This is a genomic window from Brevundimonas sp. TSRC1-1, from assembly GCF_049898245.1.
Classification (GTDB): domain Bacteria; phylum Pseudomonadota; class Alphaproteobacteria; order Caulobacterales; family Caulobacteraceae; genus Brevundimonas; species Brevundimonas mediterranea_A.
Genome location: NZ_JAFCXI010000002.1, coordinates 502,291 through 558,027, shown reverse-complemented (window position 1 = coordinate 558,027; position 55,737 = coordinate 502,291). Strand labels below are relative to the sequence as shown.

The following is a 55,737-nucleotide window of genomic DNA, read 5'->3' as shown; positions in this document are numbered from 1 at the left end:
CCTCGCCCAGGCGGGTCAGGACCATCTTCATCTGCAGCCGCGAGGTGTTCTGGGCCTCGTCGACGATGACGAAGGCGTGGCTGAGGGTGCGGCCGCGCATGAAGGCGATGGGGGCGGCCTCGATCTCGCCCTTGTCGCGGCGGCGCTGCACGTCCTCGGCGCCGAGGATGTCGTTCAGGGCCTCCCAGATCGGGGCCAGATAGGGATCGACCTTCTCGTTCAGGTCGCCGGGCAGGAAGCCCAGTTTCTCGCCCGCCTCGACCGCCGGCCGGGTGATGACCAGCCGATCCACCTGGCCGCGCCGCAACAGGGAGGCGCCATAGGCGGCGGCCAGGAAGGTCTTGCCGGTGCCGGCCGGGCCGACACCGAAACTGAGTTCGCACCGGCCCAGCATGTCCAGATAGGCGGCCTGGGCCTTGGTCTTGGGCACGATGGCGCCGCGCTTGCCGCCCGGAAGCGACACCCCCGCCGCCGCCATGCCCGGCGTGCCCTTGCCGCCCCGCGCCTGGCCCAGGGCCGCGCGCACATCGGCCTCGGTCACCTCGGCGCCCAGGGCCGCGCGCTTGGCCAGATCCTCGATCACCTGGCGGGCGTCCGAGCGGTCGCGGGTGCCGCCGTTGACGGAGACCCCGCCGCCCGGCGCCTCGACCAGCACCTTGAAGGCGTCCTCGATCAGGGCGACGTGACGACTGTTCGGCCCGATGACGGCGCGCAGTTCGGCGTCGTTCAGGGGGACGAACTCGGATTCTCGCGCCATCAAGCGGCCTTTTCTGCTGGGGCCGCCGCTTCCGGGGCGACAAGCCGACCGGTCAGGCTGTTGTGCTGGCCGGCGATGATTTCGACCGGAACGATCCGGCCGATCAGATGATCCGCGTCATCGACGTGGACAGACTGAAGATATGGGGATCGTCCGACCGCTTGACGACGGCTGCCGTGACGGCCCTTGCGATCAAACAGCACATTCAGGGTCCGGCCCGCCTGCGCGGCGTTGAAGGCGATCTGCTGTTCGGTCAGCAGTTCGATCAGACGGTGCAGCCGATCCTTGGCGACCTCCGGCTCGACCTGTTTGCCCATGCCGGCGGCCGGTGTGCCGGGGCGGGGCGAATACATGAAAGCGAAGGCCGAGGCGTAGTTCACCCGCCGCACCAGATCCAGCGTGTCCTCGAACTCGCGGTCCGTCTCGCCGGGGAAGCCGACGATGAAGTCTCCGGCCATGGCGATGTCGGGTCGCGCGGCGCGGATACGGTCGATCAGGTCGAAATAGGTCTGACGCCCGTGTTTGCGGTTCATCAGCCGCAGAATCCGGTCGGAGCCCGCCTGAACCGGCAGGTGCAGATAGGGCATCAGGGCGTCCAGATCACCGTGGGCCGCGATCAGGTCGTCCGACATGTCGTTGGGATGGCTGGTCGTATAGCGGATCCGGTCAAGGCCGGGGATCTCGGCCAGGGCGTAGGCCAGCTCGACCAGGCTCGACTTTCGGCCATCGGGCCGTTCGCCGTCATAGGCGTTGACGTTCTGACCCAGCAGGGTGACTTCGCGCACGCCGCGGCCGGCCAGGGCCCGCGCCTCCTCCAGCACAGAGGCCAGAGGCCGCGACCATTCGGCGCCGCGCGTATAGGGCACGACGCAGAAGGTGCAGAACTTGTCGCAGCCCTCCTGCACCGTCAGGAAGGCGGTCGGGCCTTCGGTCAAACGCGCGGCCGGCAGGGCGTCGAACTTGTCGTCAGGGGCGAAGTCGGCGCCGATCCGCTCGCCCCGCGCCCGCGCCGTGCGGGTCAGAAGTTCGGGCAGCTGGTGATAGGCCTGGGGGCCGACGACGATGTCGACCGCCGGCTGGCGCTTCATGATCTCTTCGCCCTCGGCCTGGGCCACACAGCCGGCGACCGCGATGGTCAGGTCGCCGCCGGTCTCGCGCTTGATGTCGCGAAGTTCGCGCAGCTTGCCCAGCTCGGAATAGATCTTCTCCGCCGCCTTCTCGCGGATGTGGCAGGTGTTCAGGATGACGAAATCGGCGGCCCGGACATCCTCGGTGACGGCATAGCCCAGAGGGCGCAGGACGTCGGCCATGCGCTCTGAATCATAGACGTTCATCTGACAGCCGTAGGTCTTGATGAACAGGCGCTTTGACGGCGCCTCCAGCATCGCTTCGGCTTCTTGAACCCGGATTTCGGTCATGCCGGGCTTATGATCGCCCGGACAGGCGACGACAAGACCGAGGCTCAGCCCGCATCCACGTCTGCGGGCAGATCGGCGGGGTTTACGCGGGCGGCATGGCGCTTGAAGATCAGCCCCTCGCGCTTGGACGGTTCAGCGCCCTCGATCGGCACGCCGTACAGTTCCAGCTTGTGACCGATCAGTTCGAAGCCCAGCCGGTCGGCGATCTCGGTCTTCAGCTTCTCGATCTCGGCGTCGAAGAACTCGATCACCTCGCCCGTCTTGGTGTCGATCAGGTGGTCATGGTGGTCGTCGCCCGCCTCCTCATAGCGGCTGCGTCCGTCCCCGAAGTCGTGCTTCTCGACCACGCCCGCCTCTTCGAACAGGCGCACGGTGCGATAGACGGTGGCGATCGAGATGTGCGGATCGATCGAGGAGGCGCGGCGATACAGCTCCTCCACATCCGGGTGATCTTCCGCCGAGGACAGCACCCGGGCGATCACCCGACGCTGTTCGGTCATACGCATGCCGCGGTCGGCGCAGAGTTTTTCGATCCGGTCCATGACCCTAGAATAGGACGTCGGACCGTTTCAGGGAAGCGCCGGCTTTTCAGGATCTGCCGCGAGGTCCAGACTCAGGACCAGGGCGTCGGTCCTCCCCCCGTCCGGCGCGGCGTAATAGGCCTTGCGACGGCCGAGGGGCCGAAAGCCGGCTCGGTCGTACAGGGCGCGGGCGGCGACATTGTCTTCGGCCACCTCCAGAAACAGACGCGAGGCTCCGGCCTGGGCGGCGGCCACCGCCCCCCGCCCCGTCAAACGCCCACCCAGACCGGCCCGGCGCGCCTCGGGCCGGACCGCCAGGGTCAGGATTTCGGCCTCGTCCAGCACGACCCGAACCAGGATGAAACCGTCGGGTTCGACCACGGCGAAGACCCCGGCCTGGCCCAGAAGGTCCGCAAACTCGGCCTCGCTCCACGGCGCGGCGAAGGCCTGGGCATGCAGTCGCGCCAGCAGGGCCGGGTCGGCGGGCGTCATGGGACCGGCTGGCGCGGCTGACCCGGCAGGCGGGTGGGCGGCGTGGCGTCCGGCGCGCGAAGATACAAGGGGCGGGGCGGATGGTCGGCAGGATCGGCCGCGGCGACCAGTCGCCCCAGGGCCTGGGCCGACGGCGCGACGCGGGGGTCCATGGACGCCATGCTCAAGTCAGGAAAGGCCTCGACCAGGACGGCGGCCCCGGAGCCGACCAGTCGAACCTCTTTCCCCAGGGCGGTGATTCGTCGCGCCGCCTCGTCCAGCGACAAGGCCTCGTCCGGACCGACGGCCGCGCCGTCGATGAACAGCTTGGCGTAGACCTGGCCTCGTCGGGCGTCGATCAGGGCCGCGACCGGCGGTCCGGCCGAATCCACAGACGCGGCCAGCCCATCCAGGGCCGACACCCCGACCACCGGCCGATCCAGGGCCGCGCCCAACCCCTGGGCGAAGGCCAGACCGACCCGCAAGCCGGTGAAGGAACCGGGTCCGACAGTGACCCCGATCCGATCCAGGGCATCGAACCCCCCGCCGGCCTCGGCCATGACGTCGCGCACCAGACCGCCCAGGCGTTCCTGATGGCCCTTGGCCATGGGTTCGAAACGAACGGCCAAGGGTCGCTCGTCCTCGAACACCGCCGCCGTGCAGGCGCCGAGCGCCGTATCGATCACCAGAAGTCTCATGGCGCGCCTTCTAGGCCGCGCGAGACAGAACCTCCACCAGTCGCGTCAGGGCCTGACGCACCGCGCGGTCTTCGATGCGGGAAAAACCGACGGCCATCGCCCGGCCTTCCGGTGTCGCAGCCATGGTCCGCATCATCGACAGTTCGGGGATTTCGGCCTCGTCCGCCGGCTCGGGAAAGAAGGCTCCGACAGGCAGTCCAAGGGCCAGGGCCAGATTGTGCAGCCGCGAGGCCGAGATCCGGTTCTGACCGCCCTCGTACTTCTGCACCTGTTGGCAGCTGACCCCAATCAGGGCGCCGAGGGCGGTCTGCGACAGACCCAGGGCCGTGCGTCGTGATGCGATCCGGGCGCCGACGACGGCGTCCAAGGGTTCCGGCGCGCGGGCCGTCTGGCGAGCAGTAGGGGGCGTCCTGTCCATGCCGGAACGATCTCACAACCTTTCCGCGCATGCAACCTTTTCGTTTCATGATTCGCGGCGGGCGATCACGGCCGAGATGCGGGCCACGGACCGGCGGTCGATCACCTCCGCCCGGTCCAGCGCGCCCGCCCCCCGGACATGGAGGCGGTCGTCCTCGGACCGGTCAAAGAGGCGCGGGCGTAGATCGCCGTCCTTCATCTCGATGACGCAGCCCTGGCCGCCCCTGGGCCACAGGTCCGGTTGGTATTCGAGGATGACGCCCGGTTCGGCCCAGGGGGAGAGGGCGTCGTCGCGAACCTTCAGGTGTTTCACGACGACAGGCGGCGGGCCGTCGAAGCCGCGTCCCCGGCTTTCCAGGCCTGTCGCGGCCGGATCGACGTGCGGCGTCTGGGCGCCCGAAACGAGCAAGGCCAGGGCTTCGGGCGTGGCGTCCAGCGCCCCGGTCAGGCGACGCTGGACATCGGGCCGGAACAGGCCGGGCCGGCGACCGGATTCATAGAGGCCCCAGCCCTGGCTGGTCATGTCCAGACGCGCCCCGGCCTCGGCCTGGGACAGGCCGCGCCGACGGCGCAGGGCGGCCAGGGCCTCGCCCAGACGAAGGACTTCAGGATCAGGAACGAAACGCGGCATGGAGGCCGAGGATGGCGCCCCGCCGCACGTCTGGCGAGAACGAAAACGTCAGTCGGTCAGAGGGTCTGCTCGACGCGCGTCACCTCAGGCACATAGTGGCGCATCATCTGTTCGACCCCGGCCTTCAGCGTCGCCGAAGAGGAAGGGCAGCCGGAACAGGCGCCGCGCATCCGCAGGCTCAGCACCCCGGTCGCCTCATCGAAGGCGTCGAACAGGATGTCGCCGCCGTCCTGGGCCACGGCGGGTCGGATGCGGCTGTCCAGCAGGGCCTTGATCTCGGCCACGATCTCGCTGTCGTCCTCGGCATGGGTCTCGGTTTCAGACCCCGCGACGGTCAATGGCCGGCCCGAGACGAAATGATCCATGATGACGCCCAGGATCGGGGCCTTCATCTCCGACCAGTCCGGCCCGCGCTCCTGTCGGGTCACCGACACATAGTCGGCGCCGAAGAAGACGCCGTCGACGCCCTCGAGTTCGAACAGGGCCTCGGCCAGGGGCGAGGCGGTCGCCGCGTCGATGGTGCGGTAGTCCAGCACGGCGAGCGGAGAAACCTCGCGGCCCGGCAGGAACTTCAGCACATTGGGATTGGGCGTGGGTTCGGTCTGAATGAACATGGGCGGGAGATGCGCTCGCCCCCGCCCCGTTGCAAGACCTAGCGCCGCTTCAGCCCGCCCAGCAATCCCCGCAACAGTTCGCGGGTGAGGGTGGACCCGGCCGTGCGCAACACCGACTTGGTCAGGGCCTCCATCGGGGTCTGACGATTGGAGGTTCTGGCGCGCGGCGTCGTCCGGGCCCGTTCCCTGACGTCCGCCCTTACCGCCTTCTCGTTCGATTTCGCCTGAGCTTCGGCGGCCTTGGCGGCGTCCGACTGCGCCCTGGCCTGAGTCTCGGCCCGATCGGAGGCGGCATGGCGGGCCGCGAGGATTTCCTCGGCGGATTCGCGGTTCAGCGTCTGGTCATAGAGGCCGCGCACCGGGCTGGCGGCCATGACGGCGGCGCGCTCGGCCTCGGTCGCCGGGCCCAGGCGCGAGGCCGGCGGCCGGATCTTCGTGCGGGCCACGACGGTCGGGGCGCCTTTCTCGTCCAGGACCGAGACCAGGGCCTCGCCCACGCCCAGGCCCTGGATGGCCTCGGCCGTATCGAAGGCGGGATTGGCGCGGAAGCTCTGCGAGGCGGCCTTCAACCCCTTCTGTTCCGACGGCGTATAGGCCCGGAGCGCGTGCTGGATACGATTGCCGAGTTGGGCCAGGACGCTGTCGGGAATGTCGGCTGGATTCTGGGTGACGAAATAGACGCCGACCCCCTTGGACCGGATCAACCGCACCACCTGTTCGACCTTGTCCAGCAGGGCGCGCGGGGCGTCGTCGAACAGCAGATGGGCCTCGTCGAAGAAGAAGACCAGGCGTGGCCGGTCGGGATCGCCCACCTCCGGCAGCTGTTCGAACAGCTCCGACAACAGCCACAGCAGGAAGGCCCCATACAGGCGCGGGCTGTTCATCAGCCGCGTGGAGTCCAGCACATTGACCTGACCGCGCCCGTCGAGGCCGACACGGATCATGTCCTCCAGCTTCAGAGCCGGTTCACCGAAAAAGGCGTCGCCGCCCTGTTGCTCAAGCTGCAGCAGGGCGCGTTGGATGGCGGCGATGGAGGCGGGGGCGACATTGCCGACCTCGCGGCCGATCCGCTCGGCGTTCTCGCCCACATAGACCAGCAGACTGCGCAGATCGCCCAGGTCCAGCAGCAGCAGGCCCTCCTTGTCGGCGATATGGAAGACGACCGTCATCACGCCTTCCTGCACCTCGTTGAGACCCAGCATCCGGGACATCAGCACCGGACCGATCTCTGACACGGTCGTGCGGATCGGGTGGCCCTTCTGTCCGTACAGGTCCCAGAAGACGGTCGGAGCCGCTCGCGGCGTCAGGGTCAGACCCATTTCGGTCGCCCGGGCGATCAGCTTCTCGTTCGGCGTTCCAACCTGGGAAATGCCCGAAAGGTCCCCCTTCACATCGGCGCAGAAGACCGGCACCCCGGCGTCAGAGAAGCCCTGGGCCATGATCTGAAGGGTGACCGTCTTGCCGGTGCCCGTGGCGCCGGCGACCACGCCGTGTCGGTTGGCGCGGTGAAACAGCAGGGCTTCCGGCTGGGCGGCGTCGGACTGGCCGAGGAATAGGCCGGCAGGGGCGTCGGACATGAAAAGTCTCCAGAGAACCGGCTAGGTCTAGCGCAGAGCCCCGCGCGTCGGAACCGCCGCTGTTCATGCGTGTTGACGCCGCTCGGCCCGCCGCCGACAAGGATCGCCATGAAGAACCCCGTCACCATGCAGTCTTCGGCCGTATCGCGGAACGCCGCCGCCCTGATCGCGACCGTCGCTGCGGGCGCGGCCGTCTACTGGCTTCGGGACATACTGACGCCTCTGGCCATGGCCCTGTTCCTGCTGATCATGATCGACGGGGTGAAGCGGACCGTGGCGGCCCGGACCCCGCTGAACGACCGCTGGGCCGGTGTCGCCGCCCTCGTATTGGTGGTCCTGGCCTTCTTCGCCTCCATCGGCATCATCGTGAACGGTGCGGCGGGCTTCTTCGGCGAAGCCTCGGGCGTTTCGCAGAATATCGGGCCGCGCATCGATCAGATCATCCGCGACGTCTACGGCATGGCGCGCCTGAACAATCCGCCGACGGCCCAGGAGCTGATCAACGGCGTCGATATTCGCGGCTATGTCGCCTCCATCGCCATACAGGCTCAGGGCATCGCCTCCGGGGCCTTCTTCGTCATGGTCTACCTGGGCTTTCTCCTGGCCTCGCAGATCGGCTTCCGACGCAAGATCGTCGCCATGTTCCCGCAAAAACGCCAGCGCGACGAAGCGATCGCAGTGTTCGAACGGGTTCGCGGCGGGGTCGAGGGCTATATCTGGGTCCAGACCGTCACCGGCGCCATGATCTGCGTCGTGGCCTGGATCCTGATGCGCGCCGTGGGGCTTCAGAACGCCGAGTTCTGGACCTTCGTCATCTTCATCGTCGGCTTCATTCCCGTGCTGGGCGGGGCCGTGGCGGGACTGGCGCCCCCCCTGTTCGCCCTGGTGCAATTCCCCAGCTACTGGCCGGCCCTGATCCTGCTGGTCGGGCTTCAGACCATATTGTTCATCGTCGGCAATATGATCCAGCCGCGGATGCAGGGCGACAACCAGAACATCGACCCCGTCGTGGTCCTGCTGTCCCTGGCCTTCTGGGGCAAGCTGTGGGGCGTTGTGGGCATGTTCCTGTCCACCCCTCTCGCGGTCATGGCCATGGCGATCCTGGCTGAATTCCAGGGATCACGCTGGATGGCCATCCTGCTGTCGGGCGACGGCGAACCCTATGCCGACGAGGGCAAGTCGAACCGGAAGAAGGCGGGCGAGACCGAGACGGAAACAGAGGGCAGGGCCGGAGCCTGAACCTGCGGCGCCGCGCCACATCGAAAGCCGTGTTTTCGTCTCTTGAACCTCAAACAAGGCTTCCCATCTGATCCTTACCGCTGCGGGACATTCCCCTCCGAACCGCAGCGAAGCGACCGACGCACACTCCCCTCCCCGAGCGTCGTTCGCGCAGGCCGCCGAGTTCCCCCGCTCGGCGGCCTTCTCGTTTGTGGCGCCGCACAATTCTTCCAACCTGAACGCTGTTCATGAGAATCTTCGATCATCGGGGGCTTCCCGCGCGACCGGACCTGGCCTAGTCAACGCTGTGGCGCCTCGTCGCGCCGTGCCCCTTGCGGCCAAGGCCGCGTCGCCCGAGACTGTAGTCCATGACCGCCCTCGATCCGCGCCCCGTCCCGGTTCAGCCGATCTCCCCGGCCGCCCTGGAAACCTCATTCGCGCGGATTCTCGGCACCAGCCCCGGCAAGCCGGAGCAATCCTTCCTCGCCCAGGCGTACGAGGACTACGCCGCAGACGAGACCCCCGAGCTGGACGGCGAGGATCTGGCCGCGCTCCTGGCCGCCTCGTGGCGGGCGGCCAAGGACTATCCGGCCGGTTCCGCTCCCCTGATCACCGTCGGCCCCCTGGCCGGCGCCGATGGCCAGGCCCTGGACTATGACCTGGTCCGCATCGTCCAGACGGACGCCCCCTTCCTGGTCGACAGCGTCATGGGCGCCCTGGCCGAGGCCGGGGTCTCGGTGCGCGCCCTGTTCCACCCGGTGGTCGAGCTGGGTGATCGCCGTCTGTCGGTGATCATGCTGGTGATCGACGGCGCTCCGCAGGAACGGCGTGACGCCCTGGGCGAGGGCCTGGCCGAGTGCCTGACCGACGTCCACGCCGCCGTGGCCGACCACGAGGCCATGACCGGCCTGATGCGTCAGGCCATGCAAAGGCTGGAGGCGACGCCGCCAAGCGTCGATCCCGCGGTTCTGGCCGAAAACATCGCCTTCCTCAAATGGCTGAAGAGCGATCATTTCGTCTTCCTGGGCGCTCGCGACTATAATTACCCCCTGAAGGCCGACGGCGACTACGAGGCCGAGGCTCCGTTGAGCCAGTCGAGCGCCGGTCTGGGCATACTGGCCGACCCCGACCGCACCGTTCTGCGTCGCGCGTCGGAACCCGCCGTCCTGACCCGTCAGATGCGCCGGCAGCTGGATCTGAGCGACCCGGTCACGGTGGCCAAGGCCAACGCCCGGTCCCGCGTTCACCGGCGCGCCTACATGGATTATGTCGGGGTCAAGCGCTACGGCGCGGACGGCAAGGCGACGGGCGAGACGCGGTTCGTCGGCCTGTTCACCTCCGACGCCTATGACCAGCTGGCGATCGAAACGCCGCTGATCCGCCGCAAGGTGGCCAATGTGCTGAGCCGTGCCGACAAGGCGCCTGGCAGCCACAACGAGAAGCGGCTGCGCAATATTCTCGAGAATTATCCGCGCGACGAACTGTTCCAGATCGGTGAGGACGAGCTTCTTTCCATCGCCCTGGGCATACTTCACCTCTACGACCGGCCGCGCATCCGCCTTTTCACCCGCCAGGATCCGTTCGACCGGTTCGTCTCGGTCCTGTGCTTCGTCCCGCGCGAAAAATTCGATTCCTCGGTGCGCGAGCGGATCGGCCAGATCGTCGCCCGCGCCTGGGGCGGCCGGATCTCGGCCTGGTATCCGCAACTGTCGGACGCCCCCCTTGTGCGGGTCCATTTCATCATCGGCGTGACGCCGGGCGACCATCCGGTCCCCGACGCCGCCCAGCTTGAACATGATGTGGCCGAGGCCGGGCGCGGCTGGGTCGAGCGGTTCGAAGCCGCCCTGCGCCGCGCCGACGTGGCCGATGTCGAGGTCGGGCCGCTGAGCACCCGCTGGGCCCGCGCCTTCGGCGCCGCCTATCGCGACCGCTATGACGCCGACGAGGCCGCGATCGATCTGGGCGAGATGGACCGGCTGAACGCGACGGGACAGGTCGGAGCCGGAGAATCGGTGGCGGTCCGCGCCTTCCGCAACGCCGACGACAGCCGTCTGCAGTTCCGCTTCAAGCTCTATCGCCGCGGCCCGTCGGTGCCCCTGTCGGACGTCCTGCCGATCATGGCCGACATGGGTCTGAAGACCCTGGAGGAGTACGGCTATCCGATCCGGCCGCTGGGCGAGGAGGAGATCCACGTCCACGAATTCCTGATGGAGGATCCCCGCGGCGAGGCCCTGGTCTTCGCCGATGTGAAAGGCCCGTTCGAACGGGCCTTCGCCGCCGTCTGGAACGGCCGCACGGAGAGCGACGGTTTCAACCGTCTGGTGGTCGAACTGGGCATGGAATGGCGCGAGGCCGCCCTGATCCGCACCCTGGCCCGTTATCGCCAGCAGACAGGCCTCGATCCGTCCCAGTCGGTGCAGGAAGAAGCCCTGCGCGAATATCCCGACCTGTCGCGAGCCCTGCTGTCGCTGTTCAAGGCCCGGTTCGACCCTGCGGACGGCGCCGTTGAGGCCCGCGAAGGCGCGGTAGCCGAACTGAACGCCAAGATCACGACCCTGTTGCAGGACGTGAAGAGCCTGGACCACGACAAGGCCCTGCGCCGGATGGCAGCCCTGATCGGCGCGATCAAGCGGACCAACTATTTCCAACTGGACGCCGACGGCCTGGCCAAGCCGCACATCTCGATCAAGATCGCCTCGAGCGAGCTGGAAGATCTGCCGCTGCCCAAGCCCTATCGCGAGATCTTCGTCTGGGCGCCGCACGTCGAGGGGGTGCATCTGCGCTTCGGACCGGTGGCGCGGGGCGGTTTGCGCTGGTCAGACCGGCGCGACGACTTCCGCACCGAGGTGCTGGGCCTGGTCAAGGCGCAGCAGGTCAAGAACGCCGTCATCGTTCCGGTCGGCTCCAAGGGCGGCTTCTATCCCAAGCAGCTTCCACGCACGACCGATCGCGAGGCCATCCAGGGCGAGGCCATCCGCGCCTATCGCACCTTCCTGTCGGGCCTGCTGGACATCACCGACAACATCGCCGCCGACGGTTCTGTGGCCCGCCCCGCCCATGTCGTGGCCTGGGAAGGCGACGACCCCTATCTGGTCGTCGCGGCGGACAAGGGCACGGCGACCTTCTCGGACATCGCCAACGGGGTCTCGGCCGCCTACGGCTTCTGGCTGGGCGACGCCTTCGCCAGCGGCGGGTCGATCGGCTATGACCACAAGGCCATAGGCATCACCGCGCGCGGCGCCTGGGAGGCGGTCAAACGCCACTTCCGCGAGATCGGTCCGCGCGCCAAGGTCTGGGACATCCAGACCGAGCCCTTCACCATGGTCGGCGTGGGCGACATGTCGGGCGACGTCTTCGGCAACGGCGCGCTGCTGTCCAAGGCCACCAAGCTGATCGCCGCCTTCGATCACCGCGACATCTTCATCGATCCCACGCCCGACCCCGCCGCCAGCTGGACCGAACGCAAACGGCTGTTCGACCTGCCGCGTTCGTCCTGGCAGGACTATGACAAGGGTCTGATTTCCCAGGGCGGCGGCGTCTTCTCGCGGTCCGCCAAGTCGATCCAGCTGACGCCTGAAATCAAGGCGGCGCTGGACATCACGGAAGACGAACTGGATCCGGTCAGCCTGATCCGGGCCATCCTGAAGGCGCCGGCGGACCTGCTGTATCTGGGCGGCATCGGCACCTATGTGAAATCGGCGGCCGAGACCGACGCCCAGGTGGGCGACAAGGGCACCGACGCCCTGCGGATCAACGCCGACGAGCTGCGGGTCAAGGTGGTGGGCGAGGGCGCGAACCTGGGCTTCACCCAGGCAGGCCGCATCGTCTTCGGCCAGGGCGGCGGCCGGATGAACACCGACGCCATCGACAACTCGGCCGGGGTCGACACCTCCGACCACGAGGTCAACATCAAGATCCTGGTCGGGTCGGCCGTGACCAACGGGGTCCTGCCGGGCGAGGACCGCGCCCCGCTGCTGGCCTCGATGACCGAGGAGGTGGGCCTGAAGGTGCTGGCCCATAATTATGACCAGACCCTGGCCCTGACCTTGCAACAGGCCGAAGGCGCGACCGCCCTGGACGCCCAGCAACGCTTCATGCAGGCCCTGTCGGCGCGCGGCAAACTGGACCGCAAGATCGAAGGCCTGCCGAACGACGCCCGCATCAAGGAGATGATGGCGGCCGGGGTTCCTCTGGCCCGGCCGGAACTGGCGGTCCTGACCGCCTACGCCAAGCTGGAGCTGTCGGAAGAGATCGTCGCCTCACGCGCGCCGGAAGACCCCTTCTTCGAACAGACCCTGGTCCGCTATTTCCCGCAGGCCCTGGCCCGGTTCGAGCCGGAGATGAAGAGCCACCGTCTGCGGCGCGAGATCATCGCCACCGTCATGGCCAACGAAGTCGTCAACATGTGCGGTCCGACCTTCCCGGACCGGCTGCGCGGCTCCGCCGAGTGCGACACCACCGCCCTGATCATCGCCTTCGAGGCGGCGCGGCGCGTGTTCCGCCTGGACGAAGCCTGGGACGCGGTCTCGGCCCTGGACCTGAAGATCTCGGCCGAGGCCCAGACCGCCCTCTATCGCGAGATCGCCGTGGTGCTGCGTCGCCAGACCTTTTGGCTGGCCCGTCGCGCCAAGGCCGGGGCTTCGGTCCAGGGCCTGATCGACCGCTATCGTCCGACCGCCGACGCGCTTCAGGCCGAGGGCGCGCCGGTTCTGTCGCGGTTCGAACAGGGCCGTCTGGATGATCGTGTCGCCATCTTCGCCCATCATGGAGCGCCGCAGGATCTGACCCGCCGCATCGCCATCATGCGCCCCCTGGTGGCCGCCGCCGATATCGGCGATCTGGCCCAGGAGAGCGGTTGGCCGGTCGCGGCCATGGCGCGGCTGTATCACCAGGTGGGCGCCGCCTTCGACTTCGACCGGTTGCGCGCCGCCGCCGGTTCGATCCCGTCGATCGATCATTTCGACCGGCTGGCCGTGCGTCGCATGATCGAGGACCTGATGAACGAACAGTCGACCCTCACCCGCGCCGTGGCCCGGGTCTCGGACGCCGCGGTCGGGGTCAGCGAGGATGCGGCCGAGGGCGCCGTGGACGCCTGGATCGGTTCGAAACTGGCCGTGGTCGAAGGCGTGCGCGCCTCGGTGGACGAGATCGAACAGTCCGGATCGGGCTGGACCTTCGCCAAGCTGACCATCGCCAATGCAGCGATCCGCGATCTGGCGTCCGCAGCGGTGAGTTCTTGAAGACGTCTTCGGCGCTGGGCCGATAGGCGGGCAGGGGAGCCGGCATGCCGAGAAAATTCCTGGTCGTCGTCGATGACAGTCCCGAGTTCGAGGCGGCGCTGCGCTTCGCCTGCCGACGCGCGCGCTCGACCGGCGGACGGGTGGTCATGCTGCGGGTTCTCCCGTCCAACAGCGACGCCCACTGGTCTGGCGTTCGGGAAGAAATCGAACGCCAGCAGCGGGAAGAGGCCGAAACCCTGCTGAACCGGCTGGGAGAGGAGGCGCTGGAACGATCCGGCGCACCGCCCGTCTTCCTGATCGAACAGGGCGAGGCTCAGGGCGCGATCAAGAAGGTGGTCGGCGACGATCCCGACATCAAGATTCTGGTTCTGGCCGCCGGGACCGGGTCGCGGGGACCGGGGCCGCTGGTGTCGGCCATCATCAAACAGGGGGCGCAGCTGGGCGGGCGCAAGCTGCCGGTCACCATCGTTCCCGGCGAGCTGACCGAGGCCGAGATCGAGGACCTGGCCTAGACGTAGCCGGGGCTTAGGCCGAAACGGACACGGTCCGCCCCTATTGCCACGCCACGCGCGGCAATATCGCGGTGACCCTGACCGTCGCCTAGCCTTTCGGCACCAGTCGCCACATGTGCAGAGGGTGACGCACTGTGCCGGCCTCGGCCCCGGCGGCGTCGCCCCGGCCCATATAGAGGTCGGCGCGGACCGGGCCCCGAATGGCCGAACCGGTGTCGAGCGCCATGGCCAGGCCCCGATACGAGGCCGTGGCGCCGCGCAGGTTTCCGCCATCCGCGTCCAGCCACACCAGTTCGCCATAGCGCCACTGGGACGGATCGACGGCGACAGCCCGACGCTCGGTCAGGGGCACGCCCGCCGCCCCGGCCGGATGTCCGTCGTCATCCGGGTCGAGCCGGAAAAAGATGTAGCGTGGATTCAGCGCCATGACCGTCTGGGCTTCATAACCCCGGTGTTCGGCCAGCCAGGCGCGGATGGCGTCGCCCGAGGTTCCGTTTTCCGGCAACAGGCCCTGGCGCGCCATGGGTCGGGCGATGCCGACGAAGGGGCGGCCGTTGTCGGCGGCGTAGGCGGCGCGGGCGCGCGACCCGTCCTCGAACGTCAGATAGCCGGAGCCCTGGATCTGCAGGAAGAACAGGTCCTCGGCCCGCATCCAGGCCAGGGCCTGATCGGGGCGGGCGTTGGATTCCACCATCGCCCGGTCGCCGGCGCCGCGCGGATCGGCGGGCTTGGGCAGCACAGGCGCAGAAAACTCGTCGTCCGGGACACGGCGCGCCGGATATTCGGGCGCGAAATAGGCCGTCAACAGGCCCGGGCGGCCGTCGGCGGCGGCGGCGGGAACGGCGCTGAAGTTCGCTTCAAAAAAGGCGCGTGCGCTCGACGGGGTCACGCTCGTCGTGGCCGCCATGGTCTTGGCCTGGCCGCAGACCCCCCGAGCGGCGGCGTCGCGCGCCGCGCCGCATCCGTCGAGATAGGCGTGGAAGGCCGCCAGATGATCTTCGTCGTTCCAACCCGGCAAGACGGCGGGACTGAGAGCGTCGGACGGCGAGGGCGGGGGAGCGGCCGGACCGGGCGAGGGGACATAGGGCGTGGGCCCTGTTCCCGGAACGGTCGGCGTCGCGGGGCCGGTGGAACAGGCGGCGACGGCCAGGACCGACGCCAGAAGGGACGTCTCCCGGACCCGTCGCAGAACGGCCGACATCAGGCGTTGGCCGGCTCGACGCGGGCCAGGACCCAGTTGGGATCGGCGGCGCCCAGGGTGCGTTCGAAGGTCCAGTGTTCGGCGGTGCGGCGTTCCTCGACCAGGGGCTCGCCGGTGACGGAATCGGCGGTGTCGCCCGAGGCCTTGGTCACGCGGCTGCGCAGTTCGGCCAGGAAGCGGACCTTGGCCACGGCCTTGTCGCCCTGAACGGTGGCGCCTTCCAGGTCCGCGCGAGGCGGGAAGAGGAATTCGACGGTCTCGGTCTCGCCGCGCGTCTCGCGCGCCGCGATGCCGGCGTCGAACGAGGCCATCACATTGGGCGTCAGGAGCGGCGTCAGGGCCGCGCGGTCGCCGGCGGCGTAGCCGCGAACGATGGTCTCATAGGCCTGACGCGCGCCCTCGACGAAACGATTGGGGTCGAAGGCCGGATCGCGCGCCTTCAGCCCGGCGATGGAAGCGAGGGTGGCGGCGTCCAGGGCCGGGGTTTTGGAGGCCTCGGCCGTGGGGGTCGGCGACGAGGGGAGGGCCTTGGCGTCCTCCTGCGGCTGACGGCCGACTCTCTTGCCCAGCACATTATAGAGCTGGAACAGGACGATCGCCGCGATGACGGCGAAAATCACGATCTGGAACTGGACCGGCAAGGGGACTTCCTGACTGTCGGCGCGTGAGCGAGGGTGCGCCATGGAGACGATTACGGGCTCATATAGGACGGCGCAAGGCGGCGCGCGCCCCCTGTCGAGCAAGCGACGTTGCGGCCAAGCGTCTCGGCGTGGTAGTCGCGGCGCCTTATTCCCGGCCCAATCGGCCTTTTTCCGTAATCGAAGACGCCCATGACCGACGCCGCTCCGCCCGCCGACACCAACGCCCAAAACGGGGCCCCGAACGGGACCCAGCCGCAGCAAGGCCAGCCCGCCGGTCCCGGCTTCCGCATCCTGGCGCAATATGTCCGCGACTTCTCGTTCGAGAACCCGCGCGCGCCGGAATCCCTGCGTATCGACGGCAAGCCGGCCATCGACCTGGGCGTCGAAATGTCGGCCCAGGGCCGTCCGGACGGCCTGTTCGAGCTGGACCTGAAGCTGTCGATCAAGGCCAGCCACGAAAACCAGGCGGTCTTCCACGTCGAGCTGGTCTATGGCGGCCTGTTCCAGCTGGCCAATGTCCAGGAACAGGACATCGAGCCCCTGCTGCTGATCGAATGCCCGCGCTATCTGTTCCCGTTCGCCCGCGAAATCATCTCGCGCGCCACCGCGGACGGCGGCTTCTATCCGCCCTTCATGCTGGACCCGATCGACTTCGCCGCCATCTATATCGCGCGCCAGCAGCAGATCGCCCAGCAGCCGGTCGAAACGGGCCAGGCGTAAGCACAATTCCCCCTCCTCTCATGGGGAGGGGGAATTTGACTAAGCCGCCTCTTCCTCGACCCTGACTCCATAGGCTTCCCACAGGGCGCGGTCCTTCAGAGCCTTGGCCAGGAAGGCGATGTGGGCGGCCTGTTCCTCCGGGCTCGAACGCAGGGCCAGCGGTTGGGGACGCGGGCCGTAGGCGGCGGTCGGGACGGCGACGCCTGCCGAACGACCCGCGACCGGCGACGACGACAGGTCCAGCACCCGCTCCTTGCCGCCGCGAAGCTCCAGATAGACCTCGGCCAGCAGGCGGGCGTCGATCAGGGCGCCGTGAAGCGTGCGTTCGACCAGCGACACCTTGAACCGCTTGCACAGGGCGTCCAGCGAATTGGGCATGCCCGGGAACCGGGCCTGAGCCAGTTTCAGCGTATCGATCCAGCGCGCCTCGCCCGTGATCGGCCGGCCGCACAGCTTGTATTCGAAGTCGATGAAGTTGCGGTCGAATCCGGCGTTGTGGGCGATCATCGGCGCGTCGCCGATGAATTCGATCAGGTCGTCGGCGATCTCGTGGAATTTGGGGGCGTCCTTCACCTTGTCGTCGGTGATGCCGTGAACCCGGATCGCGTCCGGCGGGATCAGGCGTTCCGGATTGACGAACCGGTGAAAGGTGCGGCCCGTCGGCAGCAGGTCCTGAATTTCGATACAGCCGACCTCTATCAGCCGGTCGCCCGTCTTGGGGTCGAAGCCGGTGGTTTCAGTGTCCAGAACAATCTCGCGCGCCATTGGCTCTTAATGGAGTCGTTCGTCGCTTTGCGGAAGACCGGCTTTACCGTGACGCGGAGATATCCACGCCGGATCCAGCACGGTCTCGACTATGGCGGCCACATCGGCACGCGCCGCTTCGAGCCCACGGCCCGTATCGATGACGAAATCGGCGCGGGCGCGCTTTTCGGCGTCCGGCATCTGGCGGGCCAGAATGGCTTCGAACCGCTCGCGGGTCATGCCGGGGCGGGCCAGAACCCGCTCGGCCTGGATCTCCGGGTCGGCGGTGACCACGACCACCGCGTCCACATGGGCGTCGCCGCCGGTTTCGAACAGCAGGGGGATGTCCAGCACGGCCAGCTTCACCCCCATGACCCGGGCCGCCGCCAGATCGGCCGCCCGCCCCCGCGTCACCAGGGGATGGACGATGGCCTCAAGCCGGCGGAAGGCGGTTTCGTCCCGGCCCAGGGCCTCGGCCAGGCGGGTGCGGTCCACGGCGCCGTCCACGACTACGCCGGGAAAGGCGGCGCCGACCGGTTCGACCGCAGCGCCGCCCGGGGCATAGAGCCGGTGCACGGCGTCGTCGGCGTTCCACACCACCGCGCCCAGATCGGCGAACATGGCGGTCGTGGTCGACTTGCCCATGCCGATGGAGCCCGTCAGACCGAGGACGATCATGTGGCCTGGCTCAGATGCGCCGTCAGCAGGGCGCGCAGGTCCAGCGGCGGGGGCGGACGACGAAACAGGGCCTGGAACGAGGGCGCCGCCTGACCGATCAGCATGGCCAGACCGTCCACCGTCGGCAGGCCGCGCGCCCGCGCCGCCGTCAGGAAGGGGGTGGCCAGGGGCTTGTAGGTCATGTCCATCATCACCGTGCCCGGGGCGACGGCGTCGAGATCCAGATCCGGCTGGATGCTGAGGGCGTTGATCACCAGGACGGCGCCGTCGAGAGCCTCGGACGCCGACATGACCCGGACCGAAGGGCCCAGATCGGCGGCCAGGGCTTCGGCCCGGTCGCGCGATCGATTGACGATCCGAACCTCGGCCCCGGCCTCGATCAGGGCGCCTGAGCCGGCCCGCGCCGCGCCGCCCGCCCCCAGCATGACCACCGGTCGACCTGCCAGGGTCAGATCCGGCGCCTGTTCCTTCAGGCCCAGCATCAGGCCGATCCCGTCCGAACTGTCGGCCGAGACCCGGCCAGCGTCGAAGGTCAGGATGTTGGCCGAGGCTGTCAGCCGGGCCGCCGGGGTCGCCTGATCCGCCAGGGCGAAGGCCTGTTCCTTGAAGGGCGCGGTGACGTTCAGACCCAGGATCAGTCCGGCGCGGCCCGTCGCGACCAGGGCCTCGAACCCCGCCGCATCGGCGGGGGCGAAGGGCGCATAGACGCCGTCGATGTCGCCGGCCGCCAGCCAGGCGTTGTGGATGACGGGGCTGAGGGAATGGGCCACAGGATTGCCGGCGATCCCGGCGACCAGGGCCGCGCCCGTGATGCGATGACGGCTCATGCGGACAGGACCCCCGCCCGGCGCAGCTCGGCCAGGACCGGCCACAGCGGCAGGCCCAGGACGGTGAAATAGTCGCCGTCGATGGCCGCGAACAACTGGGATCCCATGCCCTCGAGCCGATAGGAGCCGACACAGGCCAGCAGGGCCTCGCCCTCGGCCGCCAGATAGGCGTCGAGGAAGGCGTCGGAAAAGTCACGCATCCGCATCTCGACCGTGTCCACGCCCGACCACACGATCTCGCCCTTCACCGCCAGGGCGGCGCCGGAATGGAGATGATGAGTGCGGCCGCGCATGGATTTCAGCCGTTCGCGGGCGGCGTCGAGCGATTTCGCCTTGGAAATCAGCCCGCCGTCGAAGGCCAGGGTCTGATCCGAGCCCAGCACCCAGGCGGTTTCGTCCTCGCGCGACACGGCCAGGGCCTTGGCCTCGGCGAGCCGCACCGCCAGGCCGGCGGGATCCAGGTCGGTCGAGACGGCCTTGATCGCGTCTTCGTCCACGCCGGCGACGCGGACCTCGAACGGCACGCCGGCGTTTTCCAGCATCGCGCGGCGGGCGGCGCTCTTGGACGCCAGGATCAGGGCCTCGCGCCCTCCCGGGCTGGACAGGGATATGTCGCTCACCAGCTTGTCCCGATCTTTTGGTTGCGATGCTCGCTGAGCAGGTTGGTGATGGCGGCGGCCGTTTCCTCCACCGACCGACGGGTGACGTCGATGGTCGGCCAGCCGCGCCGGGCGAAGGCGCGCTTGGCCTTGATCGTCTCGTCGCGGACGGCGTCCTGATCCGTATAGCTGGAGGACTGGCTGGCGTTCAGATTGTCGATCCGGTTGCGCCGGATCTGGATCAGGCGGTCGGGAGATACAGTCAGGCCGACGACCAGAGGATTCTTCAGCCGCGTCAGCCGCTCGCCGTCCTCCTGTCCAGGCACCAGCGGGACATTGGCGGCGCGGATTCCGCGATGGGCCAGATAGATGCAGGTCGGGGTCTTGGAGGTCCGGCTGACCCCGCACAGGACCACATCGGCGCCTTCCAGCTGTTCGGTCGTGCCCTGGCCGTCGTCATGGGCCATCGCGAAGTCCAGCGCCGCGATCCGGTTGAAATAATCATGATCCAGGGCGTGCTGAGCCCCGACCCGCGTCGACAAGGCCGCGCCCAGATAGCGGGACATGGCCCCGACCAGAGGATCAAGGGCGCCGATCTGGGGCATGTCCAGTCGCCGGCAGCCGTCCTCCAGCTGTTCGCGCAGATGGCGGTCGACCAGGGTGTGCAGAACCACGCCCGGCGCCGCCTCCACCTCCTGCAGCACACGCTCCATCTGCTTCTCCGATCGGACAAGGGCGTAGATATGCTCGATCGGAATGACGCCGTCGAAGCGGGCCGTCACCGCCTTGGCCATCGCGTTCAGGGTCTCTCCGGTCGAATCCGAGACCAGATGGACGTGAAAATAGGTGGCCAGACGGGTGGGGCCGGGTCGGGGGCCGGAAGGTCGCGCGGGGCTCATTCGGTCTGTCGACTCCCTGTTGAAAAATGGGGGACGGCGGGGGACCGTCAGGGCGCCGTTCTCCTTAGCGGGTCATCGACAAGGCGGCGAGCGGGGATGACGGTGGACGGCGCCTTCGGTTCGAGGATGGTTCATCCCAAGGCGGACAACAGGTTTGGGCTTGGCTGTGGAAAATCCTAATGGAAGGTTAACGTCGCTTAACCCCGTTCACAGCCCCGGACCCCCGCAAAGCCTTGGGCGTTAAGGTTTCATTAGGGATTGTCCACCGAGGGGATAGGGCTGTTCGACATCCCCGGTAAGCCTTGGCGCGGCGTGGATATCCGCTTTTGTTCCGCTGGCGTCGGCCAAACCGTCCCCGCCGTTCCACCGTCCTACCTGCCACTTCGAATCTTTTAATTCTTAATCTGATTAGGGATTGAGAGCGGGGGCCTGTGACCTTAATCGTCCGGCATGACCGATCCGACCCAGAACGACGTTCAGACGCCCCTGATGATCCGGGCTCTCCGAGGGGAGACGCTGGATCGTCCGCCGGTCTGGTTCATGCGCCAGGCGGGACGGTACCTGCCCGAATACCGACGGCTCCGGGCCGAGGCGCCGGACTTCATCGCCTTTTGTCTGAACCCCGAGATGGCGGCCGAGGCGACGCTTCAGCCGATGCGTCGGTTCGGCTTCGACGCGGCCATCGTCTTCGCCGACATCCTGCTGATCCCGCGCGCGCTGGGCCAGGACGTCTGGTTCGAGACGGGCGAGGGGCCTCGATTGGGCGAAATGCCGATCCCCGGCCGGATGGCGGAACTGGCGCCGGACGCCGGCGAGCATCTGTCGGCCGTGGGCGAGACCCTGTCGATCGTGCGCAAGGCCCTGGAGCCGGAACGCGCCCTGATCGGGTTCGCCGGCGCGCCCTGGACGGTGGCCACCTATATGCTGGACGGCGAGCACCGGACCATCGGCAAGGGCGAGCGCGCCCAGGCCCGGACCTACGCCTATGCCGATCCCAGGCGGGTGGACGAGACGCTGGAGGTTCTGGTCGAGGCCACGGCCCGATATCTGAAGATGCAGGCCGACGCCGGCGCCCAGGTGTTGAAGATCTTCGAGAGCTGGGCCGAGGGCCTGCCGGACGACCTGTTCGAAACACTGGTCCTGAAGCCCCACCAGGCGCTTGTGAGGCGTACGCGGGAGCTGGGCGTCACCGTGCCCCTGATCGGCTTCCCACGGGGCTCTGCGGCGCTTGCAGAGCGGTATGCGCAGGAGGTTGAGGTCGACGCCGTCGCCCTGGACACCGCCTGCCCGCTGGAGGTCGGCAAACGGGTGCAGCAGATCAAGCCGATCCAGGGCGCGCTGGACCCCCTGCTGTTGCGCGCCGGGGGTGAGTTGCTGGATCGCCGCGTGGATCAGCTGATGGAGGCCTGGGGCCAGGGGCCATGGGTGTTCAACCTCGGCCATGGCATACTGCCGGACGTGCCCATCGACCATGTCGAACGGGTTCTGAAACGGATCGGCGCCCAATGACCCAAACTCTGAAAGGCCGCCGCATCGCGGTGGTGCTGTTCAATCTGGGCGGACCGGACGATCAGGCCTCGGTGAAGCCCTTCCTGTTCAATCTGTTCAATGATCCGGCCATCATCGGTCTGCCGGGCGTTCTGCGCACGCCCCTGGCCAAGCTGATCTCCAGCCGGCGCGAGACCAGCGCCCAGGCCAACTACGCCCTGATGGGGGGCGGTTCGCCCCTGCTGCCGGGCACGCGCCGCCAGGCTGAGGCCCTGGAGGCCGAGCTGAACGCACGTCTGGCCGGAGACGAGGTCCAGGTCTTCATCGCCATGCGCTACTGGCGGCCGTTCACCGAGGAGACGGCGGTCGAGGTGGCGGCTTTTGGACCCGACGAGGTGGTCCTGCTGCCGCTCTACCCCCAGTTTTCGACCACGACGACCGAATCCTCGCTGAAAATCTGGAATGAGACCTATGCCGGATCGGGCGTCAGTCGCGCCGTCTGCTGCTATCCCAGCGCCACAGGCTGGGTCGAGGCCCAGGCCCAGGCCATCGGGTCGAAGCTGGACGAAGCGGGCGAGGGGCCGGTTCGGGTCCTGTTCTCGGCCCACGGCATCCCCGAGAAACTGGTCAGCGGCAAGGGCGACCCCTATCAGGAACAGGTCGAGACGACCGTCGCCGCGGTGGTCGCCGCCATCGAGCGCGACCGAGGCCCCATCGACCACGCCCTCTGCTACCAGAGCCGGGTCGGGCCGATGAAATGGCTGGGTCCGTCCACGCCTGAGGCCATCGCCCAGGCCGGCGCGGACGGGGTGGGCGTGGTCATCACCCCCATCGCCTTTGTCTCCGAACATATCGAGACCCTGGTGGAACTGGATATCGAATATGGAGAACTGGCCCACGAAAAAGGGGTAAGTCTCTATCTGCGGGCGCCGGCCGTCGGGATCGCGCCCCCGTTCATCGACGCTCTGGCCGATGCGGCCGTCGGCGCCCTGGGTCGGACGGGCGTCGCCCCGTTCGGTCAGGGCTGCAAGGCGGACTGGAAGGCCTGTCCGTATCGCAAAGGGAAACACGCGGCATGAACCCCTATGACCTCGCACGCGGCCTGCACATTCTGGCGGTGATCGCCTGGATGGCCGGCCTGCTGTTCCTGCCGCGGCTCTATGCCTATGACGTCGAACAGAACGCCAAGCCCGAGCCGCTGCGCAGCGAGATGCAGGCCTTGCTGAGGCTGTGGCAGACGCGGCTGCTGCGGATCATCGTCAATCCGGCCATGATCCTGGCCTGGGGTTTCGGCCTATGGCTGATCCATATCGACGTCTCGGCGCGCGGCGCGGCGTTTCTGGCTGAGCCCTGGATGGTCACCAAGCTGATCGGGGTGTTTCTGTTGAGCGGTTGGCACGGCTTCCTGGCGGCGCAGCGGAAGAAGATTGCGGCGGGGACGTCCAAATATTCCGGCAAGTTCTGGCGTATGACCAACGAGGTTCCGTTTGTCCTGGCCATCGTCATGGTGCTCTCGGTAACGACCGAATGGACGTTCGGTTGAGCGGCTCCGCTTGACCTGAACCGCCGCCTGTGGTTCCGCTGACAGTGAACCGTTCGGCGTTTCGTCGGCGGTCCCTCTCTCTTCGCGACGCCTGCAGGTTTTGACCAGCGGGAGCCCGCCGCGCCTCCCTTCGGCCTCTCGGCCAGACATTTTCAGAGACATGACGCCGCGACAGCCGTTGCGCGCGCCTGCGAGCCTGCACCATGACCGACGTCCGCGACACCGATCCCACCGCCCCCGAGACCGAAAACCTCGAGGTCCAGACCCCCACGCATCACGGGGACGAACACGAAGCCGGCGACGTCGCTGGTGCGGATTCCGGCGTGGACACCACGGCCGACGACGAGGACGACGGCGAGCCCGTTGTCGCCAACGGCCGGATCACCCTGGCCGAGCTGAACGAGAAGACGCCGGCCGACCTGGTCGCCTTCGCCGAACAGCTGGAGGTCGAGAACGCCTCCAACCTGCGTAAACAGGACCTGCTGTTCGCCATCCTGAAGGCCCTCGCCGACGAGGAAGTGGAGATCATCGCCGACGGGGTGCTGGAGATCCTGCCTGACGGGTTCGGCTTCCTGCGCAGTTCGGACGCCAATTATCTGCCGGGACCGGACGACGTCTATGTGTCGCCGTCGCAGATCCGCCGCTTCGGCCTGCGCTCGGGCGATACGGTCCATGGCGCGGTGCGGGCGCCGCGCGAAGGCGAGCGTTATTTCGCCCTGTTGAAGGTCGACACGATCAATCTCGAAGACCCCGAGATGGTCAAGACCAAGGTCCTGTTCGACAACCTGACGCCCCTCTATCCCGAAGAGCGGCTGCACATGGAGATTCAGGATCCGACCCTGAAGGATCGGTCGGGCCGGGTCATCGACATCGTCGCGCCCCTGGGCAAGGGTCAGCGCTGCCTGATCGTGGCGCCGCCGCGCGTCGGCAAGACGGTGATGCTGCAGAACATCGCCAAGTCGATCGAGAAGAACCACCCGGAAGTCATCCTGATCGTCCTGCTGATCGACGAGCGGCCGGAAGAGGTCACTGACATGCAGAGGACGGTCAAGGGCGAGGTCGTGGCTTCGACCTTCGACGAGCCGGCCACGCGCCACGTCGCGGTCGCCGAGATGGTGATCGAAAAGGCCAAGCGTCTGGTCGAGCACAAGAAGGACGTGGTGATCCTGCTGGACTCCATCACCCGCCTGGGCCGGGCGTATAACGCCACCGTGCCATCGTCGGGCAAGGTGCTGACCGGCGGTGTGGACGCCAACGCCTTGCAGCGGCCGAAACGCTTCTTCGGCGCCGCGCGGAATGTGGAGCAGGGCGGGTCGCTGACCATCATCGCCACGGCCCTGATCGACACCGGCAGCCGGATGGACGAGGTGATCTTCGAAGAGTTCAAGGGCACCGGCAACTCGGAAATCGTGCTGGACCGCAAGGTCGCCGACAAGCGCATCTTCCCGGCGATCGACGTGCTGAAGTCCGGCACCCGCAAGGAAGACCTGATCACGCCGAAGGATCAGCTGGCCAAGACCTATGTCCTGCGTCGCATCCTGAACCCCATGGGTCCGCAGGACGCGATCGAATTCCTGCTCGACAAGCTGCGTCAGTCGAAGAACAACTCGGACTTCTTCCAGTCGATGAACACCTGATCCGTCTTCGGACGTTTCACGTGAAACAGGAGACGGTTCGATGAAGGTCAATGTCGAAGTGGACTGCACCCCGGCGGAGGCGCGCGCCTTCCTGGGGCTGCCGGACGTCACGCCGCTGAACGACGCCATGGTCGCCGAGATGCAGAAGCGGATGCAGGCCAATGTCGCCGCCATGCAGCCCGACGAATTGATGAAGACCTGGACGAGCTTCGGCCTTCAGGCCCAGGATCAGTTCCGCCGAATGATGGACGCGGCGGTGAAATGAAGACGCCGCGTCTCCTCCCGACCGGAGGGGAGGAGGCATAATCCGATGATGCAAGATACGATCTTCGCCCTTGCGACGCCGCCCGGACGTGGGGCCATCGCCGTCATGCGTCTGTCGGGGCCGGGCGTTGATGCGGCCTTGACGGCGCTTGGCGCCACTCGATTGAAGCCTCGAATGGCCTCGGTCCGAGACCTGGCCTACGCCGGCGACCACATCGACCAGGCCCTGGTGCTTCGTTTCGTCGCGCCTCATTCCTATACCGGCGAGGACTCCGCCGAACTCCATCTGCATGGCGGCCGAGCGGTCGTGGAAGCGGCCAGCGGCGCCCTGATCGCTCTGGGCGTACGACCGGCCGAGCCGGGGGAGTTCACCCGCCGCGCCTTCCAGAACGGGCGGATGGACCTGGCCCAGGCCGAGGCGGTAGCTGACCTGATCGACGCCGAGACGGCCGCCCAGGCGCGGCAGGCCCTGGGCCAGCTCGACGGGAAGCTCAGCGAGACCTATGCGGGCTTTCGCCGGGATCTGCTCCACGCCCTGGCCTTGGTCGAGGCGGAGATCGATTTTCCGGATGAGGACGTACCCGACAATCTGGCCCGGACGGCCGGACCGGTTCTTGACCGATTGGCCGAGGATTTGCGGCGCGCCGTGGATACGGGACGACGGGGCGAGCGGGTGCGCGACGGCTATCGCATCGTCCTGATCGGCGAAACCAATGCCGGCAAGTCATCGCTGTTCAACGCCCTGGTCGAACGTGAAGCGGCCATCGTCACGCCCATCGCCGGAACGACGCGGGATGTGCTGGACGCCGACCTGGTGATCGGCGGCTATGCCGTGACCCTGTCCGACACGGCGGGCCTGAGAGAGAGCGCTGATCCTGTCGAGGCGGAAGGCGTGCGGCGGGCGCGGATGCGGGCCGAACAGGCGGATCTGCGTCTTTGGGTCAGGGCGCCGGGCGATCCCGATGGCGTGGCGGCGGCCTATGCCAGACCAGGCGATCTGGTCGTGGCGAACAAGGCCGACCTCGGTGGGTCTGTTCCAAGCGGGGGCTTCGACCGAATCGAGGTCAGCAGCCGCAGTGGGGAGGGTCTGTCGCTTCTGCACGACTGGATTGCGACGCGGCTGGCGCAGGATCTATCGGGCGCCGATTTTCCGGCGGTTACGCGGGAGCGTCACCGTCTGCGCCTGAATGAGGCCCTAGGGGCGGTGGAGGCCGGGCGGCGCGCCTTGGATGCCGGGCCAGAGATGGCCGGTGAGGACCTGCGGCGTGGGGCCGAGGCCCTGTCGCGGGTGACGGGGGCGATCGGGGTTGAAGATATCCTTGGCGAGGTGTTTTCGACCTTCTGCATCGGCAAGTAATACCGGTGTTTCACGTGAAACACCTTAGGTAATACCACCGATCTTCGAACCGGGCGCCGGTCTGTGGTGTAGCGAAAACCGTCCATCTGGACTATGTGGCGGGGATGAACTCCCCCATCGAGATTTCCTACGACGTCGTCGTCATCGGCGGCGGTCACGCCGGTTGTGAAGCCGCCGCCGCTTCAGCCCGTGCTGGCGCGCGGACTCTGTTGCTGACCCAGAAGCTGGAAACCATCGGCGAAATGTCGTGCAATCCCGCCATTGGCGGCCTGGGCAAGGGCCATCTGGTGCGTGAAATCGATGCGTTGGACGGAATCATGGGACGTCTGGCGGACGTGTCAGGAATCCAGTTCCGCCTCCTGAACCGGTCCAAGGGCGCGGCCGTGCGCGGTCCCCGGAGCCAGATCGATCGCCGTCTGTACCGCGAAGCCATGCAGGCGGAGCTGGCCCGGACGCCGAACCTGAGCCTGATGGCGGGAACGGCAGAGGGTTTGATCCTGGACAGCGATCGCGTGGTCGGCGTGACGACCGGGACCGGGGAGAGGGTGAGGGCAGGGGCTGTGGTCCTGACGACCGGCACCTTCCTGAACGGCGTCATCCACCGGGGCGACGAAAGGATTCCGGCAGGCCGTCACGGCGAGGATCCCTCGACCGGTTTGGCCGCTGATCTTCACGCGGCCGACCTGATGATGGGGCGGCTGAAGACCGGAACGCCGGCGCGGCTGGACGGACGAACCATCGCCTGGGACCGGCTGGAGATGCAGCAGGCGGACGAGACGCCGTCCGCCTTTTCCTTCATGACGGACCGGATCGACGTGCCGCAGATCGCTTGCGGCGTTACCCATACGACTGAGGAAACTCATCGCCTCATCGCCGAGAACCTGGGCGAGAGCGCGGTTTATGGCGGCAAGCTGTCGGGCCGTGGACCCCGCTATTGCCCGTCGATCGAGGACAAGGTCGTGCGGTTCGCCGACAAGACGAGCCATCAGATCTTCCTGGAACCAGAAGGTCTGGATGATCCCACCGTCTATCCGAACGGTATCTCGACCTCGGTGTCGGAACCGACCCAGTTGGCGTTCCTTCGGACCATCCCCGGCCTGGAGGCGGTGGAGGTGTTCCGCTACGGCTACGCCATCGAATACGATTACGTCGATCCACGCGAACTGAGCCCCGCCCTTGAGGTCAAGAAGCGGCCCGGTCTCTATCTGGCCGGCCAGATCAACGGCACCACGGGATATGAGGAGGCGGCGGCCCAGGGCTTGATGGCCGGCCTGAACGCGGCCCGCGCGGCGGGGGGGGATGCGCCGGTGATCCTGGGCCGTGACCAGGCCTATATCGGGGTGATGATCGACGATCTGGTGACGCGGGGGGTGACGGAACCCTATCGGATGTTCACCAGCCGGGCCGAGTACAGGCTGACCCTGAGGGCGGACAACGCCGATCAGCGACTGACGCCGCTGGCTATCGCGCTTGGGATCGTCGGACCTGAGCGCCGGAAGCGTTTTGAGCTTAAGGCCCAAAAACTGTCCGAGGCCGGCATTGTTTCACGTGAAACCCTGTTCACGCCGAAGGAAGCCAACGCCATTGGAATTCCAGTCAACGCGGATGGCAGACGGCGTTCCATGCGGGAACTGTTGGCGTTTCCTGATGTGACGCTGGATCATTTCGTCCAGACCCATCCGGTCGTCGCCTCCTGGGACGCCGAGGTGCGGGAGCAGGTGGAAATAGACGCCGGCTACGCCAACTATCTGGACCGGCAGTTGATCGACGCCGAGGCCTTGCGAACCGAAGAGGGCCTGCTTCTGCCCACCGACCTCGACTATGCCGCCATCGGCAGTCTTTCGAATGAAGTGAAGGAGAAGCTGGCGCGAGTGCAGCCCCGCACCCTCGGCCAGGCGGGCCGGATCGAGGGCATGACGCCTGGCGCTCTCACGGCCCTGCTGGCGCATGTGAAGAGGGCGCCCAAGACCTCGGTCCAGGGAGGGGTGGCGGCCTGATGCTGAATGCCGAAAAGACCGTCTTTCAGGGCAAGGCCGGCGCGACGCCGCAGCAGATGGCGGATCTGGAAGATTTCCGTATCCGGCTGAGTGAAGCCAATTCGGTGATGAACCTGGTCGGCCCGGACAGTCTCCCGGATTTCTGGAACCGCCACGCCTGGGACAGCGCCCAGCTGTTGACCCATGCGCCTGGGGCCCGCACCTGGGCTGATCTCGGCGCTGGGGCGGGGTTTCCGGGCGTGGTTCTGGCTATCCTGCTGAAGGACGCCCCGGGCGCGCATGTCTGGCTAATCGACAGCCTCGGGAAACGGTGTCGGTTCTTGCAGGAGATCGTCGATGTCATGGATCTGCCGGCGACCGTGATCAACGGTCGGGCGGAGGAGCAGGCGGTCAAATGCGATATCGTCACCGCCCGTGCTGTCGCGCCGATGGAGCGATTGCTGGGTTATGCACAGCCCTACTTCCAAAGGGGTGCACAAGGTCTGTTCCTGAAGGGGGAGAAGGCCGAATCCGAGTTGATTGAGGCGCGGAAATCCTGGCATCTCGACGCTGAACTGGCCCCGTCGCAAAGCGACCCGCGCGGCCGCATCGTGACAGTCCGGAGTGTTCGACGTGCCCGCCCCAAGCACTAACAAACTGCCTGCCCGCGTCCTCGCCGTATCCAACCAGAAGGGCGGCGTGGGTAAGACGACGACCGCCATCAATCTCGGCACCGCCCTGGCCGCCATCGGCAAGCGCGTGCTGATCGTGGACATGGACCCCCAGGGCAATGCCTCGACCGGTCTGGGTGTTCCACGTGAAACACGCCGCGTCACCATCTATGACGTGGTTGTCGATCAGCGCTCGGTCGATGACGCTGCCGTGCAGACGACAGTGCCCGGTCTGTGGATCGTGCCGGCCGACGCCGACATGTCCGGTGTCGAGATCGAATTGAGCCAGGCCGACCGTCGGTCCTATCGTTTGCGTGACGCCTTGCGGGCCCATGATCACGGCCCTACCGCGTATGACTATGTGTTGATCGACTGTCCGCCCTCTCTGAACCTCCTGACCCTGAACGCGATGGCGGCGGCCGATGCGGTCCTGGTGCCGCTTCAGTGCGAGTTCTTCGCTCTGGAGGGGCTCAGCCAGCTGATGCGGACCATCGACATGGTCAAGCAAAGCCTGAATCCCGCCCTTGAAATCCAGGGTCTGGTCCTGACCATGTATGACCGCCGCAGCGCCCTGTCGGGCCAGGTGGCCAATGACGTGCGAGCCCATTTCGGCGACAAGGTCTATGACAGCGTCATCCCCCGCAACGTCCGGGTGGCGGAGGCGCCGTCCTTCGGCAAGCCGGCCCTGATCTATGATCTGAAATGCGCGGGCAGCCAGGCCTATCTGCGTCTGGCCAAGGAAGTGGTGAAGCGCGAACGCCAGCGGCTGAAGCTGGCCGCCTGATCCCGACCGACCGGTCCACGAGTTTAAAAGAAGAAACGGAACAGTATCTTGGCTGAACGACAAAGAGGTCTTGGACGGGGTCTTTCGGCCCTGATGGGCGAGGCTGTCGAAGCGCCGACGGCGGCGGGCGCGACCCTGCCTTCGGGCGTTCAACGCGTGCCGATCGAGAGCCTGAAGCCCAATCCTGATCAACCGCGGAAGATCTTCACCCAGGAACATCTGGAAGAGCTGACGGCCTCGATCCGCGACAAGGGCGTGCTGCAACCCATTCTGGTCCGGTCGCAGCCCGGCGAGGACGGGGTCTGGCAGATCATCGCCGGTGAGCGCCGCTGGCGTGCGTCCCAGGCCGCTCGGCTGACCGAGGTGCCGATCGTCGTCCACGAGATGGACGACGTCGAGGTGTTCGAAGTCGCAATAATCGAAAACGTCCAGCGCGCCGACCTGAATCCGCTGGAAGAGGCCGACGCCTATCGGGTGCTGATGGAACGGTTCGGACGCACCCAGGACCAGGTGGCGGGCATCGTCGGCAAGAGCCGCAGTCACATCGCCAACACCCTGCGGCTGCTGCAGTTGCCGGAGGAAGTGCTCTGGTACGTCCGAAACGGCAAGCTGACCGCCGGTCACGCCCGCGCCCTGATCACCGCGCCCCACGCCGCCGCCCTGGCTGAACAGGCCTACAATGAAGGGCTGAACGTGCGTCAGGTCGAGGCCCTGGCGCGGCGCGCGGCGGAAGGCCCCAAGCCGGTCAAGCCCAAGCCGGCCGAGGGCGGGGAGGGGGCGGCCGATGTCGCCGCCCTGCAACAGGATCTGGCCGACGCTCTGGGCCTGAATGTCCAGCTGAACGACCGCAGCGGCAAGGGTGAACTGACGATCCGCTACGGCTCGCTGGAACAGTTGGACGACCTTTGCCGGCGGCTGATGCGCGCCTGAGACGCCAGACTCATCGCCGAGGACGTGTTAGGATCAATCCATGACCGACGAAACCGCCCCCTCCGCCGCCGACAAACTGAAACAGGCCCTGGCCGCCAAGAAGGCCAAGGCGGGTCATGGCTTTAACGCCCAGGTCGGCGCCAAGGCTGAGGAAAAGAGCGTCTCGGCGCGGAATGTCGCCATGGCCCAACCGGCCTTCCGAAAGGCTTCGAAGCGGGGCTGAGGCTTCGTTTCCTCCCGTTTCGTGGGAGGAGGGACGTTAAAGACCGAGCCTTCGCGCGCGGCCGGCGATTTCCAGCAGCAGGCGTTCGGCGATCAATTGATCCGGCATTCCGGTCGTCTTGGTGGCGACGTCGGCGGTGTTGATGCTGTCCAGCACCTCGTCCAGCGCCTCCAGCCGCCAAGCCCGGGCCTGGCGCAGCATTTCCGCCTCCTGCTTCCAGAAGACCCCAGCCGCCTTGGCCGCCTCCTTGGCCCCCGCTCCATTGGCTTGCAGGATATTGATCCGGCGCAGCCGTCCCAGATGTAGGGCGGCGGACCGCACCGCCAGCACCGAGGATTCGCCTTCGGCGAAGGCCCGTCTCAAACCCGACTGCGCAGGTCCGGGCCGGGCGCCGAAGGCCTGAAGCGCCGCGTCGGACAGGGAGGCGTCAGGCTCGACTCCCAGATGCTGTTCCAACTCCTCGACATCGATGGTCCGGCCCGAGCCGGGGCCGATGAACAGGGCCAGGCGCTCGATCTCCTGGCGCATCAGGCCCCGCTCGCGCGGCAGTCGGCCGACAAACCGGTCCAAGGCGTCCGCCGTCAGCCCCACCTTGTCGGCGGCCAGGGCCTCGCGGGTCATGCGGGCGATGTCGCCGGTCTCGTCCTCGTAGCAGACGATGCCGACGGCCCCGGCCTCCTTCTCGGCGGTCTTGCGCAGGGCGGATTCCCGGCCCAGCTGGTCGGCCTCGACCACCAGCATGGCGTCGGGGTTATAGCCGCCCTCGGCATGGATCTTCACGGCGGCGGCGACCGCCTTGTCCACCCCGGGCTTCAGCGCCGACAGACGGATCCGCACCAGACGACGCCCGCCCATCAGGGACATGGCCGTCAGGGCCTCCTCCAGCTTGCTTTCGTCGCTGTCGATGTCGCTGTCGGTCAGGACCGTGACGTTGAACGGATCATTCAGGTCCGGCGTGATCGCGCGGCACAGGATCTCCGCCCGTTCGGCGACGCCCGACCGGTCCTTGCCGTGGATGACGGCCGCCCGGACAGCCGGATCGGGAGCCTTCAGAAAGCGATCGATCTCTGGGCGTTTGGCGAGGATCACCGGTTCGACAGCGCCTGCATGAGGTCCAGTCGGATCAGGCGGGCCAGTTCCGCCGCGGCGCGCTCCTCGCCGTCCTGCTGGGCGGCGATGGCGGCATAGGGCTGGTCGGCGGTCGCATAGGTGGTGGTGACGGTCTCCACGCCGGTGACGGGCGTTCCGCCTGCCGCCGGCGTCAAGGTCCAGGCGGCCTTGACCGTCAGTTCGTAGCGGGTGGCCGTATCGTCGATCCGACGGCCCAGCGAGCGGCGGCTCTGTTCGACCTGTGTCGTCAGGCGATACAGGGGCGTGGCCGACTGATCCCAGGCCAGGGCGTCTTCCAGCTGTTCGCGCAGACGATAGCCCAGACGGTCATCCTGAGTGGATACGGCGATCCGGCGCAGGGACGACCCCATGGCCGGCTCGGCGTAGATCGGGGTGAAGCCGCAGGCCGAGACCACCAGGGACGCCCCCAGCACAGTCAGAGCCGCAAAAGCTGCCGCGCCCCGCATCAGCCGGCCACCAGATTGACGATCCGGTCCTTGACCACGACGATCTTCTTCACGCTCAGACCCTCCAGCCGTGCCTGCACGGTCTCGTCGGCCAGAACCATGGCCTCGACCTCGGCGGGCTCCATGCCGCGCGGCACGCGGATTTCCGCGCGACGCTTGCCGTTGATCTGGATGGGCAGAACCACCTCGTCGTCGGCCGCCAGCGCAGCGTCCCACACAGGCCACGGCGCGTCCAGAACCATCCCGTCTTCGCCCAGCTGGGTCCAGCATTCTTCGGCCAGGTGCGGGGTGAAGGGAGCGATCAGGCGCGCCAGGGCCGACAGGGCTTGACGCTTGGCGTCGCCGCCCGCCTGGGCGCTGTCGCGGACGGTGGCGACGAAGGCGTACAGCTTGGCGATGGCCGAGTTGAAGCGGAAGCCCTCCACGCCCTCGGACACCGCCTTGATCGCCTTGTGCGTCTCGCGCAGCAGTTCGGCGTTGGCCTTGTCCTCGCCGGCGAAGCCGGCGTCATAGGCGTCAAACAGGGTCCAGGTCCGCTGCACGAACCGGCTGGCGCCCTCCACCCCGCCGGGGGTCCATTGCACGTCCCGCTCGGGCGGGCTGTCGGACAGGACGAACAGGCGACCGGCGTCCACGCCGTGGCTCTCCAGAATCTCCTGAGGCGCGACGACGTTCTTCTTGGACTTGGACATCTTCTCGATGTCGCCGATGACCAGGGTCTCGCCGGTCGACAGCTGGCGGGCGGAGCGGACGCCGTCAGCATTGGTCAGCTCGACGTCGGTCGGCTCGACCCACTGGCCGTTCTCACGACGATAGGTCTCGTGGACCACCATGCCTTGCGTGAACAGGCCAGCGAAGGGCTCCTTCACCGACAGCATGCCGGCGTCGGACAGGGCGCGGGTGATGAAGCGGGCGTACAGCAGGTGCAGCACCGCGTGCTCGACCCCGCCGATATACTGATCCACAGGCAGCCAGCGGTTCGCCGCCTCGGTGTTGATCGGCTCGGCCGCCGTCGGGTCGGTGAAGCGGGCGAAATACCAGCTGGAGTCGACGAAGGTGTCGAGCGTGTCGGTCTCGCGCGTCGCGTCCTGGCCGCAGGACGGGCATTGAACGTGTTTCCAGCTGGGATGGCGGTCCAGCGGATTGCCGGGCACGTCGAAGGTCACGTCGTCGGGCAGGACGACCGGCAACTGATCGGCGGGAACCTCCACCGGCCCGCAGGACGGGCAGTGGATGATCGGGATCGGGCAACCCCAATACCGCTGGCGCGACACGCCCCAGTCACGCAGGCGATAGATGGTCGCGCCCTTGCCCGTGCCGGCCGCCTCGATACGGCGGACCGCCTCGGCCTTGGCGGCCTCGATGTCCAGGCCGTCCAGGAAGTCGGAATGGAAGATGGAGCCCGGGCCCGTATAGGCCTCGTCGCCCACGGCGAAGTCGTCGCCGGCGCCCTCGGGGCGGACCACGGGGATCACCGGCAGGCCGTATTTGCGGGCGAAGTCCAGGTCGCGCTGGTCATGGGCCGGGCAGGCGAAGATGGCGCCCGTGCCATATTCCGACAGGATGAAGTTGGCGATCCAGACGGGGATTTCCGCCCCTGTAAAGGGATGGACGGCCTTCAGGCCCGTGTCCCAGCCGATCTTCTCGGCCTGGTCGATGTCGGCTTGGGACGTGCCGCCGGCACGGCATTTGGCGACGAAGTCAGCGACGGCCGGGTCGGCCTCCGCCAGGGCCTTGGCGATGGGATGGTCCGGCGCGATGCCCATGAAGGACGCGCCATACAGCGTATCCGGGCGGGTGGTGTAGATTTCCAGACCGTCAGGCGAAGCCGCCGGCGCTTCGCCCGCCCATTTCCAGGTCATCTGCAGACCCTTGGACCGACCGATCCAGTTCTCCTGCATCAGCCGGACCTTCTCGGGCCAGCGGTCCAGGGTCTTAAGCCCGTCGATCAGGTCGTCGGCATAGTCGGTGATGCGCAGGAACCACTGGTTCAGCTTGCGCTTCTCGACCACGGCGCCCGAGCGCCAGCCGCGCCCGTCGATCACCTGCTCATTGGCCAGGACGGTGTTGTCGACCGGGTCCCAGTTGACCACCCCGTCCTTGCGATAGACCAGGCCGCGCCGATACAGCTCCAGGAACCAGGCCTGCTGTTTGCCGTAATATTCCGGGTCGCAGGTCGCGAACTCGCGCGACCAGTCCAGCGACAGGCCCAGCAGTTTCAGCTGGTCGCGCATCTGGGCGATATTGTCGTAGGTCCAGCCCTTGGGGTGGATGCCGCGTTCCATGGCCGCGTTCTCGGCCGGCATGCCGAAGGCGTCCCAGCCCATCGGGTGCAGGACGTCATAGCCCTGGGCGCGCTTGGACCGCGCCACCACATCGCCCATCACATAGTTGCGGGCGTGGCCCATGTGGATGTTGCCCGACGGATAGGGGAACATCTCGAGCACATAGTATTTCGGCCGGCCGGTGTCCTTCGTCACGAAGGCGGAGGCCTCGGCCCAGCGGGCCTGTTGGCGGGGTTCGGCGGTCTTGGGTTCGTAACGGGCCACGGTCGTCCTGAAGTCAAAAGGGCGCTGCCGCCCTCCGTGCTCAACTAGCCCGAAGGACGACAGCGCCCAAGAAAAATGCGTTCTCGTCGCCTCAACGACGACCGAACTCAGACCAATCGGCGCTCAACTAGCCCGAAGGGCGGCAGCGCCAACCAGAAAGTCAGCCTGCGTTAGACAGGTTCAGTTGGCGCGCCTTGGTCAGAATGGCGTTTTCCAGGTCCGCCTCGGTCTGGGCGGCGACCGGAGCGGCGGTCCATTGACCGTCCGCGCCCTTCACTTCCTTGGTCACCGTGACGTTCAGCGCATCGGCGCGCAGACGGGTGTCCAGGATGAAGACGGTCGCCTTGAAGCGCTCGTTCGGCGTCTGGGGATTGGTGTACCAGTCGTAGTTGATCACGCCGCCCCAGGGATCAGCGGTCAGCAGCGGCATGAAGCTGAGGGTGTCGAGCGAGGCGCGCCACAGATAGCCGTTGACGCCGATGCCTTGCTGCACGTTCGTCTTGGGGGTCTTCTTGTCGCCGCCGACGAAGGGGATGCTCGAGCAGGCGCTCAGGGCGACGCCCGAGACCAGGGCGATGGCGACGCCGCGAACCAGGGCCTTGTTGAGGCTCATCAAGGAAGTCTCCGTAAACTCAGGGACGTGAAGGCCCTCGCCCACACGCGCGCAGGGCGCCGCGCGTAAGTTCGCGCCGCTGCGTGGCTCTATAACACGGGCAAAAGGGGCGATGACAAGGCGAAGTGCGGCCCCGCGGCGATACGAGTTGCGCCGTTCCGTGACAGGTCGCTGACAGCAACGCTCCATTTGGCTCAAATCCCGTGACGCTTGAGCCACATCGCACTGCAACAATGCAGCGGAACCCCGACATCAAGACCACGTTGCGTTGACCGGGCGGACCCCCGGTGTCTAATCGCGGCGTCCACGACCATATAAGGTCGGTTCAGGGTAGGACGTCTTCACTCGAGGGCGTTCAAAGGGTTCAGAATGCGTTTCGGCGATGTCTCGGCTGTGATTTTTGCGACGATGGCGCTCGCCGTCTCTGCGCCGGCGCTTGCCCAGAACGCTGCGCCGACGCGCGCGCCGAGCGTCACCCTGTCGGAAGCCCAGGCCGCCCAGCGCAATGCGCCGTCGCAACAGCGTCGCGGTCTGCGCCTGAACGACCAGGGTCGGTGGGGTCTGGATTTCAATCTGAACCAACCGGTCGGGCGCGAGACTGACTGGGGCGATGTCGAGGCGGGCGCCTATTACCGTCTGAACGATCGTCTGCGCGTCGGCGCCGCCGCCGCTGTGGCGTCGCGCGAAGCGGATCCGGCCCGGGCGCCTGAGACCAATGGCCGAACCCAGCCCCGCGTGCGGCTCGAGACCATCTTCAACTTCTGATTCGCGATCGAGGCCCACGGCGCGGCTTCTGCGAAGCGTCGAGACGGGCTCAACTACGGAAGGCGGACTGTATCGCCTCCACCCCGGCCAGGCCGCAGGCCCCCGATCCCGTCAAGGACGCGACATTATCCGGTCCGATCCCGCCCAGGGCATAGACCGGCAGATCGACATCCCGAATCCATCGTCCGAATTCGGCGACGCCCATGGCGGGCTTTACCGCCGAAGCGCCGCCGGCCGGAAACACCGGCGAAAGAACCAGGGCGTCGAGACCTTGGGTCATGGGCCGGCCCCCATGCCAGGCGGCGGTCAGCAACCAATCGGGATGAGCCCGGCCAACCGATCGCGCCTGTCTCGCCTCGCGCTCGGGCAGATGCAGCCCGTCCGCTTCCAGCGTCTCCGCCAGGTCAGCGTCTCGCCCGACCAGCAGTTTCACCCCGGCGCCCCGCGTCGCCTCCCGCAACCGACGGCCCGTCTGGATGGCGTCGGCCGCTCCGAAGGCGCGATAGACCACCCCCGATCCGGCCGGCAGACGGGCCGCGGTCTCCCACGGGCGGGACGTGCGGTCCGGGTCGGTGAAGAACAGCAGCGGCGGCAAACGGGCGACGCTCGAGCTGACAGCGGCGGCGGCGCGGTTTAGAGCGGTCGCCGCATCCCAGAGCGCGCGCGCGTCGTCGCTGTAACCGGCCGGCAGGATCATGACCCCTTCTTTCCCCGCTTCGCCCTTCCCGTCCATCGCCGAAAGGGTCGCCGCCGTCCGCGCCCGGATCGACGCGGCCTGCCACGCCGCCGGACGAGATCCCGCCGCCGTCACCCTGACGGCCGTCTCCAAGACCCAGCCGGATGAGGCGATCGACGCCATCCTGGAGACGGGTCAGCGGGTGTTCGGCGAGAACCGGGTGCAGGAGGCGCAGGCGCGCTGGACCGAACGGCTGTCGGGTCTGGACGGATTGGAGTTACGGTTGATCGGCCCCCTGCAGACGAACAAGGCCGAGGACGCCGTCGTCCTGTTCGACGTGATCGAGACCCTGGACCGCGAGAAGCTGGCCCGCGCCCTGGCCGAGGCGGCGCAGAAGCGCGGCCGATCGCCGCGCGTTCTGGTTCAGGTCAATACCGGCGCCGAGCCGCAAAAGGCCGGCGTCCTGCCCGAGGCCGCCGCCGCCCTGATCGAGACGGCGCGCCGGACCTACGGCCTGACGGTCGAGGGTCTGATGTGCATTCCCCCTGCGGATCAGGAGGCCGAACCGCATTTCGCCCTGCTGCGCGACATGGCCGAACGCAACGGCCTGTCGGTCCTGTCGATGGGGATGAGCGGCGACTACGAGACCGCCATTCGCTGCGGCGCCACCCATGTTCGCGTGGGAACGGCGTTGTTCGGGGAACGAAATCGTCCTTAAACGCCCTCTAGGCCGTAACCTGACGTGAATTCGCACCCCCAAGCCTTGGCGCGGGGGCCAAGCCTCGCCATTGTCTGAACATGCCCACGCCCAAGACCATATTGATCATCGACGACGACGACGACCTGCGCGAGGCCCTGGCCGAGCAGTTGAACCTCCACGAGGAGTTCAAGACCCAGCAGGCCGCGACCGCCTCGGACGGGGTGAGGATGGGTCGCGAGATCCGCGCCGACCTGATCCTGCTGGACGTCGATCTGCCGGACATGGACGGTCGCGAGGCCTGCCGCCTTCTTCGCAAGGACGGGGTCTCGACCCCCGTCATCATGCTGACGGCCCAGTCCGCCGACGCCGACGCCATCCTGGGTCTCGACGCCGGCGCCAACGACTATGTCACCAAGCCTTTCCGGTTCGCCGTGCTTCTGGCCCGCATCCGCGCCCATCTGCGCAGCCACGAACAGTCGGAAGACGCCGTCTTCTCCATCGGCCCCTATGAGTTCCGGCCCGCCGCCAAGGTGCTGATGGACGCCAAGGGCAAGAAGGTGCGGTTGACCGAAAAGGAAACCAACATCCTGAAATATCTCTACCGCGCCGGGGCCAAGCCCGTGTCGCGCGAGGAGCTGCTGACCGAGGTCTGGGGCTACAACGCCGGCGTCACCACCCACACGCTGGAAACCCACATCTATCGCCTGCGCCAGAAGATCGAGCCCGAGCCCGGTCAGGCCCGGCTGCTGCTGACCGACGCGGGCGGCTATCGCCTTCAACCCTAGGCGTCCGCGCCTCGGCGGTGGATCGTGAAAATCGGCAGGAACAGGTGGACCAGCGGGCCGATGGTCACAGCGTAAAGCACCGTGCCCATGCCGACGAAGCCTCCCAGCAGCCAGCCCAGGGCGATGACGCTCAGCTCGATCGCGGTCCGGACCCATTTGACCGGCCAGCCCGTGCGGGCGACGATGCCGGTCATCAGGCCGTCGCGCGGGCCAGGGCCTAGGCCCGCGCCGATATAGGCCCCGCTGGCGACGCCGTTCAGCACCACGCCCGCGCCCAACAGGCCCGCCCGGACCGGTAGGCCCAGGTCAGACGGGATCCAGTCCAGACCGAAGTTCGCGACTGTGCCGATCACCAGAACATTGGCCACAGTCCCTGCTCCAGGCCGCTGGCGCAGCGGAATCCACAGCAGCAGCACGGCCATACCGATCAGATTGACCACCAGGCCGAAGCTGATTCCTGCCGGGCCGGCGAACCTCTCGAACACCCCCTGATTCAGCACATCCCAGGGATCCAGCCCCAGATCGGCCCGAACGATCAGGGCGATGGACAGGCCGTAGAGGACGAGGCCGGCGAAGAGTTGGAGAAGGCGGCGGGTCATTTCGACGGTTTGCGCATAACTGGCCGCGCAAAAAAGGGCCAGTTATGGCATTCTGGCTCCATGTCCCCTCGCTCCATTGGCCTAGGCCCCCTTGTCCGCCATCTCGGCGTCTGGCGTTCGTCGGGGGCGGGCGCAGCCTACCGGCAGCTCGCCGCAGCGGTACGACTGCTGATCCTCGACGGGCGTCTGCCGCTCGCCGCCCGCCTGCCCGGCGAGCGCGAAGTGGCTCAGGCCCTGGGTTTGAGCCGTACGACCGTATCGGCCGCCTATGGACGACTCCGGGATGACGGGTTCTTGGTCGGCGGACAGGGGGAGGCGGCGCGCACCAGTCTCCCGGCCGGGCCCGCCCCTCGCCAGCCGCAGCCAGACGGGTCGCCAAAGCCGGGAATGATCGATCTGACGGCCGCCGTCCTTCCCGCCGACCCCAATGTCCACGCCGCCTATGTGCGGGCGCTGGAGCGACTTCCCGCCAACCTGCCCGGCCATGGCTATGAGCCGGAGGGCCTCGAGGAACTCCGCGAGACCGTGGCCCAGGGCTATCGACGACGGGGCCTGGCGACGTCGCCGGGTCAGATCTTGATCACCCACGGCGCCCACAACGGGCTGGTTCATCTGTTGCGCCTGACCGTTCGACCCGGCGCCCCGGTGGTGTTTGATCACCCCACCTATCCTCAGGCGATCGACGCGATCCTCGCGGCAGGGGGGCGGCCGACGCCGGTCGCCTTGCCCGACGATGGCGACGGCTGGGATGTGGACAGTCTGGTCTCGGCCTGTCGGAGCAGCGGCGCGCCGATGGCCTATCTGGTGCTGGACCATAACAATCCGACCGGCCGGATGATGCGCGCCCCAGACCGCGCTCGGCTCATGGCCGGCCTGAAGGGCTCGGAGACCCTGCTGGTGCTGGACGAGACCCTGGTCGAGCTGACGCTCAGCGGCCCGCCGGCGCTCACCGCCTCAGCCGTGGACGCCCCGCGTGTGGTGCGGCTGGGTTCCATGTCGAAAAGCGTCTGGGGCGGTCTCCGCATCGGCTGGATCCGCGCCGACCGCGCCGTGATTCAGCGCCTGGCCCAGAGCCGCGCCAGTTTCGATCTGGGCGTTCCGATCCTCGAACAGCTGGCCGCCGTGGAGCTGTTGACCGACGGTGGAGCGGCCCTCGCGGCGCGACGGCCCCTGTTGCGGGCGCGGCGGGACCACCTTCGGGCGCAACTGGCGCAGCATCTGCCAGACTGGACCTGCCCCCGTCCTGCAGGGGGGCTGTCGCTCTGGGTGCGACTTCCTGCGCCGATCAGCTCCGCCCTGACGGCCCAGGCCGAGACCGAAGGGCTGAGGTTAGCGGCCGGGCCACGCTTCGGGATCGACGGCGCCTTCGAACAACGCCTGCGCCTGCCCTACACCCTGCCTGAGCGCGAACTGCAACAGACTGTGGAACGACTGGCGCGCGGGGTTAAGGCTCTGAAGCGCAAGACCAGACCGACGGCCACGACCCACAGCCCGTCGGTCCCTGTCTATTGAAGCCGTCGCGGAAGGTATGAGGGCGGCGGCTGAACGCCGCCGCCCTCTGTCAGGTCTGCCTCGGTTCCGACGTCCGCGCCTTAGAAGGTGGCGTTGACGCTGACCTGGAAGACCCGACCGGTTTCCAGATATCCGCCCTTGCGGTCGGGCGAGACATAGCGTTCGCCCGCGCCGACGGTCGACCAACGGGTGGGTTCGTCAGTCAGATTGCGGACCGCCGCCCCGACTTCCAGACCCGGCGCCAGGGTGAGGGCCACGCCCAGGTTCAGCTCCTTGGACGGCTGGATGTAGATGTCCGGCTGGCTGTCCTGAACCGTGTCCAGACGCCGACCGGTGTGGTTGTACCAGAGGCTGGCGCGCACCGGCCCATGCTCATAACCGGCTTCCAGATTGTACATCAGCTCGGGCGCCTGGGGCAGGTCGCTCTCGCGAGTCACCGTCGAGGACAGGCGGTATTCGGCGCGGGTCTGCTGATAGGTCAGGTTTCCGCCAAACGACACGCCTTCCAGCCAGCCATCAACCGGAAGCGCGTAATGGCCGCCCAGTTCGACGCCGGTGGCCGAGCCGCCCAAGCCGTTGAACGGCTTGATCATGATCACCCCGTCGCTGGTCGGGTTCGTCCCGTTCCGCAGGGCGGTCGGCACGACGATATTGTCCAGATCCTTGTGGTAGACGGCCAGCTGCAGATTGGCACCGGCGGCGTACCATTCCAGGCCCAGGTCATAGCTCCAGCCCTCGACCGGCTTCAGGTCCGGGTTCGGCTGGCTGATGCTGATGATGGCGTTGGTGACGGGATCGCGGCTGACGGTGGTGGGTCCCGCCAGCTGGCCGCCCGAGGGGCGGCTGTAGCTGGAGCGGGCCGCTGCGCGCACCACGAGGGCGTCATTGGGACGCCAGGCGGCGACGACGCTGGGATCGACATGGTCGTAATCCCGGTCAGCCGTGGCGAAGCGGGCGCCGTCCGCGTCCTTGACGAAGAAACGGGCTTCGAAGTGATTGTCCTCGTAGCGGACGCCGGGGGTGATCTCCAGGGCGCCGCCGGCCAGCTTCAGCGTGGCGACGGCGAAGGCGGCCGAGCGGTCTTCCTGGCTGTCCGACAGGCCTTGGTTCAGCTTTTCTTGAGAGACCGTGACCGTCGAGCCGTACAGATCCAGCTCATGCTCCACGAAGCGACGATCCACCAGTTTGACTGGGCGCACCGTGCCGTGCCCCATGAAGTCGGTGATCAGTTGGCCGGGCGTCGCGCCGATCGAGGGGCCGTCCACAGCGCCGGCCTGAAGGGAGGTGCGGAATTTGTAGCGGGTGTCGTCCGGCGTCAGGCTGCGGCCGTCCTGGTCCGCCGTTTCATAAAGTCCGCCGATCGAGGCGCTGGCGAGCAGGCCCGAGCCTGTCCAGGTCAGATCGCCCTTTACCGTCTTCTTGACCTCGGACAGATAGCTGTAGCCGCGTTGGACATAGATCTGGCTGGGGCGGTCCTGGCTGGCGACATAGGCGGTCGCTCCGGACGACAGGACCGGCATTGGCCAGCGTGCGTCAGACAGGTCGATCTTCAGTCCCTCCGACGAGACGCCGGTATTGCCGGGCGCGCCATTGTAGGCGACGCCGCGCCAGGCGGCTTCGATCGAGTTAGGCGAGTCCAGTCGACCGTCGGCGTAGGCGGCTTCCAGTGAGGCGGTGAAGCCGCCGAACCTCAGCTTGCCGCCCGTCTGGACCGACAGCAGTTCCTGCTCGACGTCCTCCACACGGAAATAATTGGCCGGGTTGATGCCGTAGGGCGTGTAGTCGCCGGCGGCGTTGTAGTTGGCGCCCCCCGGATTGGAAACGGCATTGGGATTGGTCTGACCCGACGTCCGCTCGCTGCGCAGCCCCGTCTGATTCATCGTATTGGTGTTGGTGTAGGTCGCATAATTGACCCGCGCGAACAGGTCTAAGGGCTGGGTGCGATAGTCCAGAGCCGCTGTTGCGCCATAGCGTTCGACGGTGGAGTTGAAGAAGTTCCACTGCAGACCATCCGCCGATAAGGCGTTTTCATTGTCGCGCGCCGAACCGACATTGCCCTTTGAGGTCTTGTAGTCGTTCTGAACCGCGACGCTCTCGGCGGCACTGCTCTTTTGCTCGTAATAGGCTGCGGCATAGACGCCCAAGCGGCCGTCGGCGAACCGACGCGACATGTCCAGGCCGATCGCGCCGCCCAGGCCGTCTTGGCCGCGATCCTCGGCCAGTTCGGCCATCTGTCCCACCGCGCGCAACCGCAGCATCTGGTCGCCGAAGTCGAAGGCGGACGGGGTGACAAGATTGACGATGCCGGCGATGGCGTCGGCGTCGAGCGCCGCGTTCGGCGTCTTGTCGATTCCGATCGCCTGGATCGCGAACGGGCTGAAGAGGTTTAGCGAAATGGAACGACCACCCGCCGTCTGGGGCAGACGCAGGCCGTCCAGCGTATAGGCGTTGAAACTGGTGTCGAAGCCGCGGATGGCGACGTACTGGGCCTCGCCCGTCGCCGACTGGTTCCGACCCTGGTCCTGGCTGACCGAGACGCCGGGCAGCCGCTTGGCCAAGTCGGCGATATTGGTCTGGGGGTTCAGGCTGATGTCGCCGACGGCGACGGAGTCAACGACGCCGACAGCGGCCCTTTCCTGTTCAAGCACCGTCTGGGCGCGTCGGGCGCCTGTCACCACGATGTCCTGAAGCGTCGTGCCTTCGGACTTGTCCTGCGTCGATGCAGTGGAGCTGGATTGGGCCAGCGCCGAACCTGCGCTCAGGGCGATGAGGCTGGTGGCGGCGCACAGCAGGGCGCGCCGGGCGAGCGAACCGGAATAGGTCATGGATCATCCAATGAAAAGCGCCGTCCCCCTCGGGCGGCGCGGTCCATTTAGGGCGGCTCCATGACCGCCAAATACCGATCGTGTTTCAATAAGGTAAAGCTTGTAAGATGCTTGAGATGGTCTGCCCCGAGCGGCCGCCGTCCGTCATCTCCGTCCTCGCGGCGTTCAGACGTCCAGATCGACCGTGACAGGGGCGTGATCCGACGGGCGGTCCCATTCGCGGACGTCGTCGTGGATTCGGGCGGTGTTCTTGACCACGGCGGGGGTCAGGCCCGGCGAGGTCCAGATGTGGTCCAGGCGGAGGCCGCGGTTGGACTTGCGGAAGTCGGCGGCGCGATAGCTCCACCAGCTGGCCAGTTTCTGCGGCTCGGGGAATCGGTCCCGCAGCACGTCGGCGAAGCCGCCGGTCGCCTGGAGCCGGTTCAGGGTCTCGACCTCGATCGGCGTGTGGCTGACGATCTTGGACATGTAGCGATGATTGAAGACATCGCCTTCGCCCGGCGCGATGTTGAAATCTCCGGCCATGACCAGAGGGCGGGCCTTGTCCTGTCTGGCGACGATGGCCGTCAGCTGTTCGTAAAAGTCCATCTTGTGATCGAACTTGGGGTTCAGGGTCCGATCAGGGACGTCCCCGCCGGCCGGGATATAGAAGTTCTGAACATCGATTCCGGCGACCTGGGCGGAGACGCAGCGCGCATGGCCCAGCTTGCAGACCTGGAAGGTCTCGCTGTCCTCCAGCGGCAGGCGCGAGGCGATGGCCACCCCGTGCCAGCCCTTCTGGCCGGCCACGCGCAGGTGGGGCATTCCCATGTCCTCAAAGGCGGCGCGCGGAAATTGATCGGTCGTGCACTTGATCTCCTGCAACAGCAGGACGTCGGGCGCGCGTTCGGCGACGAACCGGGCGACCTGGTCGATGCGCAGGCGGACGGAGTTGATGTTCCAGGTGGCGAGGCGAAGGGTCATGCCCCGCCATAGCAGGCCTCGGCGCATAAAAAAGGCCCGGCCGCTACGGGCCGGGCTTATAAAAGGTGATCGTCTCTCTCGCCGCCGGGAGGGGGATGCATCCGAGGCGGTAGAACGGCCGCCGCCGCTCTGTGCTTCTAATGTCACGGCAAAAAGAAAAGGTCAAATTGTCATATTTGATGTTTGGCTGTGATTATCCGGCAACGGACGGATAGTGTTGATCCTTGAAGCCAGACTCAGTTGCGGCCGGGGCGACGGGTCGGATCCCGGAGCTGAAACAGGCTGGAAGCCAGGTTCGAGGCTGGCTGAAGCGCTGTCAGCTGGGTGCGGGTGCGGGCGCCCTGTGCGTCCGTAATGGTCCATTCATGCAGCCGCATCGGATCGCCAGCGAAGGCCAGAACGACCGCGCCGTCGTTGGGACGACCGGAATCGCGCGCGGTGATCGCGAAGGCGCCGGAGCTCATCCGCGTGACACGGTCGATGCGGACGCCCTGGTCCAGACGGACATTGCGCGCCAGGAAGGTGGACAGGGGCGTGCGGCCCAGAGGCACCTGCTGGAAATTGTTGAGGCGCGGGTCATAGCGTTTGACGTTGTAGCCGTCCGACACCACCAGAAGTCCGGCCGGACTGGTGTATTCGAACCTCATCTTGCCCGGACGCTGCAGATAGAAACGGCCTTCACGACGTTGACCGCCCGGACCCGTCTCGACGAAGGTCCCCTGGGCCGAGGTCAGGGCCTGCAGATAGGCTTGAGCCTGCTGCACCACGGCGCGGTCTTCGGCGGACAGGTTGGACTGGGCCTGGGCCGCATCGAAGACGCCAAGCGCTGCAAGGCCGGTCAGGAGGCCAGCGCCCATCAGCAGCCGACGGCGCTGGAAATCGGCGGGGGCGAGGGCGAGGGTCTTGGCGTGGGCGGTCATGAAGTCAGTCTCCCGTTCGGGACGGTTGTCGATCCTGCCATCTTGCCCGGTCGGCTTGGCGTCGGAATGACGCGAGCCTGACCATATTCCGGCGCTCCGATGAAGTCCTGTTCATCGAAATGCTGAAGCTTGCGACGGCAGCGGGAGGGGTAACGGGCCTGGACGCCGCCTGTTCCGATGCGGCGTCACGCCATCGGCGGCGGACCGGCCAGGACATCGCGCTTGCCCGCGTGGTTGGCCGGGCTGACCACGCCTTCCTGCTCCATCCGCTCGATCAGCGAGGCGGCGCGGTTGTAGCCGATCTGCAGCCGGCGCTGGACGTAGCTGGTCGAGGCCTTGCGGTCCCGCGTCACCACGGCCACGGCGCGGTCATAGAGGTCGTCGCCGGAGCCGCCGCCCCCGTCGTCCATCGCCCCGTCGGCATCGCCGTCCGGTTCGTCGGTGATCAGGTCCAGATAGTCGGGCTCGGCCTGGGCCTTCAGGTGTTTGCAGACGTCCTCGACTTCCTTGTCGTCGACGAACGGGCCGTGCAGGCGGGTGATCCGCCCGCCGCCGGCCATGTAGAGCATGTCGCCCTGGCCCAGCAGCTGTTCGCCGCCCTGTTCGCCCAGGATGGTGCGGCTGTCGATCTTGGAGGTGACCTGGAAAGAAATCCGGGTCGGGAAATTGGCCTTGATGGTGCCGGTGATCACATCGACCGACGGGCGCTGCGTCGCCATGATCAGGTGAATGCCGGCGGCGCGGGCCATCTGGGCCAGGCGCTGGACCGCGCCCTCGACGTCCTTGCCGGCGACCAGCATCAGGTCGGCCATCTCGTCCATGACCACGACCAGGAAGGGCAGGGGCTCGGGCCGGATCTTCTCGGATTCATAGACCGGGCGGCCCTGGTCGTCGAAGCCGGTCTGGACCGTGCGTTCGAAATGCTCGCCCTTCGCCTGAGCTTCGCGGGCGCGCTCGTTGTAGGAGGCGATGTTGCGCACGCCCAGTTTGGACATGCGGCGATACCGGTCCTCCATCTCGCGCACCGTCCATTTCAGGGCGACGACGGCCTTCTTCGGATCGGTGACGACCGGCGCCAGCAGGTGCGGGATGCCGTCATAGACCGACAGCTCCAGCATCTTGGGGTCGATCATGATGAAGCGGCACTCGGCCGGGCTGTGGCGATACAGGATCGACAGGATCATGGCGTTGACCCCCACCGACTTGCCCGAGCCGGTGGTGCCCGCGATCAGCAGGTGGGGCATCCGCGCCAGGTCGGCGACATAGGGTTCGCCGCCGATGGTCTCGCCCAGGGCGAGGGGCAGCAGATGGCCCTTCTTGTCATATTCGGCGCTGGACAGCAGGTCGCGCAGATAGACGGTCTCGCGTTTGGCGTTGGGCAGTTCGATGCCGATGGCGTTGCGGCCCTGGACTACCGAGATGCGGCAGGCGCGCGCGGACATGGAACGGGCGATATCGTCGGCCAGGGCCACGACGCGGCCGTGTTTCACGCCGGGGGCGGGCACCAATTCGTAGAGTGTGACGACAGGGCCGGGTCGAATCTGGTCGATCACGCCGCGCACGCCGAACTCCTGCAGCACGCCTTCCAGCATCTTGGCGTTCTGCTTCAGCGAGTGCTCGTCCACCGAGGCGACGCGCTGGGCCGGTTTGGTCAGTATGCCCAGCGGCGGCAGGTCGAAGGCGCCTTCTGGCCGAACGAAGTCGAAGGCCTGCTGGTCTGTGTCGTCCTTGCGGGCCTTGGGCGCCTTGGGCGCAGCGACGCGGGGCTCGATCGGCCGGGCGGCCGAGGGGCGGGGCGCCGCCTGAGCCGGTTCGTCTTCCCACGGGGGCAGGTCGTCATAGGCGGTCTGAGGGGTGTCGGCCGAACCGGAGTCCGTCGCGACATCGTCGAGGCTTGCGGCTGCGCGAGGTTCGGCTTTGGGCTTGGCCGCGGCGCGGGGGCGGGGCGTCTTGACCGCAGGGGCGGGGGGGGCGGGCGGACGACGCAGCGACCGGCCCCAGTGCAGGGCGTCCACGAAATCCATAGCCCGCAGGCCGATGGCGAAACCGGTCAGCCACAGGCCGCCGATCAGGAAGACCAGACCGGCGATGATCCGTCCGCCGGGAATGCGCAGGGCGCCTATGCCCTGGGCCGTCAGGCCGGTGAAGCCGTCGCCCCACAGACCGCCCAGTCCGGCGGCCAGGGGCCAGGCGGCGGGCGCGGCCAGGGCGGCGAGGGCGCCGGACAGCAGCAGCACCCCGCCCGTCGCGGTCAGAGCCTTCAACGGCGTCGGCTTCAGCCGCTGCTGGATGGCGTCGCCGACCGCACGGGCCAGACCAAAGGCGACCAGCAGCAGGGCGGCGGGCCAGGCGGCCAGACCCAGCGACTGCATGAAAAGATCGGCGAACAAAGCGCCATTGGCGCCCAGCCAGTTGGTGGTCGGCAGGCTGGAAGCCGCGTTCAGGCTGGAGTCCGCAGGGTTCCACGAGATCAGGGCGACCAGAAGCAGGGTCGCCAGCAGGGCCTGAAGCATGCCCCGGAAGCGCACCACGAAGGGCGCGCCCCACAGGATGCGGGCGCTGATCCAGGCCTGACGGCCGACGGCGAGGGCGGTGGACATGAAAGGCGTGACCTTCCGGGCGGCTGACGTTCGACCGCCCTTGTCGCACCTTCAGGGTTAAGAGGTTGTTTACCAGCCGTCCCCAGCCGTCAGAGGATCACCGCCTCGACGGAGCGACGCGGGGACAGAGGCAGGGTCGGACCGAAGCCGAGCCGCAGCACCAGGTTCGGACGTTTGTCGCCTTCGCCGACCAGGGCGGCCAGTTCCGGGCGCAGGGCTGCGACCTCGACCGGCTGATTGACGAAGGCGTGGCGAAGCCCGAGGCCCGTCGCAGCCAGCATCAGTCTCTGGCAGGCCCGGCCGACGGCGATCCAGTGGGCGGGATCGGATCGTTCCGCCACGAAGACGGCCACGGCGGCGGACGAGGCGATCTGGGCCTCATAGCGGGTGTTTTCGCTCGCGGCTGTAAAGAACCGGTCGAAAGCGAGCCGGCCCAGGCCATCGGGCAGGACGGGACTGCCGCTCGACGCCGAAAACAGGCCGTCGCCCTGGCGCAGGGCCGCGCGGGGATTGAAGCGCAGCCAATGTTTCAACTCGGCCATGAAGGCGGGATCGGCCATCTGGGCGGTGTTGCCGGCGACCACCAGTTCGCGGACGCGATCCAGGCTGGGCCGGTCGGTCAGAAGATGAAAGGCGACGCCGGGCGCCGTGGTCGCCTGACGCAGTCGGGCCAGCGCGCTCGGCGGTATGGGATGGCCGTCATAGATGGTGCGGCTGGAGCGTCGAGCTGGAATGGCGGCGAACAGGGGATCCGGTTGGGCGGCTCCGGAGGTGAAGCTGTAGCGCAGGCTGCGTCCGTCAGCGCCCAAAGCCAGTTCGCCGGGGCGGCCGGTCGCGGCGGCGGCGATGCGCAAATTCTCGGCCGCACAGCCCAGGCTGACGAACAGATGGTGGTCATCGGGATCGACCGCCGGCGTCCGGCGGGTCAGGTCGGGCAGGATATCGACGGCGCCGTCGGAGAGGCGAAAGCGCCAGGGTTGGGTGTTGTGACCGCTGGCCGCCAGGGCGGCGTACCGGACCAGTTCAGTCACGGGGGGAGCGTCCGTCAAGGGGGCGCGAAACCGGGCCGTGAGACGGTCGTAGTCGCCGCTTGATCCTGTGGATGTCCGCCAAGCGACGCCGCCCGCCGCGCCCAGGGCGAGCGTTGCGCCGGCGCCGATCAGAATCCGTCGTCTGTTCATCCTGGCCTCCTGCCGCGCTATCCGTGGGGCAGTCGTCGGGTGAAAGCCTTGACCGAGGTCAAGGCCTGTCGGCGTTGCGACGATTTCCCGTCTGGACGTTTCGGTCTTCGGGCGCGACAAGCCTGCCATGGCAGACACCGAACGCTACGACATCATCATCGCCGGTGCGGGGTTGAGCGGGGCGGCGTTCGCCCTGGCGGCGGCCCAGGCCGGGTTGAAGGTGGTCCTGGTCGATCCGCAGCCGTTCAGCGCACAACTTGCGCCGACGTTCGACGGCCGTTCGACGGCCGTGGCCTTTTCGACCTTCCGCATGTTGGACGCCCTGGGCCTGGGCCAGTCCCTGCGGCCCCACGCCTGCCGGATGGACCATATCCTGGTGACCGACGGCCGTCGGCCGGGCGCGGCCAGCCGGTCGGCCTCGCCGGCCTTCCTGCGGTTTGACGCCGACGAGATCGGCGGCCGCACGGGCGGCGAGCCGCTGGGCTATATGGTCGAGAACCGCCGCATCCGCGTCGCCCTCGCCGAGGCGGTGACGGCGGCGGGGATTGAGGTGCGGGCGCCGTCCTCCGTCGCCAGTGTCCAAACCGACGCCGGCAAGGCGACCGTGACCCTGGCGGACGGCGCGACCCTGATTGCGTCTCTGGTGGTGGGGGCGGAAGGGCGGGGTTCGACGGTTCGACGGGCCGCCGGCATAGACACCGTCGGCTGGGCCTACGGCCAGAGCGGGGTGGTGGCCACGGTGCGGCTGGGCCGCGATCATGGCAATGTCGCCCACGAATATTTCCTGCCCAGCGGCCCCTTCGCCATCCTGCCGCTGACGGATCAACGCGCGAGCCTGGTCTGGACCGAGACCACACGCCGGGCCGAGGCCCTGCGCGACGCCTCCGACGCGGCCTTCCAGTCCCATCTGATGCGGCGGTTCGGCGATTTTCTGCAGGATGTCACAGTCGAGGGGCCGCGTTTCGTCTATCCGCTGTCGCTCAGCCTGGCCGAGAAGATCGTCGCGCCGCGCATCGCCCTGATCGGCGACGCGGCCCACGGCGTGCACCCGGTGGCCGGCCAGGGCTTGAACATGGGCTTGAAGGACGCGGCGGCCCTGGCGGAGGTCCTGGCCGAGGCCGCGCGTCTGGGCGAAGATATCGGGGCGGAGACGGTGTTGGAACGTTACGCCCGCTGGCGCCGGTTCGACACGGCGGCCCTGGCGGCGGGGTTCGACGCCTTCGTGCGGCTGTTCTCCAACGACATCGCCCCGGTGCGGATCGCGCGCGATCTGGGCATGGCGGCCGTCAATCGCATCGGGCCTTTGCGTCGGGCCTTCATGCAGGAAGCCGGCGGGGCGACCGGAGACCTGCCGAAACTGCTGCGCGGCGAGGCGGTCTAGTTCAGCCGCAGCCGCACGCGTTCGAACGTCGAACTGCGCCGCGCCTCCTCGACGCCGTCCAGGCCGTGGGCCCGGGACAGGGCCTGCAGCGAGCCGGTCAGGGCGCCCTGTTTCTCGCGTGCGGCGGCGACGTCCAGCCAGGGCCGATGATCGTCGGGGTCCAGCAGGGCGCGGCGCAGGGCCGAGCGTTCGGCGGCGTCATAGTCGCGGCTGTGGATGGCGCGGCTGAACAACATGTTCTGCAGCCGGATCAAGGTCTGGCGGTCGGTCACCGGCGCCATCAGTATGTCCAGGCGGTCGGCGACATGCGGCGTCAACCCGGCGCGAAGCGCGCGCCGGGTCAGTTCGCTGGGCATGACCAGTCGGCCCTGACTGAAGGGGTCCAGGGCCACCGGTCCCTCGCCGGTTTCGACCCGCACCAAGAAATGGCCCGGGAAATCCACGCCCGCCGCCTTGAGCCCCGCCGCCCTGGCCGCGTGCAGATAGAAGACCGCAAGCGCCGCCGACAGGCCGCGCCGACGCTCGGCGACCGCGATGATGTCGGTGTTGTCGGGATGGTCGTAGTGCAGCAGGTCGCCGTTCAGCCGCAGGTCGGCCGCCATGGTCTCGGACAGGGCGTCGTCGGGACCTTCTCCGCCGATCCGTTCCTTCAGCCGTTCGCAGGCGCCGTGGGCCAGGGTGCGGACGGGCTCGGCGTCGCGCAACGGATTGTCGTGAATGGCGCAGGCGATCGCGGCCTCCAGCAGCGGGAAGCCGTCGTCGCCAGCCGCTCCGGCCGACGTCAGGATGGCCTCGGCCTTCTCCCGCGTCATGCGATCCTTTCAGCCCCCGCCCAAACTCTGGCCGTGTCTCTGGACGCCGCGAAGATGACGCGGAAACCGGCCAGGAGCCAGCGCCACCATATCAATTCTCAAATCAAGAGGTTGCAGGGCCGGCCGATTGCGCCGGACGGCCTCGCCCGCCGCGATCAGTCGATCATGCTGGGCCGGCTTCAGCGCCAGGAGCGCGGCGTTCAGACTGGTGCGACGTTTGACCTCGACCACGGCCAGAATCCGGCCGCGTCGCGCCAGCAGGTCGATTTCACCGGACCGGGTCTTCAGGCGGAAGCCCAGCACCTGATAGCCCTTGAACATCAGCCACAGGGCGGCGACCCATTCGGCCGCATGGCCGGCCTTGAAGGCGGCGCCGCCCTTGGCCTGACGCCACGCCGCCTTGGGGCGTCGCTTCGGCGCCGGGCGGGGCAGGCGGGCGTTCACTTGCCCTGGAGCTCCAGAGCCCGGCGGTACAGAGGCTTGCGGGGCAGGTCCAGGGCGCGCGACACCTCTGACGCCGCTTCGCCGGGCGCCAGACGGGTCAGGGCCTCGGCCAGGGCCGCATCGGCATCGGCGGCCGAGGCGACCTCGGCTTCGCCGGGACCGACCACCACGACGATCTCGCCCTTGGGACCGTCGAGTTTGGGATGGACGGCCAGTTCGTCCAGCGGGCCGCGCACGCATTCCTCGAACAGCTTCGTCAGTTCGCGGGCCACGGCGGCGGGGCGCGGTCCCAGGACGGCGGCCATGTCCGTCAGACTGTCGCGCAGACGCGGCCCGCTCTCGAAGAAGACCAGGGTTTGGCGCTGGCTTTTCAGGTCTTCCAGCATCGACTTGCGGCCGGCGGTCTTGGGCGGCAGGAAGCCGGCGAACAGGACCCGGTCGGCGGGCAGGCCGGCGATGCACAGGGCGGCCAGCAGGCTGGACGGACCGGGGATCGGATGGACCGGCAGCCCCTCGGCGATCACGGCCCGGGCGACGACGAAACCGGGGTCCGACACCAGCGGCGTGCCCGCGTCCGAGACCAGGGCCACCACCTCGCCGTTCCTGAGCCGTTCGATGGCCAGTTCAGCCGCGCGGGTCGAGGCGTGATCGTCGCAGCGTTCAAGCTTCGCCTTCAGCCCGTATGCGGTCAGCAGTTTGGCGGTGACGCGGGTGTCCTCGGCCAGGACCAGGTCGGCAGCGGCCAGGACGTCCAGCGCCCTCAGCGTCATGTCGCGCAGGTTCCCGATCGGCGTCGCCACCAGATAGAGACCCGGCTCCACCCGCCGGGGCGGGGGGGCGGTGGGCGGGAAGGGGCCGGGTTCGCTCATGATCAGACGGTGGGGGGCACCGCAGTGGTGGTCTTCTCGACCGCCGCTGCGGGCGGCCGCGGCGCCGAGGTCAGGCCCGATCCCTGGAAGGCGGGACCGGCGTCATAGGCGGCGAAGGTGGCGGCGGTGATGATCTCGCTGACCGAGGCGCCCAGGGAGACGATCTGCACCGGCTTCTCCAGCCCGACCAGCAGGGGGCCGATCACCGTGGCGCCGCCCAGGGCCTGGACCAGTTTGGTCGAGATGGCGGCGGAATGAATGGCCGGCATGACCAGGACGTTGGCAGGCTTGGTCAGGCGGTTGAAGGCGTAGGCCGGGTGGCCCTTGGGATCCAGCGCCACCTCCGGCGGCATTTCGCCCTCGTATTCGAAATCGACGCCCTTCTTGTCCAGGATGCGGATGGCCTCGCGCACCTTTTCGGCGCGGTCGCCGGGCGGATTGCCGAAGGTCGAATAGCTGAGGAAGGCGACGCGCGGATTGCGGCCCAGCCTGCGCACGGTCTCGGCCGCCTTGACGGCGATGTCGGCCAGTTCGGCGGCGTCCGGCAATTCGTGGATGGTGGTGTCGGCCACGAACAGGGTGCGGCCCTTGGCCAGCAAGATCGACAGGCCGATCAGGGTGTCCTCGACGTCCAGCACGCGCTGGACCTCCTTCAGGGCCATGTTGAAGTTGCGGGTCACGCCCGCGACCATGGCGTCGGCCCGACCCTTGGCCACCAGGGTGGCGGCGAAATAGTTGCGGTCCTGGTTGATCATCCGCGCGACGTCGCGGCGCAGATAGCCCCGGCGCTGCAGCTTTTCGTACAGCCAGTCGGTGTCCTCGACATTGTGTTCGGAGACGCGGGCGTTCGTGATCTCAATGCCCAGGTCGTCGAAATTCAGACCGGCCTCGGCGGCGTTCTGACGGATCAGATCCTCGCGGCCGACCAGGATGGGCGTGCCCAGATCGGCCTGTTTGAAGCCCCAGGCGGCGCGGATGACCGCCAGTTCTTCACCCTCGGCGAAAACGACGCGCTTGTTCGGTCCGCCGCGCACCGCCGAGTTGATCTTCTGCATCAGGGCGGCGGACGGATCGACGCGCGAGCGCAGGGCGTTGCGATAGACGTCCATGTCCTCGATCTGGACGCGGGCCACGCCGGTATCCATCGCCGCCTGGGCGATGAAGGGCGGGATGTACCAGATCAGGCGCGGGTCGAACGGGGTGGGGATGATATAGTCGGGGCCGAACTTCAGCTTGCGGCCACGATAGGCGGCGGCCACCTCGTCGGGCACATCCTCGCGGGCCAGGGCCGCCAGGGCCTGGGCGCAGGCGACCTTCATCTCATGGTTCACCCGACGGGCGCGCACATCCAGGGCGCCCCGGAACAGATAGGGGAAGGCCAGGACGTTGTTGACCTGGTTCACATAGTCCGAGCGGCCGGTGGCGATGATGGCGTCGGACCGGACTGACTTGACGTCTTCCGGCGTGATCTCGGGATCGGGGTTGGCCATGGCGAAGATGATCGGATTGGGGGCCATGGAAGCCACCATCTCCTTGGTGATCGCGCCCTTGGCCGACAGGCCCAGGACGACATCGGCCCCGACCATGGCCTCGGCCATGGTGCGCAGGGGGGTGTCGGTGGCGTGGGCGGCCTTCCACTGGTCCATGCCGTGTTCGCGGCCCTGATAGACGACGCCGTCCCGATCGCAGATGACGGTGTTCTCGGCCTTGACCCCGGCGGCCTTCATCAGGGCGATCGAGGACAGGCCGGCCGCGCCCGCGCCCGACAGAACCACCTTGACCTCGTCCAGCCGTTTTCCGGCGACGTGGCAGGCGTTGATCAGGCCGGCGGTCGAGATGATGGCCGTGCCGTGCTGGTCGTCATGGAAGACGGGGATGTCCAGCAGGTCCTGAAGCTCGCTCTCGATGACGAAGCACTCGGGGGACTTGATGTCCTCCAGATTGATGCCGCCCCAGGTGTCGCCGATGTTCTTGACGACGGTGATGAATTCGTCGGGATCGGTGGTCTTGACCTCGACGTCGAAGCTGTCGACGTCGGCGAAGCGTTTGAACAGGACCGACTTGCCCTCCATCACCGGCTTGGAGGCCATGTGGCCCAGGTTGCCCAGGCCCAGGATGGCGGTGCCGTTGGAGATGACGGCGACCAGATTGCCCTTGGAGGTGTATTCGTAGGCCTTGTCCGCATCGGCGGCGATGGCCAGGACCGGCACGGCCACGCCCGGCGAATAGGCCAGCGACAGGTCCCGCTGGGTCGCCATCGGCTTGGTCGGGGCCATCGAGATCTTGCCCGGGGTCGGGAAGAGGTGGAAGTCCAGCGCCTCCTGGTCGGAGAAGGTCTGTTTTTCGGTTTGATCGGGCATCGGGGGCGTCCAGGTCGTCAGCGGGGCTGTAACCGTTCGTGTCCTAGAGCGTGGGAAGGGCTGCGCCAAGCCTTGACGCCCCGGAAGGGTCACAGACCGGGCCGCAAGTTTCCGTTTGCGTCAGCGTCAACCGGATGCGCCGTCTAGAAGGACAGGGCGCCCGTGCGTTCGATCTCGACCGGGCCGGTCATCAGGACATGGTCGGTCGCCGCGTCCCAGTCGATGACCAATTCGCCGCCATCGACGACGACGGTGGCCTTGCGATCCGTCAGGCCGCGCCGGGCCGCCGCGACTTGGGCCGCGCAGGCGCCGGTGCCGCAGGCCTTGGTCAGGCCGGCGCCCCGTTCCCA

Annotated in this window: 52 protein-coding genes (2 of these 52 cut by a window edge); 20 read left to right on the top strand and 32 right to left on the bottom strand. The window is 67.6% G+C overall.

The window, feature by feature from the left end:
- The 9 genes from ACP7CK_RS08675 to ACP7CK_RS08635 all read right to left on the bottom strand — a co-directional run.
- A protein-coding gene (locus tag ACP7CK_RS08675) for a PhoH family protein (protein WP_008264329.1) crosses the window boundary here: on the bottom strand, window positions 1–757 show its 5' portion. 230 nt of this gene lie to the left of the window's left edge; only the first 757 of its 987 coding nucleotides appear in the window; its start codon is at window positions 755–757; its stop codon lies beyond the left edge, outside the window.
- Complete coding sequence (miaB, locus tag ACP7CK_RS08670) at window positions 757–2,142, bottom strand: tRNA (N6-isopentenyl adenosine(37)-C2)-methylthiotransferase MiaB (RefSeq protein ID WP_292147679.1); 1,386 nt, start codon at window positions 2,140–2,142, stop codon at window positions 757–759. The genes ACP7CK_RS08675 and miaB overlap by 1 nt, the downstream gene beginning before the upstream one ends.
- A gap of 77 nt (window positions 2,143–2,219) precedes the next feature.
- Entirely contained in the window at window positions 2,220–2,717 is a 498-nt protein-coding gene (locus tag ACP7CK_RS08665) for a Fur family transcriptional regulator (RefSeq protein ID WP_008259871.1), read from the bottom strand.
- 27 nt (window positions 2,718–2,744) lie between these two features.
- Window positions 2,745–3,188, bottom strand: a complete 444-nt coding sequence (locus ACP7CK_RS08660; RefSeq protein WP_008261686.1) for a GNAT family N-acetyltransferase — start codon at window positions 3,186–3,188, stop codon at window positions 2,745–2,747.
- On the bottom strand, window positions 3,185–3,865 hold the full coding sequence (tsaB, locus tag ACP7CK_RS08655; RefSeq protein ID WP_008263863.1) for a tRNA (adenosine(37)-N6)-threonylcarbamoyltransferase complex dimerization subunit type 1 TsaB: 681 nt from the start codon (window positions 3,863–3,865) through the stop codon (window positions 3,185–3,187). Before tsaB ends, ACP7CK_RS08660 begins: the two co-directional genes overlap by 4 nt.
- 10 nt (window positions 3,866–3,875) lie before the next feature.
- Window positions 3,876–4,283: a helix-turn-helix domain-containing protein gene (locus ACP7CK_RS08650; protein ID WP_426025743.1), complete on the bottom strand. Its 408-nt coding sequence runs from the start codon at window positions 4,281–4,283 to the stop codon at window positions 3,876–3,878.
- Window positions 4,284–4,328: 45 nt separating this feature from the next.
- Complete coding sequence (locus tag ACP7CK_RS08645; RefSeq protein WP_426025742.1) at window positions 4,329–4,913, bottom strand: helix-turn-helix domain-containing protein; 585 nt, start codon at window positions 4,911–4,913, stop codon at window positions 4,329–4,331.
- Between the two features lie 56 nt (window positions 4,914–4,969).
- On the bottom strand, window positions 4,970–5,527 hold the full coding sequence (locus ACP7CK_RS08640; protein ID WP_008263738.1) for a NifU family protein: 558 nt from the start codon (window positions 5,525–5,527) through the stop codon (window positions 4,970–4,972).
- A 38-nt stretch (window positions 5,528–5,565) separates the two neighbouring features.
- Window positions 5,566–7,104: a helicase HerA-like domain-containing protein gene (locus ACP7CK_RS08635; protein ID WP_008264045.1), complete on the bottom strand. Its 1,539-nt coding sequence runs from the start codon at window positions 7,102–7,104 to the stop codon at window positions 5,566–5,568.
- 108 nt (window positions 7,105–7,212) lie between these two features.
- Here ACP7CK_RS08635 and ACP7CK_RS08630 point away from each other — a divergent pair, with 108 nt between their 5' ends.
- The 3 genes from ACP7CK_RS08630 to ACP7CK_RS08620 all read left to right on the top strand — a co-directional run bounded on the left by ACP7CK_RS08630 (window position 7,213) and on the right by ACP7CK_RS08620 (window position 14,074).
- Entirely contained in the window at window positions 7,213–8,343 is a 1,131-nt protein-coding gene (locus tag ACP7CK_RS08630) for an AI-2E family transporter (RefSeq protein WP_426025741.1), read from the top strand.
- 347 nt (window positions 8,344–8,690) lie between these two features.
- Window positions 8,691–13,562, top strand: a complete 4,872-nt coding sequence (locus ACP7CK_RS08625) for an NAD-glutamate dehydrogenase (protein ID WP_426025740.1) — start codon at window positions 8,691–8,693, stop codon at window positions 13,560–13,562.
- A gap of 44 nt (window positions 13,563–13,606) precedes the next feature.
- Window positions 13,607–14,074, top strand: coding sequence for a universal stress protein (locus ACP7CK_RS08620; RefSeq protein ID WP_008263601.1), 468 nt, complete (start codon window positions 13,607–13,609; stop codon window positions 14,072–14,074).
- A gap of 88 nt (window positions 14,075–14,162) precedes the next feature.
- Here the strand turns inward: ACP7CK_RS08620 and ACP7CK_RS08615 are convergent, their stop codons facing one another.
- Together ACP7CK_RS08615 and timA are read right to left on the bottom strand one after the other, a co-directional pair.
- Window positions 14,163–15,275 (bottom strand): MltA domain-containing protein, encoded by a 1,113-nt coding sequence (locus tag ACP7CK_RS08615; RefSeq protein ID WP_426025739.1) that lies wholly within the window; start codon window positions 15,273–15,275, stop codon window positions 14,163–14,165.
- Window positions 15,275–15,916, bottom strand: coding sequence for a TIM44-related membrane protein TimA (gene timA, locus ACP7CK_RS08610; RefSeq protein WP_426025738.1), 642 nt, complete (start codon window positions 15,914–15,916; stop codon window positions 15,275–15,277). The genes ACP7CK_RS08615 and timA overlap by 1 nt, the downstream gene beginning before the upstream one ends.
- A gap of 189 nt (window positions 15,917–16,105) precedes the next feature.
- Here timA and secB point away from each other — a divergent pair, with 189 nt between their 5' ends.
- Window positions 16,106–16,636, top strand: coding sequence for a protein-export chaperone SecB (gene secB / locus ACP7CK_RS08605; protein ID WP_008264365.1), 531 nt, complete (start codon window positions 16,106–16,108; stop codon window positions 16,634–16,636).
- Window positions 16,637–16,675: 39 nt separating this feature from the next.
- Here the strand turns inward: secB and dnaQ are convergent, their stop codons facing one another.
- The 5 genes from dnaQ to ACP7CK_RS08580 are packed head-to-tail and all read right to left on the bottom strand — an operon-like array spanning window position 16,676 to window position 20,383.
- Window positions 16,676–17,401, bottom strand: a complete 726-nt coding sequence (gene dnaQ, locus ACP7CK_RS08600) for a DNA polymerase III subunit epsilon (protein ID WP_372704927.1) — start codon at window positions 17,399–17,401, stop codon at window positions 16,676–16,678.
- A gap of 6 nt (window positions 17,402–17,407) precedes the next feature.
- The gene (gene coaE, locus ACP7CK_RS08595; protein ID WP_426025737.1) at window positions 17,408–18,058 is read right to left on the bottom strand and encodes a dephospho-CoA kinase; all 651 of its coding nucleotides are present in this window, start codon (window positions 18,056–18,058) and stop codon (window positions 17,408–17,410) included.
- On the bottom strand, window positions 18,055–18,885 hold the full coding sequence (locus ACP7CK_RS08590) for a shikimate dehydrogenase family protein (RefSeq protein WP_426025736.1): 831 nt from the start codon (window positions 18,883–18,885) through the stop codon (window positions 18,055–18,057). The genes coaE and ACP7CK_RS08590 overlap by 4 nt, the downstream gene beginning before the upstream one ends.
- The gene (locus tag ACP7CK_RS08585; protein WP_426025735.1) at window positions 18,882–19,505 is read right to left on the bottom strand and encodes a Maf family protein; all 624 of its coding nucleotides are present in this window, start codon (window positions 19,503–19,505) and stop codon (window positions 18,882–18,884) included. Before ACP7CK_RS08585 ends, ACP7CK_RS08590 begins: the two co-directional genes overlap by 4 nt.
- Entirely contained in the window at window positions 19,502–20,383 is an 882-nt protein-coding gene (locus ACP7CK_RS08580; protein ID WP_008262696.1) for a pyruvate, water dikinase regulatory protein, read from the bottom strand. Before ACP7CK_RS08580 ends, ACP7CK_RS08585 begins: the two co-directional genes overlap by 4 nt.
- Window positions 20,384–20,833: 450 nt before the next feature.
- On the opposite strand from ACP7CK_RS08580, the gene hemE reads away from it, so the two are divergent.
- The 11 genes from hemE to ACP7CK_RS08525 all read left to right on the top strand — a co-directional run bounded on the left by hemE (window position 20,834) and on the right by ACP7CK_RS08525 (window position 31,256).
- Window positions 20,834–21,892 (top strand): uroporphyrinogen decarboxylase, encoded by a 1,059-nt coding sequence (gene hemE, locus ACP7CK_RS08575; RefSeq protein WP_426025734.1) that lies wholly within the window; start codon window positions 20,834–20,836, stop codon window positions 21,890–21,892.
- Window positions 21,889–22,950: a ferrochelatase gene (hemH, locus tag ACP7CK_RS08570; RefSeq protein ID WP_035308334.1), complete on the top strand. Its 1,062-nt coding sequence runs from the start codon at window positions 21,889–21,891 to the stop codon at window positions 22,948–22,950. Before hemE ends, hemH begins: the two co-directional genes overlap by 4 nt.
- Complete coding sequence (locus ACP7CK_RS08565; RefSeq protein WP_035308333.1) at window positions 22,947–23,414, top strand: CopD family protein; 468 nt, start codon at window positions 22,947–22,949, stop codon at window positions 23,412–23,414. Before hemH ends, ACP7CK_RS08565 begins: the two co-directional genes overlap by 4 nt.
- A 203-nt stretch (window positions 23,415–23,617) precedes the next feature.
- A complete protein-coding gene (gene rho / locus ACP7CK_RS08560) occupies window positions 23,618–25,051 on the top strand; it encodes a transcription termination factor Rho (protein WP_008263632.1) in 1,434 nt (477 codons plus the stop codon).
- A gap of 40 nt (window positions 25,052–25,091) precedes the next feature.
- Window positions 25,092–25,316 (top strand): DUF6489 family protein, encoded by a 225-nt coding sequence (locus ACP7CK_RS08555; protein ID WP_035308330.1) that lies wholly within the window; start codon window positions 25,092–25,094, stop codon window positions 25,314–25,316.
- A 48-nt stretch (window positions 25,317–25,364) separates the two neighbouring features.
- Window positions 25,365–26,672 carry a tRNA uridine-5-carboxymethylaminomethyl(34) synthesis GTPase MnmE gene (mnmE, locus tag ACP7CK_RS08550; protein WP_426025904.1) on the top strand — a complete coding sequence of 436 codons (1,308 nt, stop codon included), beginning with the start codon at window positions 25,365–25,367 and terminating at the stop codon, window positions 26,670–26,672.
- 104 nt (window positions 26,673–26,776) lie between these two features.
- Complete coding sequence (mnmG, locus tag ACP7CK_RS08545) at window positions 26,777–28,669, top strand: tRNA uridine-5-carboxymethylaminomethyl(34) synthesis enzyme MnmG (RefSeq protein ID WP_426025733.1); 1,893 nt, start codon at window positions 26,777–26,779, stop codon at window positions 28,667–28,669.
- A complete protein-coding gene (gene rsmG / locus ACP7CK_RS08540; RefSeq protein ID WP_372704920.1) occupies window positions 28,669–29,301 on the top strand; it encodes a 16S rRNA (guanine(527)-N(7))-methyltransferase RsmG in 633 nt (210 codons plus the stop codon). The genes mnmG and rsmG overlap by 1 nt, the downstream gene beginning before the upstream one ends.
- 4 nt (window positions 29,302–29,305) lie before the next feature.
- On the top strand, window positions 29,306–30,103 hold the full coding sequence (locus ACP7CK_RS08535) for a ParA family protein (RefSeq protein WP_035308345.1): 798 nt from the start codon (window positions 29,306–29,308) through the stop codon (window positions 30,101–30,103).
- A gap of 48 nt (window positions 30,104–30,151) precedes the next feature.
- Window positions 30,152–31,033 (top strand): ParB/RepB/Spo0J family partition protein, encoded by an 882-nt coding sequence (locus ACP7CK_RS08530; RefSeq protein ID WP_198004257.1) that lies wholly within the window; start codon window positions 30,152–30,154, stop codon window positions 31,031–31,033.
- Between the two features lie 40 nt (window positions 31,034–31,073).
- Entirely contained in the window at window positions 31,074–31,256 is a 183-nt protein-coding gene (locus ACP7CK_RS08525; RefSeq protein WP_035308321.1) for a hypothetical protein, read from the top strand.
- Between the two features lie 36 nt (window positions 31,257–31,292).
- Here the strand turns inward: ACP7CK_RS08525 and holA are convergent, their stop codons facing one another.
- From holA to ACP7CK_RS08505, 4 genes are all read right to left on the bottom strand, one after another.
- Window positions 31,293–32,345, bottom strand: coding sequence for a DNA polymerase III subunit delta (gene holA / locus ACP7CK_RS08520; protein ID WP_426025732.1), 1,053 nt, complete (start codon window positions 32,343–32,345; stop codon window positions 31,293–31,295).
- A complete protein-coding gene (gene lptE / locus ACP7CK_RS08515) occupies window positions 32,342–32,833 on the bottom strand; it encodes an LPS assembly lipoprotein LptE (protein WP_426025731.1) in 492 nt (163 codons plus the stop codon). The genes holA and lptE overlap by 4 nt, the downstream gene beginning before the upstream one ends.
- Window positions 32,833–35,382, bottom strand: a complete 2,550-nt coding sequence (gene leuS, locus ACP7CK_RS08510; protein WP_426025730.1) for a leucine--tRNA ligase — start codon at window positions 35,380–35,382, stop codon at window positions 32,833–32,835. The genes lptE and leuS overlap by 1 nt, the downstream gene beginning before the upstream one ends.
- Before the next feature lie 160 nt (window positions 35,383–35,542).
- Window positions 35,543–35,995 (bottom strand): DUF3576 domain-containing protein, encoded by a 453-nt coding sequence (locus ACP7CK_RS08505; protein WP_008259790.1) that lies wholly within the window; start codon window positions 35,993–35,995, stop codon window positions 35,543–35,545.
- 369 nt (window positions 35,996–36,364) lie between these two features.
- On the opposite strand from ACP7CK_RS08505, the gene ACP7CK_RS08500 reads away from it, so the two are divergent.
- Complete coding sequence (locus tag ACP7CK_RS08500; RefSeq protein ID WP_008262093.1) at window positions 36,365–36,760, top strand: NtrZ family periplasmic regulatory protein; 396 nt, start codon at window positions 36,365–36,367, stop codon at window positions 36,758–36,760.
- A gap of 49 nt (window positions 36,761–36,809) precedes the next feature.
- Here the strand turns inward: ACP7CK_RS08500 and ACP7CK_RS08495 are convergent, their stop codons facing one another.
- Window positions 36,810–37,457, bottom strand: coding sequence for a thiamine phosphate synthase (locus ACP7CK_RS08495; RefSeq protein ID WP_426025729.1), 648 nt, complete (start codon window positions 37,455–37,457; stop codon window positions 36,810–36,812).
- Here ACP7CK_RS08495 and ACP7CK_RS08490 point away from each other — a divergent pair.
- Window positions 37,456–38,154, top strand: a complete 699-nt coding sequence (locus ACP7CK_RS08490) for a YggS family pyridoxal phosphate-dependent enzyme (RefSeq protein WP_426025728.1) — start codon at window positions 37,456–37,458, stop codon at window positions 38,152–38,154. The two genes, ACP7CK_RS08495 and ACP7CK_RS08490, sit on opposite strands and share 2 nt — an antisense overlap.
- An 80-nt stretch (window positions 38,155–38,234) precedes the next feature.
- Window positions 38,235–38,921 (top strand): response regulator transcription factor, encoded by a 687-nt coding sequence (locus ACP7CK_RS08485; protein WP_154726437.1) that lies wholly within the window; start codon window positions 38,235–38,237, stop codon window positions 38,919–38,921.
- Here ACP7CK_RS08485 and ACP7CK_RS08480 read toward each other — a convergent pair.
- Window positions 38,918–39,520 (bottom strand): YczE/YyaS/YitT family protein, encoded by a 603-nt coding sequence (locus ACP7CK_RS08480; protein WP_426025727.1) that lies wholly within the window; start codon window positions 39,518–39,520, stop codon window positions 38,918–38,920. The genes ACP7CK_RS08485 and ACP7CK_RS08480 overlap by 4 nt on opposite strands.
- A gap of 60 nt (window positions 39,521–39,580) precedes the next feature.
- On the opposite strand from ACP7CK_RS08480, the gene ACP7CK_RS08475 reads away from it, so the two are divergent.
- Window positions 39,581–41,032 (top strand): PLP-dependent aminotransferase family protein, encoded by a 1,452-nt coding sequence (locus tag ACP7CK_RS08475; protein ID WP_426025726.1) that lies wholly within the window; start codon window positions 39,581–39,583, stop codon window positions 41,030–41,032.
- Between the two features lie 80 nt (window positions 41,033–41,112).
- Here ACP7CK_RS08475 and ACP7CK_RS08470 read toward each other — a convergent pair whose 3' ends face one another.
- The 5 genes from ACP7CK_RS08470 to ACP7CK_RS08450 form a co-directional block, all read right to left on the bottom strand.
- On the bottom strand, window positions 41,113–43,857 hold the full coding sequence (locus ACP7CK_RS08470) for a TonB-dependent receptor (RefSeq protein ID WP_426025725.1): 2,745 nt from the start codon (window positions 43,855–43,857) through the stop codon (window positions 41,113–41,115).
- A gap of 165 nt (window positions 43,858–44,022) precedes the next feature.
- Window positions 44,023–44,820 (bottom strand): exodeoxyribonuclease III, encoded by a 798-nt coding sequence (locus ACP7CK_RS08465; RefSeq protein WP_426025724.1) that lies wholly within the window; start codon window positions 44,818–44,820, stop codon window positions 44,023–44,025.
- 236 nt (window positions 44,821–45,056) lie between these two features.
- Complete coding sequence (locus ACP7CK_RS08460) at window positions 45,057–45,740, bottom strand: LolA family protein (protein ID WP_426025723.1); 684 nt, start codon at window positions 45,738–45,740, stop codon at window positions 45,057–45,059.
- Window positions 45,741–45,925: 185 nt separating this feature from the next.
- Window positions 45,926–48,340, bottom strand: a complete 2,415-nt coding sequence (locus ACP7CK_RS08455; RefSeq protein ID WP_426025722.1) for a DNA translocase FtsK — start codon at window positions 48,338–48,340, stop codon at window positions 45,926–45,928.
- An 89-nt stretch (window positions 48,341–48,429) separates the two neighbouring features.
- Window positions 48,430–49,521, bottom strand: a complete 1,092-nt coding sequence (locus ACP7CK_RS08450) for an Acg family FMN-binding oxidoreductase (protein ID WP_035310813.1) — start codon at window positions 49,519–49,521, stop codon at window positions 48,430–48,432.
- Between the two features lie 127 nt (window positions 49,522–49,648).
- On the opposite strand from ACP7CK_RS08450, the gene ACP7CK_RS08445 reads away from it, so the two are divergent.
- Complete coding sequence (locus ACP7CK_RS08445; protein WP_426025721.1) at window positions 49,649–50,902, top strand: UbiH/UbiF/VisC/COQ6 family ubiquinone biosynthesis hydroxylase; 1,254 nt, start codon at window positions 49,649–49,651, stop codon at window positions 50,900–50,902.
- On the opposite strand, the gene ACP7CK_RS08440 is transcribed toward ACP7CK_RS08445, so the two are convergent.
- From ACP7CK_RS08440 to dapF, 5 genes are all read right to left on the bottom strand, one after another.
- Window positions 50,899–51,714, bottom strand: a complete 816-nt coding sequence (locus ACP7CK_RS08440; protein ID WP_426025720.1) for a transglutaminase family protein — start codon at window positions 51,712–51,714, stop codon at window positions 50,899–50,901. The genes ACP7CK_RS08445 and ACP7CK_RS08440 overlap by 4 nt on opposite strands.
- A 9-nt stretch (window positions 51,715–51,723) precedes the next feature.
- Window positions 51,724–52,158: a YraN family protein gene (locus tag ACP7CK_RS08435; RefSeq protein WP_426025719.1), complete on the bottom strand. Its 435-nt coding sequence runs from the start codon at window positions 52,156–52,158 to the stop codon at window positions 51,724–51,726.
- A complete protein-coding gene (gene rsmI / locus ACP7CK_RS08430) occupies window positions 52,155–53,027 on the bottom strand; it encodes a 16S rRNA (cytidine(1402)-2'-O)-methyltransferase (RefSeq protein ID WP_008261545.1) in 873 nt (290 codons plus the stop codon). Before rsmI ends, ACP7CK_RS08435 begins: the two co-directional genes overlap by 4 nt.
- A 2-nt stretch (window positions 53,028–53,029) precedes the next feature.
- On the bottom strand, window positions 53,030–55,387 hold the full coding sequence (locus ACP7CK_RS08425) for an NADP-dependent malic enzyme (protein WP_008262109.1): 2,358 nt from the start codon (window positions 55,385–55,387) through the stop codon (window positions 53,030–53,032).
- Between the two features lie 143 nt (window positions 55,388–55,530).
- Window positions 55,531–55,737, bottom strand: the end of a protein-coding gene (gene dapF / locus ACP7CK_RS08420; RefSeq protein ID WP_426025718.1) for a diaminopimelate epimerase. 624 nt of this gene lie beyond the right edge of the window; 207 of the gene's 831 nt are visible here — the last part of the coding sequence; the start codon falls outside the window, past its right edge — the gene reads right to left on this strand; the stop codon is at window positions 55,531–55,533.

What these genes read in the sequence shown, in the direction of transcription:
- miaB (WP_292147679.1), bottom strand. Translation starts at nt 2,142, where the DNA reads ATGCTGGAGGCGCCGTCAAAGCGCCTGTTCATCAAGACCTACGGCTGT.
- ACP7CK_RS08665 (WP_008259871.1), bottom strand. Translation starts at nt 2,717, where the DNA reads ATGGACCGGATCGAAAAACTCTGCGCCGACCGCGGCATGCGTATGACC.
- ACP7CK_RS08660 (WP_008261686.1), bottom strand. Translation starts at nt 3,188, where the DNA reads ATGACGCCCGCCGACCCGGCCCTGCTGGCGCGACTGCATGCCCAGGCC.
- tsaB (WP_008263863.1), bottom strand. Translation starts at nt 3,865, where the DNA reads ATGAGACTTCTGGTGATCGATACGGCGCTCGGCGCCTGCACGGCGGCG.
- ACP7CK_RS08650 (WP_426025743.1), bottom strand. Translation starts at nt 4,283, where the DNA reads ATGGACAGGACGCCCCCTACTGCTCGCCAGACGGCCCGCGCGCCGGAA.
- ACP7CK_RS08645 (WP_426025742.1), bottom strand. Translation starts at nt 4,913, where the DNA reads ATGCCGCGTTTCGTTCCTGATCCTGAAGTCCTTCGTCTGGGCGAGGCC.
- ACP7CK_RS08640 (WP_008263738.1), bottom strand. Translation starts at nt 5,527, where the DNA reads ATGTTCATTCAGACCGAACCCACGCCCAATCCCAATGTGCTGAAGTTC.
- ACP7CK_RS08635 (WP_008264045.1), bottom strand. Translation starts at nt 7,104, where the DNA reads ATGTCCGACGCCCCTGCCGGCCTATTCCTCGGCCAGTCCGACGCCGCC.
- ACP7CK_RS08630 (WP_426025741.1), top strand. Translation starts at nt 7,213, where the DNA reads ATGAAGAACCCCGTCACCATGCAGTCTTCGGCCGTATCGCGGAACGCC.
- ACP7CK_RS08625 (WP_426025740.1), top strand. Translation starts at nt 8,691, where the DNA reads ATGACCGCCCTCGATCCGCGCCCCGTCCCGGTTCAGCCGATCTCCCCG.
- ACP7CK_RS08620 (WP_008263601.1), top strand. Translation starts at nt 13,607, where the DNA reads ATGCCGAGAAAATTCCTGGTCGTCGTCGATGACAGTCCCGAGTTCGAG.
- ACP7CK_RS08615 (WP_426025739.1), bottom strand. Translation starts at nt 15,275, where the DNA reads ATGTCGGCCGTTCTGCGACGGGTCCGGGAGACGTCCCTTCTGGCGTCG.
- secB (WP_008264365.1), top strand. Translation starts at nt 16,106, where the DNA reads ATGACCGACGCCGCTCCGCCCGCCGACACCAACGCCCAAAACGGGGCC.
- dnaQ (WP_372704927.1), bottom strand. Translation starts at nt 17,401, where the DNA reads ATGGCGCGCGAGATTGTTCTGGACACTGAAACCACCGGCTTCGACCCC.
- coaE (WP_426025737.1), bottom strand. Translation starts at nt 18,058, where the DNA reads ATGATCGTCCTCGGTCTGACGGGCTCCATCGGCATGGGCAAGTCGACC.
- ACP7CK_RS08590 (WP_426025736.1), bottom strand. Translation starts at nt 18,885, where the DNA reads ATGAGCCGTCATCGCATCACGGGCGCGGCCCTGGTCGCCGGGATCGCC.
- ACP7CK_RS08580 (WP_008262696.1), bottom strand. Translation starts at nt 20,383, where the DNA reads ATGAGCCCCGCGCGACCTTCCGGCCCCCGACCCGGCCCCACCCGTCTG.
- hemE (WP_426025734.1), top strand. Translation starts at nt 20,834, where the DNA reads ATGACCGATCCGACCCAGAACGACGTTCAGACGCCCCTGATGATCCGG.
- hemH (WP_035308334.1), top strand. Translation starts at nt 21,889, where the DNA reads ATGACCCAAACTCTGAAAGGCCGCCGCATCGCGGTGGTGCTGTTCAAT.
- ACP7CK_RS08565 (WP_035308333.1), top strand. Translation starts at nt 22,947, where the DNA reads ATGAACCCCTATGACCTCGCACGCGGCCTGCACATTCTGGCGGTGATC.
- rho (WP_008263632.1), top strand. Translation starts at nt 23,618, where the DNA reads ATGACCGACGTCCGCGACACCGATCCCACCGCCCCCGAGACCGAAAAC.
- ACP7CK_RS08555 (WP_035308330.1), top strand. Translation starts at nt 25,092, where the DNA reads ATGAAGGTCAATGTCGAAGTGGACTGCACCCCGGCGGAGGCGCGCGCC.
- mnmE (WP_426025904.1), top strand. Translation starts at nt 25,365, where the DNA reads ATGCAAGATACGATCTTCGCCCTTGCGACGCCGCCCGGACGTGGGGCC.
- mnmG (WP_426025733.1), top strand. Translation starts at nt 26,777, where the DNA reads ATGAACTCCCCCATCGAGATTTCCTACGACGTCGTCGTCATCGGCGGC.
- rsmG (WP_372704920.1), top strand. Translation starts at nt 28,669, where the DNA reads ATGCTGAATGCCGAAAAGACCGTCTTTCAGGGCAAGGCCGGCGCGACG.
- ACP7CK_RS08525 (WP_035308321.1), top strand. Translation starts at nt 31,074, where the DNA reads ATGACCGACGAAACCGCCCCCTCCGCCGCCGACAAACTGAAACAGGCC.
- lptE (WP_426025731.1), bottom strand. Translation starts at nt 32,833, where the DNA reads ATGCGGGGCGCGGCAGCTTTTGCGGCTCTGACTGTGCTGGGGGCGTCC.
- ACP7CK_RS08505 (WP_008259790.1), bottom strand. Translation starts at nt 35,995, where the DNA reads ATGAGCCTCAACAAGGCCCTGGTTCGCGGCGTCGCCATCGCCCTGGTC.
- ACP7CK_RS08500 (WP_008262093.1), top strand. Translation starts at nt 36,365, where the DNA reads ATGCGTTTCGGCGATGTCTCGGCTGTGATTTTTGCGACGATGGCGCTC.
- ACP7CK_RS08490 (WP_426025728.1), top strand. Translation starts at nt 37,456, where the DNA reads ATGACCCCTTCTTTCCCCGCTTCGCCCTTCCCGTCCATCGCCGAAAGG.
- ACP7CK_RS08495 (WP_426025729.1), bottom strand. Translation starts at nt 37,457, where the DNA reads ATGATCCTGCCGGCCGGTTACAGCGACGACGCGCGCGCGCTCTGGGAT.
- ACP7CK_RS08485 (WP_154726437.1), top strand. Translation starts at nt 38,235, where the DNA reads ATGCCCACGCCCAAGACCATATTGATCATCGACGACGACGACGACCTG.
- ACP7CK_RS08480 (WP_426025727.1), bottom strand. Translation starts at nt 39,520, where the DNA reads ATGACCCGCCGCCTTCTCCAACTCTTCGCCGGCCTCGTCCTCTACGGC.
- ACP7CK_RS08475 (WP_426025726.1), top strand. Translation starts at nt 39,581, where the DNA reads ATGTCCCCTCGCTCCATTGGCCTAGGCCCCCTTGTCCGCCATCTCGGC.
- ACP7CK_RS08470 (WP_426025725.1), bottom strand. Translation starts at nt 43,857, where the DNA reads ATGACCTATTCCGGTTCGCTCGCCCGGCGCGCCCTGCTGTGCGCCGCC.
- ACP7CK_RS08465 (WP_426025724.1), bottom strand. Translation starts at nt 44,820, where the DNA reads ATGACCCTTCGCCTCGCCACCTGGAACATCAACTCCGTCCGCCTGCGC.
- ACP7CK_RS08460 (WP_426025723.1), bottom strand. Translation starts at nt 45,740, where the DNA reads ATGACCGCCCACGCCAAGACCCTCGCCCTCGCCCCCGCCGATTTCCAG.
- ACP7CK_RS08455 (WP_426025722.1), bottom strand. Translation starts at nt 48,340, where the DNA reads ATGTCCACCGCCCTCGCCGTCGGCCGTCAGGCCTGGATCAGCGCCCGC.
- ACP7CK_RS08450 (WP_035310813.1), bottom strand. Translation starts at nt 49,521, where the DNA reads ATGAACAGACGACGGATTCTGATCGGCGCCGGCGCAACGCTCGCCCTG.
- ACP7CK_RS08445 (WP_426025721.1), top strand. Translation starts at nt 49,649, where the DNA reads ATGGCAGACACCGAACGCTACGACATCATCATCGCCGGTGCGGGGTTG.
- ACP7CK_RS08440 (WP_426025720.1), bottom strand. Translation starts at nt 51,714, where the DNA reads ATGACGCGGGAGAAGGCCGAGGCCATCCTGACGTCGGCCGGAGCGGCT.
- rsmI (WP_008261545.1), bottom strand. Translation starts at nt 53,027, where the DNA reads ATGAGCGAACCCGGCCCCTTCCCGCCCACCGCCCCCCCGCCCCGGCGG.
- ACP7CK_RS08425 (WP_008262109.1), bottom strand. Translation starts at nt 55,387, where the DNA reads ATGCCCGATCAAACCGAAAAACAGACCTTCTCCGACCAGGAGGCGCTG.